The 56,440-nt window shown below is 39.2% G+C and carries 60 protein-coding genes (1 of these 60 only partly in view); 8 read left to right on the top strand and 52 right to left on the bottom strand.

Going from position 1 to position 56,440, the window contains the following annotated elements; genetic code table 11:
- The 8 genes from MKX60_RS29980 to MKX60_RS30015 all read right to left on the bottom strand — a co-directional run.
- Window positions 1-86, bottom strand: partial view of a DUF6094 domain-containing protein gene (locus tag MKX60_RS29980; protein ID WP_341061900.1) — the 5' end (the start) only. It extends 850 nt beyond the left edge of the window; 86 of the gene's 936 nt are visible here — the first part of the coding sequence; the start codon lies at window positions 84-86; its stop codon lies beyond the left edge, outside the window.
- 110 nt (window positions 87-196) lie between these two features.
- A complete protein-coding gene (gene dnaN / locus MKX60_RS29985) occupies window positions 197-1,384 on the bottom strand; it encodes a DNA polymerase III subunit beta (protein ID WP_341061902.1) in 1,188 nt (395 codons plus the stop codon).
- A 285-nt stretch (window positions 1,385-1,669) separates the two neighbouring features.
- On the bottom strand, window positions 1,670-2,593 hold the full coding sequence (locus MKX60_RS29990; protein ID WP_341061903.1) for a hypothetical protein: 924 nt from the start codon (window positions 2,591-2,593) through the stop codon (window positions 1,670-1,672).
- Window positions 2,594-2,780: 187 nt separating this feature from the next.
- Complete coding sequence (locus MKX60_RS29995; protein WP_341061905.1) at window positions 2,781-3,191, bottom strand: hypothetical protein; 411 nt, start codon at window positions 3,189-3,191, stop codon at window positions 2,781-2,783.
- Window positions 3,192-3,231: 40 nt separating this feature from the next.
- The gene (locus tag MKX60_RS30000) at window positions 3,232-3,510 is read right to left on the bottom strand and encodes a hypothetical protein (protein ID WP_341061906.1); all 279 of its coding nucleotides are present in this window, start codon (window positions 3,508-3,510) and stop codon (window positions 3,232-3,234) included.
- Window positions 3,511-3,597: 87 nt separating this feature from the next.
- Entirely contained in the window at window positions 3,598-3,891 is a 294-nt protein-coding gene (locus MKX60_RS30005) for a hypothetical protein (RefSeq protein ID WP_280788530.1), read from the bottom strand.
- Window positions 3,892-4,168: 277 nt separating this feature from the next.
- A complete protein-coding gene (gene ssb / locus MKX60_RS30010; RefSeq protein WP_341061909.1) occupies window positions 4,169-4,633 on the bottom strand; it encodes a single-stranded DNA-binding protein in 465 nt (154 codons plus the stop codon).
- Window positions 4,634-4,656: 23 nt separating this feature from the next.
- On the bottom strand, window positions 4,657-5,913 hold the full coding sequence (locus MKX60_RS30015) for a hypothetical protein (protein ID WP_341061910.1): 1,257 nt from the start codon (window positions 5,911-5,913) through the stop codon (window positions 4,657-4,659).
- A 955-nt stretch (window positions 5,914-6,868) separates the two neighbouring features.
- On the opposite strand from MKX60_RS30015, the gene MKX60_RS30020 reads away from it, so the two are divergent.
- Complete coding sequence (locus MKX60_RS30020; protein WP_341061912.1) at window positions 6,869-7,861, top strand: helix-turn-helix domain-containing protein; 993 nt, start codon at window positions 6,869-6,871, stop codon at window positions 7,859-7,861.
- A gap of 139 nt (window positions 7,862-8,000) precedes the next feature.
- On the opposite strand, the gene MKX60_RS30025 is transcribed toward MKX60_RS30020, so the two are convergent.
- From MKX60_RS30025 to MKX60_RS30115, 19 genes are all read right to left on the bottom strand, one after another.
- On the bottom strand, window positions 8,001-8,378 hold the full coding sequence (locus tag MKX60_RS30025; protein WP_341061914.1) for a hypothetical protein: 378 nt from the start codon (window positions 8,376-8,378) through the stop codon (window positions 8,001-8,003).
- A gap of 271 nt (window positions 8,379-8,649) precedes the next feature.
- Complete coding sequence (locus MKX60_RS30030) at window positions 8,650-9,675, bottom strand: DUF4179 domain-containing protein (RefSeq protein ID WP_076300642.1); 1,026 nt, start codon at window positions 9,673-9,675, stop codon at window positions 8,650-8,652.
- Entirely contained in the window at window positions 9,668-10,171 is a 504-nt protein-coding gene (locus MKX60_RS30035; RefSeq protein WP_076300641.1) for an RNA polymerase sigma factor, read from the bottom strand. Before MKX60_RS30035 ends, MKX60_RS30030 begins: the two co-directional genes overlap by 8 nt.
- 393 nt (window positions 10,172-10,564) lie before the next feature.
- Window positions 10,565-11,719 (bottom strand): YARHG domain-containing protein, encoded by a 1,155-nt coding sequence (locus MKX60_RS30040; protein WP_256716392.1) that lies wholly within the window; start codon window positions 11,717-11,719, stop codon window positions 10,565-10,567.
- 166 nt (window positions 11,720-11,885) lie between these two features.
- On the bottom strand, window positions 11,886-12,320 hold the full coding sequence (locus tag MKX60_RS30045) for a GNAT family N-acetyltransferase (RefSeq protein WP_076300639.1): 435 nt from the start codon (window positions 12,318-12,320) through the stop codon (window positions 11,886-11,888).
- Between the two features lie 157 nt (window positions 12,321-12,477).
- Window positions 12,478-12,954 (bottom strand): hypothetical protein, encoded by a 477-nt coding sequence (locus tag MKX60_RS30050; RefSeq protein ID WP_076300638.1) that lies wholly within the window; start codon window positions 12,952-12,954, stop codon window positions 12,478-12,480.
- A gap of 1,154 nt (window positions 12,955-14,108) precedes the next feature.
- On the bottom strand, window positions 14,109-14,276 hold the full coding sequence (locus tag MKX60_RS30055; protein ID WP_341061916.1) for an aspartyl-phosphate phosphatase Spo0E family protein: 168 nt from the start codon (window positions 14,274-14,276) through the stop codon (window positions 14,109-14,111).
- A gap of 53 nt (window positions 14,277-14,329) precedes the next feature.
- On the bottom strand, window positions 14,330-16,045 hold the full coding sequence (locus MKX60_RS30060) for an LPD1 domain-containing protein (RefSeq protein WP_341061917.1): 1,716 nt from the start codon (window positions 16,043-16,045) through the stop codon (window positions 14,330-14,332).
- A 105-nt stretch (window positions 16,046-16,150) separates the two neighbouring features.
- Window positions 16,151-18,016 (bottom strand): phosphoadenosine phosphosulfate reductase domain-containing protein, encoded by a 1,866-nt coding sequence (locus MKX60_RS30065; protein ID WP_341061918.1) that lies wholly within the window; start codon window positions 18,014-18,016, stop codon window positions 16,151-16,153.
- 865 nt (window positions 18,017-18,881) lie between these two features.
- Window positions 18,882-19,307, bottom strand: coding sequence for a hypothetical protein (locus tag MKX60_RS30070; protein ID WP_341061919.1), 426 nt, complete (start codon window positions 19,305-19,307; stop codon window positions 18,882-18,884).
- A 61-nt stretch (window positions 19,308-19,368) separates the two neighbouring features.
- Window positions 19,369-19,812: a hypothetical protein gene (locus MKX60_RS30075; RefSeq protein WP_341061922.1), complete on the bottom strand. Its 444-nt coding sequence runs from the start codon at window positions 19,810-19,812 to the stop codon at window positions 19,369-19,371.
- Window positions 19,813-20,201: 389 nt separating this feature from the next.
- Window positions 20,202-21,620, bottom strand: a complete 1,419-nt coding sequence (locus MKX60_RS30080; RefSeq protein ID WP_341061924.1) for a DNA cytosine methyltransferase — start codon at window positions 21,618-21,620, stop codon at window positions 20,202-20,204.
- 152 nt (window positions 21,621-21,772) lie between these two features.
- Window positions 21,773-22,033, bottom strand: coding sequence for a hypothetical protein (locus MKX60_RS30085; RefSeq protein ID WP_341061925.1), 261 nt, complete (start codon window positions 22,031-22,033; stop codon window positions 21,773-21,775).
- Between the two features lie 136 nt (window positions 22,034-22,169).
- Window positions 22,170-23,039 (bottom strand): SAM-dependent DNA methyltransferase, encoded by an 870-nt coding sequence (locus tag MKX60_RS30090; RefSeq protein WP_341061926.1) that lies wholly within the window; start codon window positions 23,037-23,039, stop codon window positions 22,170-22,172.
- A gap of 105 nt (window positions 23,040-23,144) precedes the next feature.
- On the bottom strand, window positions 23,145-23,417 hold the full coding sequence (locus MKX60_RS30095) for a hypothetical protein (protein ID WP_341061928.1): 273 nt from the start codon (window positions 23,415-23,417) through the stop codon (window positions 23,145-23,147).
- Between the two features lie 69 nt (window positions 23,418-23,486).
- On the bottom strand, window positions 23,487-24,167 hold the full coding sequence (locus MKX60_RS30100) for a hypothetical protein (RefSeq protein ID WP_341061929.1): 681 nt from the start codon (window positions 24,165-24,167) through the stop codon (window positions 23,487-23,489).
- A 74-nt stretch (window positions 24,168-24,241) separates the two neighbouring features.
- On the bottom strand, window positions 24,242-25,228 hold the full coding sequence (locus MKX60_RS30105; RefSeq protein WP_341061930.1) for a DNA cytosine methyltransferase: 987 nt from the start codon (window positions 25,226-25,228) through the stop codon (window positions 24,242-24,244).
- Between the two features lie 205 nt (window positions 25,229-25,433).
- Window positions 25,434-25,922, bottom strand: coding sequence for a hypothetical protein (locus MKX60_RS30110; protein ID WP_341061931.1), 489 nt, complete (start codon window positions 25,920-25,922; stop codon window positions 25,434-25,436).
- A 907-nt stretch (window positions 25,923-26,829) separates the two neighbouring features.
- Window positions 26,830-27,030, bottom strand: coding sequence for a hypothetical protein (locus tag MKX60_RS30115; protein ID WP_341061932.1), 201 nt, complete (start codon window positions 27,028-27,030; stop codon window positions 26,830-26,832).
- A gap of 174 nt (window positions 27,031-27,204) precedes the next feature.
- On the opposite strand from MKX60_RS30115, the gene MKX60_RS30120 reads away from it, so the two are divergent.
- Together MKX60_RS30120 and MKX60_RS30125 are read left to right on the top strand one after the other, a co-directional pair.
- Window positions 27,205-27,543, top strand: a complete 339-nt coding sequence (locus MKX60_RS30120; protein WP_341061933.1) for a sigma-70 family RNA polymerase sigma factor — start codon at window positions 27,205-27,207, stop codon at window positions 27,541-27,543.
- On the top strand, window positions 27,495-27,737 hold the full coding sequence (locus tag MKX60_RS30125; protein WP_341061935.1) for a helix-turn-helix domain-containing protein: 243 nt from the start codon (window positions 27,495-27,497) through the stop codon (window positions 27,735-27,737). The genes MKX60_RS30120 and MKX60_RS30125 overlap by 49 nt, the downstream gene beginning before the upstream one ends.
- Before the next feature lie 299 nt (window positions 27,738-28,036).
- Here MKX60_RS30125 and MKX60_RS30130 read toward each other — a convergent pair whose 3' ends face one another.
- Both MKX60_RS30130 and MKX60_RS30135 read right to left on the bottom strand, forming a co-directional pair.
- On the bottom strand, window positions 28,037-28,393 hold the full coding sequence (locus MKX60_RS30130; protein WP_341061936.1) for a hypothetical protein: 357 nt from the start codon (window positions 28,391-28,393) through the stop codon (window positions 28,037-28,039).
- Between the two features lie 127 nt (window positions 28,394-28,520).
- The gene (locus MKX60_RS30135) at window positions 28,521-28,961 is read right to left on the bottom strand and encodes a DUF6843 domain-containing protein (RefSeq protein WP_341061937.1); all 441 of its coding nucleotides are present in this window, start codon (window positions 28,959-28,961) and stop codon (window positions 28,521-28,523) included.
- A gap of 214 nt (window positions 28,962-29,175) precedes the next feature.
- On the opposite strand from MKX60_RS30135, the gene MKX60_RS30140 reads away from it, so the two are divergent.
- Window positions 29,176-29,775: a DUF3238 domain-containing protein gene (locus tag MKX60_RS30140; RefSeq protein ID WP_341061938.1), complete on the top strand. Its 600-nt coding sequence runs from the start codon at window positions 29,176-29,178 to the stop codon at window positions 29,773-29,775.
- A gap of 392 nt (window positions 29,776-30,167) precedes the next feature.
- A complete protein-coding gene (locus tag MKX60_RS30145) occupies window positions 30,168-31,298 on the top strand; it encodes a hypothetical protein (RefSeq protein ID WP_341061939.1) in 1,131 nt (376 codons plus the stop codon).
- A 78-nt stretch (window positions 31,299-31,376) separates the two neighbouring features.
- Here the strand turns inward: MKX60_RS30145 and MKX60_RS30150 are convergent, their stop codons facing one another.
- The 8 genes from MKX60_RS30150 to MKX60_RS30185 form a co-directional block, all read right to left on the bottom strand.
- The gene (locus MKX60_RS30150; protein ID WP_341061940.1) at window positions 31,377-32,252 is read right to left on the bottom strand and encodes a stalk domain-containing protein; all 876 of its coding nucleotides are present in this window, start codon (window positions 32,250-32,252) and stop codon (window positions 31,377-31,379) included.
- A gap of 328 nt (window positions 32,253-32,580) precedes the next feature.
- Window positions 32,581-34,935, bottom strand: coding sequence for a hypothetical protein (locus MKX60_RS30155; RefSeq protein ID WP_341061941.1), 2,355 nt, complete (start codon window positions 34,933-34,935; stop codon window positions 32,581-32,583).
- Between the two features lie 302 nt (window positions 34,936-35,237).
- Window positions 35,238-35,375, bottom strand: coding sequence for a hypothetical protein (locus MKX60_RS30160; protein WP_341061942.1), 138 nt, complete (start codon window positions 35,373-35,375; stop codon window positions 35,238-35,240).
- A 116-nt stretch (window positions 35,376-35,491) separates the two neighbouring features.
- Window positions 35,492-35,644, bottom strand: coding sequence for a hypothetical protein (locus tag MKX60_RS30165; RefSeq protein WP_179086930.1), 153 nt, complete (start codon window positions 35,642-35,644; stop codon window positions 35,492-35,494).
- Window positions 35,622-36,752 carry a hypothetical protein gene (locus tag MKX60_RS30170; protein ID WP_341061943.1) on the bottom strand — a complete coding sequence of 377 codons (1,131 nt, stop codon included), beginning with the start codon at window positions 36,750-36,752 and terminating at the stop codon, window positions 35,622-35,624. Before MKX60_RS30170 ends, MKX60_RS30165 begins: the two co-directional genes overlap by 23 nt.
- Window positions 36,753-36,821: 69 nt before the next feature.
- Window positions 36,822-37,673 carry a DNA adenine methylase gene (locus tag MKX60_RS30175; RefSeq protein ID WP_341061944.1) on the bottom strand — a complete coding sequence of 284 codons (852 nt, stop codon included), beginning with the start codon at window positions 37,671-37,673 and terminating at the stop codon, window positions 36,822-36,824.
- Between the two features lie 236 nt (window positions 37,674-37,909).
- A complete protein-coding gene (locus MKX60_RS30180) occupies window positions 37,910-38,797 on the bottom strand; it encodes a hypothetical protein (protein ID WP_341061945.1) in 888 nt (295 codons plus the stop codon).
- Between the two features lie 190 nt (window positions 38,798-38,987).
- Entirely contained in the window at window positions 38,988-39,110 is a 123-nt protein-coding gene (locus tag MKX60_RS30185) for a hypothetical protein (RefSeq protein ID WP_341061946.1), read from the bottom strand.
- A gap of 538 nt (window positions 39,111-39,648) precedes the next feature.
- Here MKX60_RS30185 and MKX60_RS30190 point away from each other — a divergent pair.
- Together MKX60_RS30190 and MKX60_RS30195 are read left to right on the top strand one after the other, a co-directional pair.
- Entirely contained in the window at window positions 39,649-40,041 is a 393-nt protein-coding gene (locus MKX60_RS30190) for a hypothetical protein (RefSeq protein ID WP_341061948.1), read from the top strand.
- A 153-nt stretch (window positions 40,042-40,194) separates the two neighbouring features.
- Complete coding sequence (locus MKX60_RS30195) at window positions 40,195-40,668, top strand: hypothetical protein (protein ID WP_341061949.1); 474 nt, start codon at window positions 40,195-40,197, stop codon at window positions 40,666-40,668.
- Window positions 40,669-40,905: 237 nt separating this feature from the next.
- Here MKX60_RS30195 and MKX60_RS30200 read toward each other — a convergent pair whose 3' ends face one another.
- Window positions 40,906-42,342: an erythromycin esterase family protein gene (locus MKX60_RS30200; protein ID WP_341061950.1), complete on the bottom strand. Its 1,437-nt coding sequence runs from the start codon at window positions 42,340-42,342 to the stop codon at window positions 40,906-40,908.
- A 206-nt stretch (window positions 42,343-42,548) separates the two neighbouring features.
- Between MKX60_RS30200 and MKX60_RS30205 the strand changes: the two genes are divergently transcribed.
- On the top strand, window positions 42,549-43,433 hold the full coding sequence (locus MKX60_RS30205; RefSeq protein ID WP_076301018.1) for a helix-turn-helix transcriptional regulator: 885 nt from the start codon (window positions 42,549-42,551) through the stop codon (window positions 43,431-43,433).
- A gap of 655 nt (window positions 43,434-44,088) precedes the next feature.
- On the opposite strand, the gene MKX60_RS30210 is transcribed toward MKX60_RS30205, so the two are convergent.
- From MKX60_RS30210 to MKX60_RS30275, 14 genes are all read right to left on the bottom strand, one after another.
- Window positions 44,089-44,826, bottom strand: a complete 738-nt coding sequence (locus tag MKX60_RS30210; RefSeq protein ID WP_341061951.1) for a DUF3800 domain-containing protein — start codon at window positions 44,824-44,826, stop codon at window positions 44,089-44,091.
- A gap of 1,004 nt (window positions 44,827-45,830) precedes the next feature.
- The gene (locus MKX60_RS30215) at window positions 45,831-46,919 is read right to left on the bottom strand and encodes a hypothetical protein (protein WP_341061952.1); all 1,089 of its coding nucleotides are present in this window, start codon (window positions 46,917-46,919) and stop codon (window positions 45,831-45,833) included.
- Between the two features lie 2 nt (window positions 46,920-46,921).
- Window positions 46,922-47,311 (bottom strand): DUF6573 family protein, encoded by a 390-nt coding sequence (locus MKX60_RS30220; RefSeq protein ID WP_341061953.1) that lies wholly within the window; start codon window positions 47,309-47,311, stop codon window positions 46,922-46,924.
- A gap of 47 nt (window positions 47,312-47,358) precedes the next feature.
- Window positions 47,359-47,883, bottom strand: coding sequence for a hypothetical protein (locus MKX60_RS30225; protein ID WP_341061955.1), 525 nt, complete (start codon window positions 47,881-47,883; stop codon window positions 47,359-47,361).
- Between the two features lie 76 nt (window positions 47,884-47,959).
- The gene (locus MKX60_RS30230; protein WP_341061956.1) at window positions 47,960-49,474 is read right to left on the bottom strand and encodes a hypothetical protein; all 1,515 of its coding nucleotides are present in this window, start codon (window positions 49,472-49,474) and stop codon (window positions 47,960-47,962) included.
- A gap of 15 nt (window positions 49,475-49,489) precedes the next feature.
- On the bottom strand, window positions 49,490-50,164 hold the full coding sequence (gene radC / locus MKX60_RS30235; protein WP_341061957.1) for a RadC family protein: 675 nt from the start codon (window positions 50,162-50,164) through the stop codon (window positions 49,490-49,492).
- Window positions 50,165-50,485: 321 nt separating this feature from the next.
- Entirely contained in the window at window positions 50,486-50,737 is a 252-nt protein-coding gene (locus MKX60_RS30240) for a hypothetical protein (RefSeq protein WP_341061958.1), read from the bottom strand.
- 39 nt (window positions 50,738-50,776) lie between these two features.
- A complete protein-coding gene (locus MKX60_RS30245) occupies window positions 50,777-51,334 on the bottom strand; it encodes a hypothetical protein (RefSeq protein WP_341061960.1) in 558 nt (185 codons plus the stop codon).
- A gap of 7 nt (window positions 51,335-51,341) precedes the next feature.
- Window positions 51,342-51,968: a hypothetical protein gene (locus MKX60_RS30250; protein ID WP_341061961.1), complete on the bottom strand. Its 627-nt coding sequence runs from the start codon at window positions 51,966-51,968 to the stop codon at window positions 51,342-51,344.
- Between the two features lie 259 nt (window positions 51,969-52,227).
- On the bottom strand, window positions 52,228-52,464 hold the full coding sequence (locus MKX60_RS30255) for a hypothetical protein (RefSeq protein WP_341061963.1): 237 nt from the start codon (window positions 52,462-52,464) through the stop codon (window positions 52,228-52,230).
- Window positions 52,465-52,687: 223 nt separating this feature from the next.
- The gene (locus MKX60_RS30260; RefSeq protein WP_341061966.1) at window positions 52,688-53,059 is read right to left on the bottom strand and encodes a DUF4258 domain-containing protein; all 372 of its coding nucleotides are present in this window, start codon (window positions 53,057-53,059) and stop codon (window positions 52,688-52,690) included.
- Window positions 53,060-53,394: 335 nt separating this feature from the next.
- Complete coding sequence (locus tag MKX60_RS30265) at window positions 53,395-54,912, bottom strand: S-layer homology domain-containing protein (RefSeq protein ID WP_341061967.1); 1,518 nt, start codon at window positions 54,910-54,912, stop codon at window positions 53,395-53,397.
- Window positions 54,913-55,383: 471 nt separating this feature from the next.
- The gene (locus tag MKX60_RS30270; protein ID WP_341061969.1) at window positions 55,384-55,824 is read right to left on the bottom strand and encodes a hypothetical protein; all 441 of its coding nucleotides are present in this window, start codon (window positions 55,822-55,824) and stop codon (window positions 55,384-55,386) included.
- Window positions 55,824-56,440 (bottom strand): glucosaminidase domain-containing protein (locus tag MKX60_RS30275; RefSeq protein WP_341061971.1); only part of this gene is annotated, 617 nt, incomplete at its 5' end. The genes MKX60_RS30275 and MKX60_RS30270, both read right to left, overlap by 1 nt.

The raw sequence follows: 56,440 nt of genomic DNA on the forward strand, positions 1-56,440 counted from the left end.
TCCTGATCTTTAGTCTCAAAATTGCCCATTCTCACTTTGTTATGAATAACCCGGTCAAACATATCTTTCATCTGATTGGACGACATCTATTTCCCTCCTAATTTTTAGCCAAAAAAAAGAGCTGCAGCATGAAGCGCAACTCTTTAGGCATCCTGTTATAGTAATCCCACACACCATTGCTACTACTAAGCCCTTGTCATAGGCACGGAAGTAAAACTGCAGTTACCGATGGATCACCTTCTAATGTCAGATACCCAGGGTTCTTCGAACCACTCACTCGGATCTGAACATTTTTGGTTTCTCGGTTGCCCAGAAGTAAGGCTTCACGTAGATACTTTCCATTAAATTTCATGACGGGGAAAGAAGCATTAGCATCTAAAATAGCTGTAGGAAATCCTTCTGTCAGTGCACTATTTTTTGATTGAGTATGAACAACAAATTCTCCTGTTGTATCAACTTCAAGCGTCACACGATTATTTTGAGCATCCAGTGACAAAGCTCGATAAAGTGTCTTATCCAGCTCCTCCTTAGATAAAGTAATCGTGATTCCCTGGTCTATCCCCTTAAAAGCTACAGAAAGATCAGGAAAAGTCGCATCAATCAATCTACCAAAATAGACAATGTTTTTATCTCTCAGGATTAAGTAAGTACTCGTTACTGCGAGTTGAATCGCAACCGAGTCTTTTAATGAATCCACAATCTGTTTAAAGTTCTGTGCAGGGACAATTGAGGACAGAAACGTTTCCGGAGTATCTATAGGGATGTCCGAAACAAATCTACTAATCCGATGACGATCCGTTGCTTGGAATCCTAATTTTCCCTCATGATTATAGATATGTATACCATTCAGTGCGGGTGTTTTTTCATCCGTAGCTGTAAAAAGTGATGTAACAGCAGCTCTTCGAAGAGTCTCTAATGAAATAGGGATCATATCTGTTTTCCCCAAGACGGGAAGCGCAGGGAATTCATCAGAGTCTAAGACACTAAGATTAGCCTTACCACTCTTTCCATATTGAACATGCACTGATGATTCTTTTCTTGTCAGCGTCAAACTACCAGCAGGTAACCGCTTAATAAGTTCGATCCCTTCTTTTGCTGGGAACAAATAACTCCCCTTTACCCCACCTGTATTTTTTACCTCCATCATCTGCAGCACGGATTGACTAACGTCTACAGCCGTAATGAAAAGAGTATCACCATTCAAGTCAAACTTTATCGTTTGCATGATAGGGATAGCGCTCGATTTAGGTATAACCTTCCCGCAGATTGTTAGTGCATTCATGAGGGCACCGTGATCTACTACAAAAGCCATCTCACTCGTTACCGCTACTTCTTCTTTTTCATCCAACTGATTTTCATGACGCTGCTCCAAAAGTATTTCCATTACTATCTTCCTCCCAGTTTTTAGGCACAAAAAAAGCCATGGAAAATAAAAAAAACATACCTGTGGCATGCTTCTTAATCTCCATGGCAAATTCTATGCCTGTTATTTTTTTATCCGTTAACCGGATATACTCCTTCACTCGCCGAAAAAGTAGACGGCGGTGAAAATAAATACCTTTCGTAATATCCGTATTATAACAGTTCAACGTCTTTACAATCAATATAAATGGTTCTCATACCTATAAAATAAAGATACCCTCTTTTTGAAGAAGGTATCTTTATTAATTTATGAGTTACCAATGATTCTCTTGGGTGGTTCTAATCCTTCCGGAATCGAAATGTAACAGCGCGTTAGAAGAAATCCAATACAATTGACCTGCATGCCTTCTAACAGACTGTACCCATTTTTAGTAGATACCAGTGAATATACATGATATTCTTTGAACTCTTCGAGAATCATTTTTAAATGTTGCTGTGTTAAGCCAGTCCATACATTCCCGAAAAAACTTTGATCGTAACTTACCCGCTTCACGAAAAGTGGATGTGTCACCGCTGTTTTGTTCGAAGATGGAGGTATGACTACGTTAGCTTTGTTAATGAATGTGTCAAAATGGTACTCGATAACCAACTCTTGTATCAAGGATTCTGTCATTTCCCCATAAAAGTTGAATAACCTTCCATGACAATACTCAGTTAATACAGTGATACCATCCATAGTACACCAGATCATAACATTCTCACTAACCTCTAAACCTCTTGACCGGAGCATCCCCTCACATATAAATCCAAAACGTCCTAACTCGAATCCAGAAGAGACTTGTGAAGCAAAATCGATCAGTTGACGCTTCGATTCATCGGCGGCTTGCTGGACACTGAGTGGATCAGTAGAGCGAGGTAGATATAGCGTAATTTCACTTTCACTTTCATTCTCTTTAATATCATAGTAGATATTTAATTTTTGACAGAGAGCACGAACGGCATGAACTGAAGGATCATCTATACCATAATCTATATGGCAAATCGACCAGTCCCCTTCGTGATAGGCAGAAACAAATGTTGTGAGAATGTCAGCTACATCTTCATCTACAATATCAAATCCGAATTTAAAATCAGCTGATAGGAACATTCTTTCTAATTGCTTTATATGTTCTTTATTTATATAAGTCTTGGGTAACTCTTTAATTTCTATATTTTCTATGGTCATTGACACTATTATCACTCCTGCTTCTTTTTATCACTCCAGCTTAAATCTCGTTTACAGATTCTTTTCCATTTCCGTCCGAAATACAGCTACTCGAAGTGCCTGTAACTCTTGACGAGAAATGTAATCAGGGATTGCCTGAGGAAGGGCGTTTGATTACCAACGCCTCTCCATAGGGGGAAAGTTAAGATGAAATCTAATAAAACTCAATCACTCTTAGTTCATTCACTACCAGTTTAATTTTCCTATCTCGAATAATAAGACGATACTTAAGCATCGAAGTTGAGCTATGCTCAGTGTTGTCGCCAACTTCATATTCCCAGAATCCATCTTCATGCTCACTTATGGTTCTAAAAATATCTTTCACTACATCCTTTTCCTTAATAAATTTTTTCAGTCTGGATATAGACAACGGATATCTAACAATCACGGGATGCAATCTCGAGAATGGAACTAAATCCTTTATTAAGGTATTAGCATTTTCTAGTCCTACGTTATGAGCTGTATTGGTTTCCTGTGAGATATTAGAGCATAAACCCCGTTCTACCCTTTTATTTTTATCTGAGCTAATGCCAACAATCTTCATGACCATATTCAAAAGTGTCATCAGCGTTCACATCCTTTCATATTTACTATTTCAGTGGAGATCAATTGCACAGCTTATCACTCCATGAACCCCAGCTATGCAAAAGCGCTACCGGTCCATATGTACTCTTTCCGTCAATTCCCATATACAGCAGATATCGAATTCCTTCTACGGTACCTTTATAGTCACTCGGCTGTTTCTCATATTCTGAGTACAACATGATGGGTTTGATTTGTAGATCTTCAACCTGGTTATTCATGTTCATCTCTTGAGCTGCTGCAGTTCCTACGCAGATATCAATAATCTCTCCATATGTACTAACTAAAGCATAGGTATACATGTTTTCCCCCTAGAATGTTCGATTATTTAATCCAGCAGCAAAAATTATTTGCTTGTCACAGAAATAGCTTCTGATCCTTTTTATTCATTAACTCCAATCATTACGAAGCTTTTGTAATGATTCTGAAAAGGACTCACTCCCATCGAAAGCGTACGCCCATATTTCTTCACTAAACACTAATACCTCTCCGTCAACGGCTAAATGATAAAGGGTGGCTGATCCATCCTCGGTTGTATATTCACTACTCTCTTCATCCAAGGAACCATGCTCTTTAAGATAATTGGTAATGATGATTTCAACAGTGGATGTGAAAGGAATGAGTTCTAACCCATGAACAGTACAACGAGCAATACCACCATCGATGATTTGCAAAAGAAACATTTATATTCCTCCTATGACAAGCCCCTTTCACCGCGGGGACTGTCTTATACTTCCCCGCGGCAGGGAACAACAAAAAGAAGTGATTGCTTAGCAATTCACTCCTCTTTATCTCCTATCAGATGAGGGTAATTGACCCTCAACCTTATCTTTAATAGTCCACTTTAGCGGGGATCGTTAAATGATCTCTCTAATCAGGACTGTAAAAGTTGTTTATTAGTCAAAACGTACCGATTAAACTTTGGAACAAGTTGACTACTCCAGATTCAAGCTTTATCTCTTAAAATGGCAGGTCATCGTCAGATATTTCGATCGGTATACCATCTCCACTAAAAGGATCCCCCATATAGCCATCAGATCTGCTACCAGAAGATGAGTTATTCTGATTCGCTTGCCGACCTGCAGAGTTCCCTCCGGAACTGTTATTAGCAGATTCTAAGAAACGAACGTTATCAGCGACAACTTCGGTCACATATACACGTTTACCCTCTCTATTCTCATAGTTCCGTACTTGAATACGACCTTCTACAGCGCATAAACGGCCCTTTTTCAAATAATTAGCACATGTTTCTGCAAGCTGTCTCCAGGTCACGACAGGTATGAAATCTGCTTCACGTTCACCATTTGGTCCAGTGAAATTACGATCAACAGCAAGGGTATAGGTCGTTGTTGCTACACCGGATGGGGTGTATCTGAGTTCCGGATCCCGAGTGAGTCTACCAATAAGAATTATTCTGTTTAACATTATCTATCAGCTCCTAATTCAATCTATTCAATCATCGCGGTCAACTGAGGCAAATAGCCATTGTCAACGAGATCGTCGATTCCCTTGCCTAAAGTTATATCCCACATAGCCAGGCTTAAAGACATATCTGTGTTCTTTGCAAAAAATTCTGCGCATAGTCCTAGTGTCTGTTGTACCTGTGGTGTGGTAACAATGTCGGCATCAAATGCAATCACTATATGTTTGCATCCCAGCTCTTTCAATACATCCAAGATCAAACTGTAGGTTCCTATCCCGGGAAGTCCTATAAAAGGTTTGAGTAAAGCTTCAGCCCCTTTATCAGCTTTTATCGGACCTTCAGTTATCCATACTTCAGAGCAATCTATAATGTCGGTTGGCATTTCTCCAATGTTCCAGTACGGAAGACATGGGGTCGGCAAGGCTAGATGATAAGGGAGTGGATTACCAATAGAGGAACCGTTTTTCTTGGAACCGCTACTCCACCACCAGTACCGCAGACCTTGCTTGAGTACAACACTGAATACAAATTGCTTCGATTTTGAATAACATTCTTTCTTGTCCTTCTCTGTAAGGATGACTTCTAGCTCTTTACCCTGAACATAGAGTTTGCATCTAGCACGCCGCATCCCGAATTGATTAGGTTCTAGTTCCTTCATGATTTCGCCCTTAATCGCACCTTCCATAACGAGTTCAAGCGGTGGATCATCTACACGAATCTGCCAGCCTGTAATTTCATTTGTTATTGATCGGAACGGAATCATTAGCCCAGCAGCTCCAGCCATAGTCCAATAAGAACTATAGGTTCCTTCTTTAGCGAAAAAGCCAGGAACGCCTAATAAATCATTCTGATCACTCACACGATTGATTACAGCTTTAGCAATTTTATGTCTATTCGTACTTGGCATTGTCCGGTATTGTCTTAGCTGGATCTCCTTATCAGAGAACTGGCGGATATTACGTAGATGATAGAGATGATCACTCGACAGAGACATTTCTTCGATCATCGTGCGATAAACCGCATTCAGGTGAGAATTAGATTTTTTGTCTATCGACTCATCATACATAATCTCCACATTCGTCTTAGGAAGTGCATCCGGATCAAGATAATGCTTATACTGACGTCCCATAGTCGTATCAATATAATCATCAGAAGGTACCCGCATACAGCGCACGATGGTTTGTTCATGGTTAATGGCACACCAACCTTCATGGCCGCAGATCGGACATACTGACTGTATCTCGTACCATCCAGGTTGCTTACGAAGGCTACGTAATTTCATTTTTATGTTCCCCTCCTATTTTTAAATTCAATTCCTGTTGCCTTTCTATCACTAATATTTTTTTGCCTTCAGAGAGTACACCGTAATCTGCTGCCTCTCCCGCCAAGAGAGATAGAGCTTTCATACAGAGTAAGAATCTAAGATTAAACCCAGTTTTAGATTTATAACGTTTTCCAGGATTGCATCCAAAGGTCTGGAAAGCATAAAAAAAGACACATTTCATAAGAAATGTGTCTTCAGGTTCATAACGGGCATCAAAAAAAGGACATACTTATAGCGTATGGCCTTATAGCGTCCATTATTTTACCTATCGCCTCTCGGCATCCCACTCTTCGCTGATATCGGACTGCGAAGAAAATAAATTGATTTCGTAATGTTTAGATTATAGCACCAGATCAGATTCGGGTAAACAGATAATACTAGGGCAAAAAAAAGAGCACCCCAACTTCGGAAGGTTTCCTAAGCTGGGGTGCTCATTGCGTGCATATAAGGTTTGATCAAATTTTAGCATAACATCACACTCATAGCAAGTGGCGCCATTCGATTAATTCTTCCAAAATTCTCTTTACTGAAAAAAAATATTATGCTATATTCGAAGTGCGTGCAAGACTAGGGATAGGTCTATCCATTTATAAAAAATGGAAGATTTTTAACCCTTTATTTTGTCGCACACAATTTTAATTGTGTGTTTTTTCAGTTTAACCAGAGTATCAATTTTTGATGAAAATGTTTTAGCTGCTACCAAATATATGAGTAAAATAAATAGAAAAAAAGTCCCTATCGCGAGTACATTTAATCTCTGCGGCCGCCAAGCGTCGAGAATAAATGTTAGAGGAATAGGAACTTCACTTATTAGTATTTGTGATTTTATTCTATCACAGACTTTTTGAAAAGTGAAGTGCCTACTCTTCTTCAATGTTGCCTTTTTTTAGGGACGTAAAAGGAGAGTTTTTTTATGCTTGAAAGGAACCTTAAGGGTACGAATTATAAGCTAAGCTACTATCGTTATCGTCAAACAGGTGCTGAGGAATCAAAAATCCGTAGAGTTGGAAATGCAGATCAAATCTATATGCAAAAAGAGATTGAAAAGATCTATATCACTGAAGATGAAGTGAGACGTTTTTCATTAGATAAACACGGGCAAGCCATCCCCTACGTAGACGGTCATATGACAATAATTAGTAACTACATATTCGATTACTGGGGGCATTTTTTATCTGCAGAAGGTATCGCACTCTATGGGCATCTCAAACGTTATTGTTATGGTGACAAGGATTACTGTTGGCCAGACCTCAACCTCATCTCTCAAAAGATGAATAAAAGCCGGAATACAGTAAAAAAATATATGACTATCCTTGAAAACTATGGTTTTGTTCTCATGTTTAACGTTCAGAATGCAGACAAGAACAATATGGAAGAAAGCCCTCTGTTCAAGGTGAGAAAAAAGGTCCCCTTCCTCCCTATGGATCTTTATGAGCAGCTGCCGGCAGAATTAAAGCTTGATCACGATCGATACATGCAATCCATTACAGAGCAGTTTGATCAGATTCTTGATCTGGACCCAGCTATCGATTATAGCGAGGTATATGAGGATGTAATTAGTACTGGAACTGTCGTACGAAAACGAAAAACTCCCCTTGAACTGGATAATGAGATGCAAATCCAGATTAAGATGCTAGAGAAGAGTATAACTGAAGATGATAAGCTTATTTGGAACGCAGCGCTTGAAATAATGAGTAAGAGAATGACCAAGCCATCATATGATACGTGGCTTAAAGGTTCCTTTTGTATTAAAAAAGGATTAGCGTACACTATATATGCTCAGAACGAATTTGTATCTAACTGGATGAAAGACAAATTACATACAATGATTCTAGAAGCTCTACAGCAGGCTGGAGCTGACTTTGAAAACATTGAATACAGGTATATCACTTCTGATGAAGTGTAAATGAAAGAAGAACTCTTGATATTTAAAGAGTTCTTCTTTTTTGATTCGAAATATTCAAGCCACAAACAGTAGATTAAGAATTGTTCGGTGAAAATAAAGTATTAGACTTCCGCTGTTATTGAACTAACAAAATTTCCTGTTAGCTTAATCCTTGATTGGGAATATCCCACAAAAAATAATGTCTTGAAAACTGTCGGGTTTCTACAATTATAGTCTGCTTATCATTCTCAAAGATAAGCCCTGAACCCATGTGGTCCTTAAAATTCCAGCCCTTTTCCTTCATAAATTCCTTGACAACATCATATCGAAATTCGCCGCTATTTTTCGAAACAAATCTGAGCTGTTTATCTGATTCAGAAAACTGTTCAAAATTGCTGTTTGTAAATTCTAATTTAGAAATGGAAACAAGTATCGTTACAGGGTTGCCCTCTTGTGACAAGGCACTTCCAAATCTGAATATAATAAAACCAGCCGCTATAATGAAAACAGAAAGCACAATCGTCAAAAATCTTTTCAATTACCATCCCCCTAGACCATTTCATTATTTAAAGATACGTTTCCAAGAGTTGTAAAGTTGCGTTGTCCTGCCCGTTAACCTAATAAAATGAGCAGACTGCGGTAGCCTGCTCAACAATAAGTTTTATTATTCAACTATCGTTCCCCGTTAGCTTAATGACTCGGAACCATCTTTGTCGCAAACTACAAATAGCATTGTGCCTAGCCAAGCTAAGCGTGATGGGGAGCATTTGAAGCTTACTTAAATAAGATATTAGTAAAGTAGTGGAGATTCATTTATTAATTGGAATTTCTTTGTCAAAGAAAACGATAGACGCGATTTCCTTATCATTTATAACATTTTCAAACGTTTTAATTGTAACCATTTGGTTACTCATGTAATTGCTTCTAGATAATCCGGTAAAAATGCTGGTAATTTCTGAGGTGCCATCTTTATAGTTTATCGTGATAGGGAAGTCATCCAAATATTCATTTGGACCAATTTCCTTAAATCTGCTGGCAGCATTAATCTCCTTCAATGATCCGCTATTAATCTTCAAAGTAATTGAAATTGGCGAGACAGAGATCGTTTTTAATATTGCCGTATAACCAAACATCGTAAAGCTTTGATCGATCTGATAAAGGGTCGAATACTCCTTAAATTCTAGTTTAAAACTGGTTTCCCAAGGACCAGGAATGATGGTTTTAAAATTGCCGGGAAACAGATCTGCAGCTTGTAAATCATAGAGTTTTAAATTAACCGTTTGATCTGCTAAGGAACTGTCGGTCATAATATTCATGATCAAGCTAATTTTATTGTCATTAGGATTTCCATCGTTGAGCACCTCAAATCCTGTACTGTGAAAGCTTTGATTTGTCGTAATCGAAGTATCAAAACGGTATCGCGCTGCATTTAGAACAGTGCCTTCTGGAGCAGTAAAGTCCATTAAAATATAGGTTAGATTGCCGTCGCCGATCACTTGCTTAAAAGTAAGCGATCCATACTCATTTTCTACGGTTTTGCCCACTACATAAGCGCCATTGGATAAATATTCCGTTTGCTCGTTATTTGCTGGTTTAAGAAATTTTATAAATGCTTCATCTAATCCCATATATGCCGCTGCGAATGCCGTTGTCGTTAAACAAACCATCAGCACGGTAGCCAGCACGGCATATCTTACAGGTTTAATAGGAGGAATTCTTCTTTGCCTTTTATGTTCAAACTGGGTTTGCATTAAAATGTTATGAAACATTTTTTCTTTTTGTTCGGTTCTTGGCGTAAGAGCTTCAAAAATTCGATTAATATTTTTGTTACTCAATATAATTCCCTCCCAAATCCATCTTGAGGCGTTTGCGGCCTCTGAATAGTTGCGTTTGGATCGTGCTTTCTTTGCGTCCTAACATTTCTGCTATTTCTTTTACCGTGTACTCCTCGAAATAGTATAGATATAATACAGTTTTGTATTTTTCGGGAAGTGAGAGCAGTTTTGCAACCATCTTGCCGGATGGCTCATCACCATTCCAAGAAGCAACTTCCGGCAAAGCGTCTAATGCCACACGACGGGTTGTCCACCAATTTTTAAGAACGTCTTTACAGTAATTTCGAGTGGTTACCATCAGCCATGCTTTTTCATGCTCGTGGTCATTGAAAAGCATTGGAGATTTAATTAGTTTTAGAAATACAGATTGAACAGCATCTTCAACATCAACGGGATTTTTCAAGTATATAAAGCAAAGTCTGTAGACTAGATCTGCACGCCGTTGATATAGTTCAGCCAATTCTTTATCCGTACGTAATAAAGAATTGCATTCCATTTTTTCGCCTCCTACATTCAACACGATTGATGATTCCAAAATATCTCATTACCCGGTTATATTTTTTTACATGAGACAGATTATGCACACTTGGACGATTTCCTTGTGTTTTTAAATTTCAAGACAAAGGACCCACCAAGGCGGATCCTTCTGCTGTTTTATTAAGCTAGCGTTTCCGTAATCGTAATGACTAATAGGTCGTTGCTTACAATTACGCCTACGCATAACTGCCCGTTAGTTGAACAAAGGGCTACCTCTCGGTAGCCCTCTCATTATTGAACTATAGTGTCCCGTTAGCTTAACGGTTGATTACTCGTCAATCCGCTCACCAGTGAGATTAAATAAATGTCCATATCTACTTTTAGCAACGGGTCCCATACCGACATCCTCCGTCTAATCATATAAAATCAACCCGTCAAAAAAACTACTATAGTCGACATACTCATCGCCCATGATGTACCAGACTTCCTTACCAGTGCTAGTCTGAAGCATGATATGGCCGCGTTTGTCGTCACCCAGGAATTTCACGTTGTCTCCAGGCTCCAGCGAAAAGGCTTCGTCCGTGCCATCTTTATAAAACTGCACAGCAATTTCCTTTTTGATCGTTAAAAGCGTCGGTGGTTCCATCGGATAAAAATCCTGTTGCTCTTCATGAAGGGAATGTTCGGCATCCAGACGGAATACCGAATCTCGGAACCAGGTTTGAAAATCGTCGCTTTCTTTTGCGCTGATCACTCTCCCGTGTCCGTCATACATCGAACTGTGTGCCGATAAATCGGGAAGCTCACCTATTTGCTTGAGGGTTTCGCCGTCATAAGAATAGAAAGATGTTGATCGTAAAAAGACCATTTGCGAATCCATTTGAAGTGCAATCTCGAAATATGGATCGTCAATATCCAGATCGACAATATCCAGATAAGGAAGCAGCTCACTGCCCACCTCCATTGTGATGTTATTCACCTTCAGGTTGAAGGCTCCTAATTCCGTTACCGGCGGTATTAACTGAATCTCTTCTTCACGACCATCTCCGTTCAGATCCACGTTCATCTTCTTCTGTTTAAAGGCCGAATCGCCTGTATAATCCCGTAAATGGACATCATCTGTATGAGATGGTTCGAGCTTATAGTCAGCGTATTTGAGTTCGTAGTCACTTAGTAGCGCCACGTTCTGTTTCTCCGTCGGGCTAAGATGCTCCTTGTAGGCAGAGTCAGCATGATACCAAGGCTTGGCGGCAAAGTAGTTTTGCAAATCCTTCTGTTTAAATACATACCCATGCCTTGCAAATATCTCGTTGCGCGCAAGCTTCAGAATTCGGTCGTCCAGACTGCCGATCTTTTCCGGGGAAAGTACCGTATTCGAGCTGTCTTTCAAAATATACTCTCGTATTGCAGCTGCAACAGTAGAAGGAGCAGCAGTTGTCTCACTTGCCGCAACTAGATTACCGACCGTTCCTTTAGCGGCTTTCTCTTTTTCCGCATAAGTACATCCGGAAACGATTAATGACAGGGCAATCCCCCCATATATAAGCCGAAACTTCCGAAAATCCATTTTGTTGACACCCGCTTCGTCATATGAATTCGATTTGATAATCGTGTATAAATGTACCATAAAGTGGAATCTAGCGTATAGAAAAAGCGAGTCTTCCACTTCTGAAGGATCCGCTACAGTTTATATCTCCTTTTTGATTTGAATGTTCACTAACCTGCCCGTGAGCTTAATGATCACTTGAATTATTTGTGACTAAAAAAATACATTCAAACCGCTCTACTCCTGGGTATTTTTCTCCCAAACTTGTTATCGAGAAACCATTTTTTTTATAGAAGCCAACAGTATCTTTATCGGTTTCTGCCTTTATTCTCACAATCTTTTTAGTTTTAATGAACTCATTTACCATTTCGCTGCCTATACCTTTACCACGATAATTGGGTTTAATTGCAATATGCTTAAGTTCTATTTCATTTGTTGATTCGTATATGACTCCAATTAATCCTACTAGCTCATCATTATTTAAACTCCCTACTAATTCCCGCGAATCATTGTCTATGTATGTTTTAAGTTCATTATCAATTCTTTCATCATTAGCCCACATACACTCAGCCATTAAAAGCTTCAATTCACCTAAGTCTTCATAATCTTTTAAACAAATCATAAGAAGCACCACTCCTTATTTAGATGATCTTACAGATGTTACGTATTCTTGACACATGTTAAGCTATCTTGCCTGTTGAATACAGGCAGCCGATCGAGTTGACTTGACAGGCTGCCATATCGTGTTTGAGCTAACGTTCCCAGTTAGCGCAAAGATACTATTGAACCTGATTAGCTAAATCAATTAGGTCGGACTCATCTAATTTATAATTGTTTAACTGATTAAGGTTCCCGTTAATATAATAAACAAATCGAGCCAAAAATCCTTTTTCACTTTCCCGCCAAATTGATTGACTGGTTTCGTCCTCTTCGTAATATGCTTGTTTCCCATTTTCAAGTTCAAAGGGTTGCTTGCCTTGCGAGGATATTTTCTCTGGTTCATCAATAACCTTGCTCAAGATATACCTTAATTCTTGCGTGGTCTGCTTGTTTTTATAATGAAAAATATACTGTTGAAGTACATCAGGATTATCAATTGCTATTTCCGTGCGAACTTCATTAACTTCAAATGGAAATCTATATGGTTCATTGAAATCATAGAGCATTGATTTACTTCTTTCTTCGGTTGGATTGCTGCTACTACATCCACTTATTAAAAAAATCATTACTAGAAAAGAAAAAGAAATATTCCTCATTGTTTCACTCCTTATTACTTTAACGAAAAAGGAAATATTTAGTTGCGCTAAACTGCCCGTTAGTTTAATGAAGCATAGTCAGTCAAACTCTATATTTTTCATTCTATATAAGATGAACTTAAGGATGATAGAAAGCAGATTATCAAATTCCTTGTGGAGTAAGGATTGGTGTAAATTTAGTACTAAGTTCTCGTCCGTTTAGGGCAATGGAACCAAGTTCTTGCCTCCGTCAAAGGACGAAAACTTGGTTCATTAAAAAACAGAGCTACTTTTCGATATACGAAAAAGTAGCTCTGTTGTGTACTTTACCTCTTCCCGATGAGAGTCTCACTTAACCCTCCATTTCGTGCATTTTAACCTACCATTTTCTCCTACTAAATAGTTTCTTACCAATTTTCCAAGCAGCGCCAATAGCAATTGCAGGAAGGACCACAGGAGCAGCTGCTCCAGTAACAGCACTGGTGATAGCCGCTCCTGCTGCGATTGCGGCTCCACCAACTGTAGTCCCTGCTACTGCTGCGCCGGCTGTACCAGCAGCACTTGCGATTGCTGCTCCAACTGTAGTCTGAGCTACGGCAGCTACAGCTGTGCCTGTAACATAGGCGGTCTCCGTTGATATTACAGTATCAGTGGCTACATTCTTAGCGGCTTCTTTTAGGTCGCAGTGTCGATACTAAAAAAGGAATCCTTATTACGTACAAAAAAAGCTACTATCATTTTTTTATTCATATTTAAAATTCACTTCAATATTTCATAATTCTGAAGAAAGAAGAAGTTGTTCTTCAGGATTTATCAAATTCTGCTTTAAAATCATATCATTCCCGCCTCTCAAATTTTGAGAAACTGCCTATGAAACATTGAAACGCCGCCTATCAATAATTGAGAATCGACGTATTTCAAAATTTGAGAGGCGGAAGATCAATATCATTCCCGCCTCTCAAATTTTGAAAGGCTGTGTCTCGTAATTTTATAAGCGATTATGCTTCTCAAAGGCTGAGATACCCTCTTTCAAAATCTGAGATAGCCCTTCTCAAATATTGAGTTACCCCCTCTCAAATATTGAGAAGAAATAATAAGAACTAAATAAGACTTATTTATTAATCCTTATAAATAAGAAGATCATTAAAAGAGTCATCAACAAAAAAAACGCACGGCTATTCAGCCGTACGTTTCAATTTATTATATTGATTAAGCAAATTATCTAAGTCTTTAGACTTCTCTAGCACCTCATCCGAAGCTAGTCCAGTTTCCAACCCTATTCTATTTAGTTCAGTTCTTTCATCCTCAATAATTGCTTTTAAAAGATTCAATGATTCATTCACCACTGAGTTTTCCCTCCCAGAATTAATGTCCTTGATAAATAGTCAAAGCAACTTTAATTCCAAAACTCTTTATTCTGGAGAATCTCAGAATCACTGAGAACTTTCCACCACTTCCGAAAAGCATCATTGATTGACTTTCGTTCATCGTTCATTGGATATGGGCCTCCAAAACGGGTGCCTGTAACCAAATAGGAATTTGATATTCCACGTTCTTCTAACTCATCCTCAATCCAAGATTCAAAGGCTCGTGCAAATAATTCGTGATCCCGCTTCCAGTAAGCTCCCCGTTCACATGCGTCCAGATAAAAAGAGCTATAGTTAGTAGGAATGAAATATTCGGTTGGAACTTCCCTTCCTTCTTGTATGAGCATGTTGCAGTACATGATTCCGATTTCTTTCCAATCTTTTGAATGAATTCGATAACGACTACTACTATTAAGATCTAACATCGTTTTGTTAATGTCGTAACTGTTTCTTACTAGGTAATCTTTGATACCTTGAACATAATTTGTTTTATTAACGGGTAAGGGATTAGGTACTTCAAAACGCATCAAGCCCTTTCCCTCTTTCATCGTAGTCATCAAGTTAGCAAAAGCATAACTGATATTATCAGGTAGGAATTTACCTGGCTGATTTCCGGATAAGGCCATTTGCTTACCATTCATATAATCATGAGAGTACGAATAAAGATTGAAGTCCAAAGCATGTGCCCATTCATGGCACTGAGAACCCCCACCTCTGAATTTTGTTAAATTCATCAAATTCTCTTTAGGTTCGAAATGAGCACTCGCGTTCCCACTTCCTCTAGCCCCAAATGCCAACCCTAACTTTCCATATAAAGATATTGATTTACGTGGGATCTGAAGAATAGCAGCCAAGTCCGCCCAAGCATTTCCGCTACTAAGAACATGGTAACGACCAGCTGCGTCCTCCATCCAGTTACCAAACTGAATCCCTCTAAAAGCATATTCCTCTATTAAGTCCTCTGGTTTTCGCACTCCTGACGGTTCATTAGAGAGTCTTATAACCTCTTCCGGTACTTTTCGCTCCCATTGATTCTTTGTCTTTGACGTATCCTTATTGCCTTTTTTCTTATTAGCCCAGTTCCACTCTTTACCTTCTTCTGAAGAAAAGGCTTTGTCCAACAGCTTCTCATAAGGTTTTGCGGCAGAATAGCCGATGAAAAGTGATTTAAACCTTTTTCCTAAAGAAAGCCAAAATCTATAATTCATTAATTCTGGATCAATTCCAACTTTACGTGGATTAGTTGAGTAAGCAGCCTTCCAGAACTCTCGCTTGATCTGATCAACCGTATCTCTAAACAATTGTTCTGTGGTTGCTTTAGAAAGACGTAATTTCAGCTCCTCAACCGCTTGGATAAAATACCTCCGTTGGTTAATATCATCTTCTGGGCGCTGACTCACCATGCCCCAAAGTAGCTTTACTCCGTAAGCAGCCTCAGAAGTAAACCCTACCTCTTTCAAGTTCTTAGCTTTGAAATTATCCAGCAGTTCATCTTTAGACACCAACTGATAGGCTTGCGCCGGATCTTGCTCAATGACTTTTTGCCACTCGCCTGAGAATTTAACAAGAACCGATAGATGCTTCTTAGCTCCTTGAAGCTCTTCTCCACAATCGTAGGCATATTCCTTGCTTCTACCACCTGCATGGCTTGTAGAGGGCTGTACAAGATTTAAAGCATGGGCCTTTTGTATTGATGATCCTAAAGAATCCTGAGAGAAATAATCAAAGAGTGATATTTGTTGCATTTCTATAAAACCTCCATAGGTCTCCCCGCCGTATGCGGGGAGATGTGTTTTTTATCTGCTCCGCATGAGCAAGGAAAACTATGAACGTGGGTATGATTCGAACTGTCATTTCAAGGACGTCAACTTACTCTTTTTATCTGCCATAATACGCTGAATAATCGCCGCGTCTTCCGATGTGAACTGGTCGATACCGCTTCCATAGGGATCAAATACCGGATTGCAAAGAAGACGCTGAAAACCTGATCTTTTCAGGCTAAGCAGTGCGTAGATTGCATCCCTAAAGCGTTGGGTGACAGGGAATCCTTCCACGGATTCACGCTGCTGAACCATGTGATAGGCGGTTAAGATTTCACTTTCACGCCACTCAATCTGTAGCCGCTTCATTGCTTGAAGTATGTGAGTTCTACAGTCGATGGTGAGATCACCGATTCCGCGGCCGATTTTAGCCGGCAACATTGAAGCTGCCGATCCTCCTTTTCTTTGCATTCCTACGATCCCTCCGTAGCGAATATCCTGTGCAATATTCTTAACAATGGAACGGAAACGATAGTATTTCTCGTACTCTGGATGCGTACCTTTAATTAAGTTCCCCATGCTTTTATCGTTACCGAGCGTACAAAGGTAGCAACCCATCCTTGAATTTTTACCACAGGCCATGATTGCATCGTTATCATTGACTACAGCAGCTCCTAAAGGGCATTCTGTACCTGCAGCTCCGCTATAAAAAGAGAGTAACTCAGTATTACGAGCCCCTTTCCGCCATGGTGCCCTGTGGTACGTAAGATACGTAACCACTTCCTGTCTCGTCCAGTCTCTGATCGGGCTGGCTGTACGAATGCTACTGACAGGATGACTACCGTAGAAGTCATCACCGAAAAACTTGGTGAGACTTCTTTTTCTTGTCCCGCTTTCATTGTCACGACTACCCAGCACCAAACATGTCTCCTCTGATCCTTCCGTAACAAATACATTTTCCAAAAATACGCGTGCTGGATTGATTTTCAATCTTCGTACACAATATTTGAAATTTACGGAAGGACTTTGGTAACCACGTCCGATCAAACACACCATTAGCGTTTCATCTTCTTTTGGTTCAACAATGTGATATTCGATCCAAGGGAAGTTTGTTCTTAGCGTATCGCGCAGTTCATGAATAATTTTTAAGACGCCAGGATTTTCAACCAGTGTATCGGCTGATATGACCCATATCTTCTTTGATGGATCCGGATTCTTCAGAGCATGCTCAAGCATTAGCTGAAGTGTCAGTCTCGAATCGATCCCTCCGGAGTGCAACAGACCAATGAGCGTGTGCTCATCATAGATTTTCTTAACTCTCTCTCTCGTAACTGCTAGTAGATCCTCATCCACCTTTTCCAGAACGTCCAAGCTCTCTCCCTCAGGAAGTGTTCTCTTATTTTTTTTGGTGTCTGATATAAGAACATCTAATTCAAAAATAAGCTGACAGCGATCCTCTGGGTATTGGATAGGTTCATAGTGTGCTCCATAGGGTGGGATGGTCTGTTGCAGATAAAGTTCTATCAGCAGACTGCATCTGTCCTGGAAGCAGTAGATTTGGAATTTGTGCTTAGGACTCTGTAAACTACTGTCCATATCACCATCGAGAAAAGCATCGATGGCAGCTTGCTCCGGTATAAAGATGCGAAATTTGTTTGACTCCATAAATGAAAAGAGTTTTCCTGCTACAGTGTCCCTTTTGAACAGCTTATCCCATGTGATTCTGCTGTCCGGAGGAATACAATCCTCTTGTGGTTGATCATCATTTAGAAAATGATGAAAAACATAATAGAATCCGTGAAAGAAAACCCCTGTCCAATCGCGAATCACTCCATGAAATAAAAAGCTTTCTTTTTCTAGGTAATCCCACACATCTGTAGCTGTTCCATTGTATTGCTTAAGTTTTTCGGTAACTGCTACCTTGATTTGATTCTCTGTAAACTCATAATGCTCCATAAGTTCTCCTTTTTTAGGGCATAAAAAAGAGACCTAAATACATCACACAAATCCCGTGTGGTATTTAAGTCTCCTATATTACCTGTTATTTATATTGCTAAATGAAACTAGCGAGCTCCAACTTTACCGAAATAGTTAACGGTAAAGAAAATTAATATCTTTCAAAGTACCATAAGTATATCTTGAAAAGGGAAGAAATGTAAACTATTAAAAATTAGTATTATCTTTTTTGTAAACGAATGTATTGCTTCATAGGGTTATTTAAAAAAACGATAAAAGCAAAACATAATTATTATAAGTTAAATTCTCCAGCTATATTTGATATTTTATACGTGTATTCATGTGTATATCAGCATACAATTTGTATACAAGGGATTTTCAAGTCAATTTCATTACCAATGTTCATCTCCAATGGGAGGAAGACTCAGATAATCTGGGAGATTTTAAACTGGAGTTGTATATTTCTGAATTAATAAATGGTCAGACTCCGAATATTAAATATTAGATTGGCTCCAATATAAATATAAACAGCGTCAGTCTTGGACGGGAAATAAAGTCCTAGACTGACGCTGTTTATTGAAATAATGTTACCTATAGGCTTAATAACAGAGAATGCTTGCTATCGTAACTTTAATTTAATTTTGGTAAGTTATTTGCCCTGCCAAAATGAATCCAGCAGTCACCTATTAGGAATCGTTCGGATGCACTTAAAAGTATTATGTATACGCTGAAGTATAATAACGTTGTCTTCGGATGATTTAGCAATGTCAATGATGGTATGTTAGACCGTGGAAGCATTGGTGTTAGAAAGTGACTTGTAAGTTAATGCAGTTTTTGAATTCATTTTCTCTCTCGGTCATTAATTTCATAAGATCACCCCAAAATAGTCCCAATTTACACCTAACGGTTTTTCTTCAAGGCAATCTAATACAGTTGGTCCTAGCTCCTTGATTATCGAATAGGATAAATTCATCTCTCCTATTATTTTTGACTTCCATGCTTTTGAAGTTGCTCCACCTTTAGACTTTGACAAAATAATCTTCACTTGATTTAATTCGATTAATTCGGTGGGTGTCAATCGTGGCTGAATAATCTTTACAAAGTCAACTCCATGATATTTTTGATTCCAAAGATCCAAATTTTTTTTTGACGAATCATATATTACACATAGATATCCTTGTGATTCATGGCCACTTTCCCGAAGCAAACGTACGGCGGTAATTAATTCAAGGAGATCTAAACGCAGACTGCGCTCTTTTGAACCACGAACATCAGAAGGTGTCTTTGACATGCCTAAGATGTATTTCAGTAACAGCCCCTCCTCATTACTTCTTCACTAAATTTGATTAGTTTCAATCAAACCCTCCAGCTGCTATGAAATCATCTAACGGAGTATTAGTTCCATTTCGTACTTTTTCTTCATATTCCAACCTATCCTTTTCTTCACTTTCTATTCTCATTTGTTCAAAGTATGCCTCGTTTTGTTTATCGGCCTCTTTTGTTAAATTGTTATAATAACGCTCCCTTACTTGATTCGCATTACCAATCACAATTTCATAGTAGTCAGATAACTTCCCCTTCGAGTGAATGAACTCTATTTGCTTATACCTAGGGTATTTCTTTTTTATTGAATTGAATTCACTACCTAAACTATTGTAGATATCAAAAAAAATATTATAGTAATGCATATGTGCCGCATCAAAACTACCATACTTCTTACATTCAGATCTGATTTTTTCTTCAATAATAGCTCTAATCTCTTCACTATTCATAATATTTTTTCGCGTTTTCTCCATCCAAAATTTCGCCCCCAATTAGATGCAACCGTTCTCGTTAGGTATCCAATATCATCGGTTCGGTTATCAGTTAAATACGTGCAGACCTCATCATTGGTTTCTTTGTGGAAATCTACTTGATTATCTTTTTCTTTGATTCATTAAATCGGACTTGTAAAATAAAAACAGCCCGTTAGCTTAATACTTTAAATTTTAGTCTACTGTTTATATTCTTTTACGGTAGTAGCGGATCAGATATATCCAGCTTCCGGATCGCATTAACAGAAAAAGAATATGAACTCTGATGCAATTGACCTTCAGGAAGTAGTTTATTATGTGGATTTGATTAAAAAAAGACATCCCACAAAATAAGGATGCCTGCAAATAATACTGAAATATATTTAGTTTGATCAAAAAGCAAAGCTAAACTGCCCATCTTGATCTCTTGCCATTCCATACTCTTTCTTCTGCTTTTTCAAGCCGGCATGCCGTCTGAAAAACATCGCACAGATCTCGTTTGCGTAAGCGCTTATGACGCGTCCACACACACTCTGACCAATCATTTCATAGATTCGATATTCGGGAACATGTTTGGGAAACTTAAACCAAGAAGGAATACTGAAAATCTTACGAAGTTCAGATATGGTTAAGAACCTCCACTGATCTCCCGCTTCATTAAGTACATAAGAGTTACTTGCACTATGAGATCGGTATCGTCTTGGAATGCATTGTAATTCTACATCATCGGCACCCACAAATGTTTTATCAGTACTACGCTCCGCCCATGAGTTGTTCTTTTCAACTTTTTTAGAAAAGCTCTCAAACCAGGCGTCAACTGACTTCCAAATGTGCTGCGTACCAGCTGGATCTAAATAATGAGATAGCTTATGACGCCGGAATATTGGTGCCTTTGGCTCTCTGAATTGTTCGAAGTCCTCCTGATCCTGAAGAAATAGAGAGTACGTCCGTTTTCGTAGAGCGATGCTACCAAAATCATAACTGTTAATTTGTGTAGGACCGATGAAATACGGATATTTTGGAGTTAAGAGTTCTTTTAAATCATTAAAACTAGGTGATTCATAAAAACCCGGTACGTTCTCAAAGAAAACAACCCTCGGTTCTGCTGCCTCTAATATCTTGTACGTACCTAATATAAGATTATTAAAATATCCCTGATCACCAGGACCTATACTGCTATGTGAGGAGCAATCTAGCGATACGAACGCTACATCAGCCTTTGCAACGGTGTGACAATCCTTCAGATCTCCTTGAAACAAAAAAGAGTACGGGAAATTATGTTTAATAACCTCCGCGCTATCCTCTTCTAGCTCGATCTCCTGTACTGCTGTGTAGTAGCCAGAATCTACAAACATTGATGTTCCTATTCCTGCTCCCGCGCACACAGACAGAAGGCGAATACGCTCGTCTGAAGGGGATTCAAAGGTGTCACTCTCAAACAGACGAAATTTTAAGGGACGAACAATGATTTGAGAAAAATCCCCATGCTTATATACACTGACTTCTATTTTATCCTGGATACAAAGAATGGATGAATATTTGGATCCACACGTATCAACAAGTGGCCGTGGTTCCCCACTGATACGATTAACCCTTGATGATACACTGACTTCATGAATATTGTCAGATTCCTCAAAGACTCGATTCTGAATGACAATCATTTTCTCATTCTCATCGATGCGGACAAATAAATCCATACCGTGCTCTAGTCCTGCAGTTTCACAAACAAAATTTTGTAGAAATAATCGTAGTGAATTATGTTTTTTGCTCACGGTATAAACTTTTTGTAACAACAGGTTAGCTTTATTCATAGGGACGTCCATAAACCGTGATGAGGGAAGCCCCCACCACAATAAGGGACTTCCTCCTCTCCAGTTTTGAATTATTATTCTGTTTCTACACATATTGATATTTATCGAGAGAACCAGATTATGCTAACATTTTTAATTCCATATATATAAATTTATACTTCTTTCCAAGCCTGGTCCTCCAAATCTTGCGCTTGTGCTTCAGTATAGAGCAGTGGAATATCTTCCAAACGATAGAGTACGTCAACAACCCGATACTCTGGTTTGTTAGGTGTTCCAGTCACTTCTATCAGAAAAAGAGGCGTAAGAAAGTCTTCGTTCTCCATGATGGTATATGGGACGTTGTGTTGATTAAGAAAAGACTCAGTAATTTTGGTAACGCTGGACCAAGAAGACGTGTCATTTTGTTTCTCCATATGTTTTTATTTCTCCTTTTTGAAAGTCTTTATTTATAAAGTTCATATCTCTAGAGATATATGTTTATCTTCAGCAGTTTTAATTATTGTTTTTTAAACAATAGGTTAAAAATAATCTTATTTACCCAGCTAACTCTTAAAATGAAAAAGCAAGCTGACCTTCAGAAATCTTTCGTCCTGGCTCCGCTAACACTAGTTGAATAGGTTGACTAATAAGATCATAACCCTCAACATTTCCTGGTCGAGCATACCAAGGGGCATAAAAGTAAAACTGAATGGTACATAGTTTCACGGCAATCCCCGATATATCCTGACCGTAGCCCCGTAAAAAATAATTAGAAGCCGGTAGCAATGTTGCACCGCAGCCTACACATGAATCTAGTACTGACTGCCTTTTCATATGTTCTGGGTCCCCATCACCGTGGCATATCTCAACCATCATCCGAGTTATATTAAACGGTGTTGGATAATATCCAAGACCTGATTTATATCCTTTGCCCGTCTCATCACAGAGAACATGGGATAAATAATCCGTGGGATTATCGAGAACCAGGAATAAATCAAACTCCTTGTAATAATGCTCGTTTAAGCTTTCTGAGATCCTCGGTGCTTCTATGCTCCCTGCCATCCCCCACAGTAGCCAATCTGCAAAAGTATCGATATTAGAGTCATAATGCTGAAGACACTTAGCAAACATCTTTTTAGTTGCCTCTGCTTGATGGGAGGATGTATCTTTCCACTCTATTTGAGGGATCGGACCACTACCTTCAATTGTTCCTTTTTCCAAAATATCTGTCCAGTATCTCCATCTGCCCCATAGAAGGTCATCGTACGCGAATAAAAATGGCAATAGCCATCCTCTCTTCTCAAACACTTCGGAATGATGCTGTGGTAGCCCTCCAATCGCCTGTGCATATCCAGCTATTTCATGGGGTAAACGAGCGAGCTGCTCAACTGAAAAGCGATCGATCCGATATAAATGTTTTTTATCTTGTGGTTTAGACATAGTGTCTGTTCTCCTTAGAATCCTCCCCTTCTGCACAGGAGGAAGTGTTGATCCCTGTGCAGAGGGTAGAACATATAAGGTTGGAAATAAATCAAACCACGTTTCTTAGTTGAGGTGTATACGTTTTGTATATCGCCGCTTTTTTTGCTGAATTTCATCGCTGCTCAGTACAATGGCAATCCACATTTGACCTTTCCATGGACCATGTCTCTTTATGTTATCTACTGAATTCCAATAATGATTGATCTTAAGGGTGTAGATGGCCTTTCCATATGGGTCTATACCGGTTCTTAAAACTTTTGCATAACGACCCCTTTCTGGACCGTCAGCCAAAATATTTACAATATCGGATGCCTGTATCTGGATCTTCTTTTCCATACGAATCAAATATCCCCTTTACGCTTTGTTGATAAGTAGCGGAAGTAAATCTTGATCAATTAAATAATGTTAGTTGGCTGATAAGGCGTCGCTCATAAACTGTTCAAAGGTTTTATCTGCTTCAAACAAAACTTGTAGAATTGTGTGGCCATCTACTAGTTCGAATTTACGGAGTGCCCACATCAGCGTTACCTGTTTTGATCGAATCTCTTCCGTTACAAAGCGTAGAAGCCTCTTATAGGAATTATTCTTTATATTTGTAGGAGCGGGATCACTGAAAACATATGTACTAAGCGATGTACCATTTTTTTGGTCATGGTCGCGAAGACAGTTACAGAATACGGCATTATAGATCCCAATGGCAATTTGATTGGCCATCATATCCAGGTCGTATTGCTCAATGTTAGGATATTTACGTAGATGCTTAATCAAATCGTTTATTTCTGGATAATGGGAATGCATTCTTCTTAACTCTTCAAAGATTTCTATTCGAAAGGTTAACGATTGTAGCTCGGATTTTTCAGACACTTCGCCATGTTCATCTAAAAAAAACAAAATGCAGGTGAGATGTCCGTTATCCATTTTTTTGAGTATGCATTTACCTATATCACTCTCATTGATTTTTACAATGTACATGATGCCTATTTCCATCTCTGAATAGGAAATATTCTCTATCGGGACAATATAAGTCCCTTCCTGTAAGTTCTTAATAAACATATATTTACTGGTAATCATTTTCATAGCCTCCATTAGAACTCCCCCTATCTGCACGGGAAGAGTTGATTTAACCCCGTGCAGTGGGGATGTTCGTATAGAGAAATCTATTAGCCTGTTTCCTGAATATTCCCAAACTGGATTTGCTGGTACATTGCTTTCGCGAGTGCTGAAGCAACTGGAAAAGCAACACAGTTACCAACACATCGATACTGTGCAGAAAGTGGAACGTCTGCAGGGAGTGTAAAACTGTCCGGAAATCCGGATAACCGCAGCGCTTCACGTACTGTGATACGGCGATTTTCAGAAGGGTGCAAAAACTCCCTTCCGTCTTTAGCAATATGTGCCGTAATCGTTGGGCTTGGCTTATCCCATTCTAGTCTTCGCATTCCGCGGTGCTGATTTCGTGGATGCTGAATTACGTCAAATAACCGCTCAGGTGTCGGACTTTCCCATGTGGCCGTATGGTTGGGGGTAATCCCTAGAACTCGTTCTCTAGCCGCTATAGTTTCTGCAGTAGGCAGATCACCAATCGCTTGTCGAACAGTTCTCTTCACGTATGAAGGAGTTGGAAAACTAAAATGGAACCCCAAATCCCTTCTAATTCCAGCGATAAACACGCGGTTTCTCTCTTGCGCTACACCGAAATGCGCAGCATTTAAGAGCGCCCAGGTAACGTTAAATCCCATGCCCTTATAATTATCGATTAGATGGTAAAAGGATTGGGAGTGTCTTGTCAGTAAGCCCTCTACATTTTCAAATAGAAAAAAATCGGGCATCATTCTCCGGATTATTTCTTGATAAACTATTGCTAATTTTCCGTGATCCCCTTCAATTCCACGATTGACTCCAGCAGAGCTGAAATCGATGCAACTGGGTCCGCCAATAAATCCGTTGGACTTCGGAATACTGCTTAATGGCACCTTTGTAATATCTTCTACTCGGATATGCCTACCAATGTTTATTTCGTAACAGTGTGCAGCGTGTGGATTGAATTCATTCGCCCATTGAATGTTGAACAATTCTTTAAATCCTAAATCAAGTCCACCCATTCCGGAGAAAAACGAAGTAATTGTCGGTTTTCTAGAACATTGCATTTGTTAGCCCTCAATTCGCTGTGAAGCTCACAGCTACGAGAGGACAACCGATATGAGAAATGCTGGGCCATTATCTCCTCACTTGCAAGAAGGGGTTCCTAAGCCTTCCCCCTTCGCTTGAGACGGTTTTATGAGGTACATTAAAGAGCCGGTAACGCCCAAGTTTACTTACTGTGGCAGGGGCGTAGCGTATCCCTCAACCCTTTTAGGGAAATGCAAGACGTTTTCGTTCCTTTTTAGCTTCTCTCTGAAGAGAAAACCAGGAATCCTCACGGTATTTATCACGATCATCTTCCGCACATCGAAATTCATTACGAAAGCAATCAGGAGTACCGTAATATTCGCAATCCTGGCAAACCGATTTGGTGAATCGTTCTACTTCATGACAGAAAAGAAGAAATGTGCGGTTTAGCGGTATGTTGCCTATCAGCTCTCGGTTGTTAATTTTGTGAGAAAACTCAGTTGACGAGAAGGCAAGAACCTCCGATACTCCTGCGCAGTCCTCATAGGATTGCTCTAGGACCACTGATAATTTTCTACCATCTACATATCCCTTGTTAAATAAGTCTGTTTTTAACCTTCCATTCAAAGGAATGAAAACATACCCTGCAGAGCTATGAATCAGTTCCTGCATCTTGTATTTCTTTTTTCCTGTACTGTTCACATGGACAGGAACGGGCTTGGGTTTTGACAATAATTTTATCCCTCCTATTTTGGGCACAAAAAAAGGAGACGCAAAAAAGATATACATTAACTTGTATATCTCTATGGTCTCCATGATTTGAACCTTATGTATGAGCTGCAGTTGCAGCATACTCCTTCCCTGCAAAATAAAAAGATCGCAAGGGAAAATTAATTAAATCGTATTGGAACAATTATATCGTTATCTCTATCATCTGGGAAGTCTAGGCTGATTTTTTTGTTGATTTTTCATTCTTTAATTTATTATTTTTAGAACCCCATCTTTTCCATAAACCATGCGATACTCATTACATCATTTATTCGGTCCATATGGATTTCTTAAATATCTAACCCATTATTTTTTGCATACTTAATAATGCAATTAATTTTGCGTGATGCTTTAAAGGATCCTCTAAGTTTTAGATAACGTAAGATCATCGTAAAAATACAGAGTGCAGGGACAACAATAACTAGAAGAATACCATCCAAGGGTTATACTCTTCCCAAGTTATCAATAATTGTGTTGGGATAATAAAGTAAAAGACTTAACCCAGAGATAGAAAAACGGTAGCCATGGACGAGAAAATATAGTCCTAGACTGCCGCTTTTTTTTATTGAACTGTCGTTCACGTTAGTTTAATGACATCTCTAAAAAAAGCTTCTCATATATAAGGGGAATTTGAAGGAGTTTTTAACAACCAAAAAAAAGAATAATATTTTTCGGGAATCGAAACGAATGAATGTTCTCTATTCTATACTGTTGTAATTGACACGAAAACAGATTGGAAAGTTTAGCGAAACTCATATAGTAATGCTCATTAGTGTTTATCTGTTTATCAATGTTGAATGTGCATGGTTTTATTAAATTGTATCATGCTCCCAGATTCTGAAGGCTCGTTAAAATGACTTTATCCATTTCCTCATTTATCTTTGCTTAGTTGTTTAATAGATTGAATCGCCTGCGTAAGTTGGTTTAAAGAGTTATCCAGCATTCCCAACTTATCTACTATCGTTACCAACTTATCTACTATCGTTACCAATACGTAGCGAACCAGAATAAAACATAACGTTACTGGAAATCCAACATTCGTGACCAGTGAAATTATATCAGTTACCTCCATTGCAATCCCTCCCTCCTTTTACGCGTCTATCTAATAAGGAAAGTAATGACTCGAATTCACAACCATTCCATTCAAAAAAATGGTATAATAAGAACAAATGTTCCTATTTTGGTTGTTAAAAACATCCTGATTTTTCCCTATAGGTATAACAGTCATAAAAGGAGAGATTCTATTATGGAAATGCAGCCTACTGTCTACGAACGTTATAAAACAGAAATATATCGAATTGGATGGAGATTACAGTATCAAGCAAAAAAAATCAGGAACCGGGAAAGCTCACTTTACGACAGCGATTATTCTAGCTCCAGTTTTACATCTTCTTCTGAAGATAAAATGTTGATTCAACAGCTTATGAATACCTTGCCCCCACAGGGAAAGGTAATTATATATAAACTTTATATTCAAGATTTGACCGAATCTGAAGTTGCAAACGAACTTAAAATCAGCCAACAGGCGGTGAATAAATGGAAAAGAAAGATGATGCAGAAATTATCCCAGATGGTGAGTTCTTAGAGTTAGTTCGTGCTGCTAAGAAAAAGGATCCAGATGCAATGCTACAACTCATTCAACTCTATAAAGAAGATATTGTAAAATTAAGCAAGTTCATTCATTTACCACAAGAAGACGCTGTTTCTCAAATCGTTCTTGAATTTTTGGAATGTATAATTCGTAATGAAGTGTCAGAAACCAATGGAAATATAGACTAAAACATAGTTTGCTTTAACTGATTTCGAGAAAGTAAGTTCTGCTGGAAATGCTGCTCCCATCAACAAAACCTTGAAAGGCATAAAGCCAATCAAGGTTTTGTTATTTAAGGGGTCACTATGCCATCTATCGTCTCCCATGTTTCTATCAATAATATGCTCCGCTTCCCAAAAAGCTGCAAGCTAAACCCTCACATTCTAGCTTGTAGCCTTCCTTTACTGAGGTGTTCATCCATAACGGGGGAGTCCCTATAAAAAACCTTGAAAGGCACTAAGCCAATCAAGGTTTCAGAGAGAAGTTATTAAATTAAAATAGCATACATAGAGATTACCAAACTACCAAAACTAGCCTCACACAATTCAGCTGGACTAAAGTCCCCTCCATTTAAACAATCCTCTAGTCTTTTTCTAAAATACTCTAAGGTATCACTATCCAATTCTAATACGAAGGTAGTACCCAGAAATGATATTCTATCATCCTCATCATTAATAATTATTTTTAAGTCAATTACTGTCCCCTTTGTTATTTTTAATGATGATTCATCTAACCTGATAGTTATATCTCCCGGCAAGTTCATTCTCGACAGCAATAATCTCGCTCCATCAATATTTAAAATTAGATGAACTGCTTTCTTACCAACTTGTTTAATTTTAATCATCGTTTCTACTCCTAATTAATTAAGTGAGATCTGGATATTCTTGTCCCCTCATATTTATTTCCTTTTGACTGTAGAAACTCAAGATGTACATTTGGAGTATTCGGAACAATTTGAGCCATAACACTTCTTAGTTTAGTTGATCCTCAGGATATCCTGGATTAGGCGTATTTTTAAGTTCATCCTGTGTCCCAACAAAAAAAGATTGTACAGTAGGCAATTCTTTATTACCGGATTCTCCACTCCCAAGATTATGTCCGTGAATCATTTTATCCGTATCTATTTTTTTTCGTTCTCCTTGTTCACTTAGAAAATAGTACTCGTCAGAAGCTACCCCATATTCTGCATCTTCTGTAGAGGTTTTTAATAATCCTGATTCAGGAATTTGATAAATATTCTTTCCTTCAAGATTTTTGATATTTTCAAATCCTTTTTGATTGTAGATAATTTGTACCCACCCATTATAGTCTTCAGGTATAAGAAATACATTTGGGTGACGATTTTTAGATCCGCAAGCTGTCAGACTTACAAGTAATAACAATATGGCAGTTATAAAAGTCGTCTTTTTCATCACTTACCTCCATTAAATAGTAATATTTATAACTATATTACACTTTATGTTATTTCAAAAAACAAGTTTTTAAAATAAGTTGTAATATTAGCTTTATTTTTACCTCCATAGTAGAAGGCCAACTATAAGAGAACATTTAGTTATGGTTAGGGAATGGATTGAATTATTCTCATTCTTATAGTTGAACTATCAATGAACTTTAGGAGGAATTATTATGGCAATTACACTTTCAGTTAGAATTGTATCATTTATATCTAAGGACTGGGTTACCTCACCATTTCCAGCTCCAATTGGATATAGAAGTGAGTTTAAGGGAGATGATCGTAAATTCAATAAGGATGTTTCAGCATCCTATCGAACAGCTCAACAAATCAATGCTACTTTTACAAATACGGGTGGTACTTATACTGCCTACCGAAATACGGGGATTACAACTGAACGTAGCACCAATATTTCGACGGGTAATTATGTTGATAGTACTGGACAAGCAGATCCAAAAGGCATTACTGCAAGTGTAGACACTTCTTATCTTTTGGGTGGGAATTCTGATTTCTACAGATTTGTATGTGATGGGGATGCAGCTGATCCTCTAATTCCCGGAGCGCCTGCTGTAAATTATCATCTTTTTGTTTCTATTCATAAAAGTGGTTTGATCTCAATCGAAGGATTACATGATGGGTATCCCTCCTTTGAAGTATACGCAAGTGTAAATGGTGGTACATGGAAAAATATTTATCTCTTTGAGGAGAAAACTCTATTAAATCTATTCCCACCGATGGACATCAATGTGTATGAAACCCGAAACATTATATAAAAAAGACTTATCTTAGGATGTCATATGAAATGATAAGCATTCTATACGTGCCGATATTTGATCGGCACGTATTTCTTATAAAATCTTTGTGCCTTTAATCATGGTCTTCTTAAGTTTAATAGTAATAAACCTACGCATAGAAAAACCCTCGGGCATTCCTGAGGGTTTTTCTTATAGTTATGCTTTACCTTTTTACCCTACTCGTTCGCAAGAAAAACTCAACCGAGAGGTTGTAATTCGTTCTCTTATATTGCCTATACAAGTGAGGGGGACAAATTCTCCTAACGTCCATCCTTGCAGTACAGTTTGTGTAACGTTCTACTCGTTGTGAGGGATACACACTAGTAGAGAATATCCCAACAAGCTGAAAAATGATGAAAAGAGGGATTTATATGACTTGTAATCAAACACCTAAAACTATTGTTAGTTTCCCAAAACCACCTGCAACACCGGCTCCCATTGGTTTAACAGGCTCGCAATCAGCTGTAGGTACTCGTTTTCTTATTTCGGACAATCCAGAGACGATCAACTCCACTACAACCACATTTACAAACGGCTTCGCTACACTGTGGAGCGATACTTCTACTGGTAACTCCACTGTACGTTACAGAGCTTTCTTGTGGCATTATAATAACACAGGTGCTTCAATTAAAGTAGGGATCACACTGGGGAATGCTGGTGCTTCTTCCTACTCGATTCATAACTTGAATAACGCTATTCAGGTAGTTCCTATTGGTCAGATTTCGTCGCTTGGAATCTGTGCGGCTGCTGCTTTGGTAGGAGGGACTATGGATAGTATTCCACCAACTAATTCTTCCGTAGCAGCGGGTCAAATAGGTGTTGTAAAAGAATGGATTGTAGGAAACGGGGAGATTGTAGGTGGTGTCATTGAATTTTCCATCAGTAACACCGTTGCTAACGTTGCCATGAATTACAGAGTCCGTACCGTAGCAGCAAATAGCGTAAGTGCAAATCTAAGTCAAAACCAAACGGCGGTTGTTAATTACTATACCAATCCGGCAAATAATTCCACGCATCCCCGCGGTTCATGGGGCTTTGCCGATATTGCGAGCTCAGTTAGTTATAAAGCTGGAAGCGGATGGGCATATTACAACGCTAGTAACGGCAATCTAGATAACCTAATGACAGCAAGTAATTCGTATAAAATTTCTGGCGCTCCAGCATCACAGGGACCAGCAGACAGTGATAAAGGACATTATGGAGTCAAATACAATCTTACTGTCACTCTTAGTAATGATACTGGCTCTGAAAAGAAAGTTAAGATTTATGTTGGTGCTCGCGGTACTGAATATTATGCAGGTGCAGTTAAGTGGAGCGGTGACGGTGTGACATACAAAATCCCTGCGGTTAAATCCTACTTGGATACTCCAGGAACTAATCAAGAAGGGGTTGAGGTAGTAACGGTAACGGTCGCACCTGGAGCCGTAATCACTCGTATAATTACTTTATCAACTGCGGGAGCAGCATCTACCCCGGCACTTATTGCTTTTCAGACTTTGTAATAATAAACAAAACAAAGAAGCCCTTCTTATGAGGGCTTCTTTGTTTTTCTTAATCAAATATCAGGAACCTATGAATAATTATTGCGGTTGAAAATCTGAGAACCCTGAGATTAGTACCCTCGACCCCTTGCTGACACTATCGACCTTCCATACACCATTCGTAAATATGAGATTGATCGTACGATCCTCGGCATATTGATCTTCTCCTGTTAGACCATTTGCCAAAATAACCGATTGGGAAAGTGTGGCTGAAGTCTTGTTAATGTATACTGGCAACGAGGCAGGCGCTTCATAGGTACTAGCTGTATTCAAGCCTTTATTTTGAACGATAGACTTAATTAATTTATCTGTAAAGTACGGTTTGAAGTAGGAACTAATATTTTTAATTGAAGAGACATCAGCTGCTTGATTTAATTTATCGGAAAGTAGTTTTAACCGTGGATCCATAATTTTCTGTTTATCAGGGATTTGAACAGACGGCTGCTCCATGTTGACAACGAGTCCCTTACCGCCCAATGTCAGTGTCGCCTGCTTAGACTGTTGGTTCCATAAGACATTCGCACCTAACGATTGCCCGACAAAGCGTAGCGGAACATAGGTTGTTCCTTTAATGACCTGCGTGGCAGTATCTAAATCAATATATTCCTGGTGCTGAATATCCGGATTATCTGTAGTCGGCGGTGATACAATAATTGCGCGTTTGAAATTTGCAGCAAGCCAGATGGTCGAGTCGCCATTTTTAATCTTTACTTCTTTCTCCGCTTGAAACCATTCCACACTCGCGCCTAAATTTTCTGAAACAGCTCGTAACGGAATGAGAACTCGACCGTTGTTAATCTGACCGTTGTTTATGATCGTAGGTTTGGATGTATCCGCCGCAAAGCTAAGCACCGGTATTGCTGGAAGCACAAGTAAAGCTGAGGCAAATAAGGAAATCGTCAATTTTTTCATCATAATAAAACCTCCCATAATAGATTCAACTTAACTATAGACGCTTCTCTCCCTTATTTTGTTTCATTTGTTTTATTACCCAAATTCTTATAGGGTTATCCAATAATTACACACTATATTGCTCGTTACTGAATTAGCTACGTAAAACTTCTCGCCGTTCGTTTAAAAATTAATTAATAAAATGTTTAATTTAGAAACTATTGAATACCTGTTTACCTTTTACTTGAAAGGTAAGTAAAATAACCAAAAAGCCCGCTATTGATGATGCGAGCAGGCTTTTTGAATCAATTCCAACCCATCAAAGCCCCCCACGCTAAATAGGATAGGAATTTTAATTAGGCGCTAGCTGCATTTGATCCACGTAAGCACTTCCAGCAGCGTTGTTAATAAAAATTTGAATCCCAATGTATCTAGTTGAACTTTTTGTTGTAAAGTTAATGTTTTTGCTGAACCAAGCACCTGAGTTTCTTTGTTCAGTGACTACTAGCCAATGATCGTAAATTTGAGGCCCTTGTTCTGGAAACTCCCTTACTAAAATTTTTATTTCTCCATTAGTTGTTGTTAAATCATTATAAAACCAAGCGCTAAAATTATAAGATTCCCCCGGGTTGACCGGGATTTTTTTATTCATATTTATCCCTGTATTAATCGAACTTCCGTTTTTGCTAAATCTCAGACTTCCTGACCCTTCCTTCACTTTATAAGAATCTACTGTAATTGAACTGTCAGTTTTGTCAGTTTTGTACCAGCCGTCCATCCCCCTGTTAAATCCGGCATTTATGATTCCTGGAGTGATATTCACAGAATCAATGAAAGCGGTACCATAAGTTCCTGAATCTGCTACGATCTGAACTGTAATCCAATTAGTCTGAGTACTTGTTGAAAACGAAATCGACTTTTTTGACCATTGCCCAGGCACTGTCGAAAGAAGCTGGCTTCCTGAAGCCACTTGTCCGTAAAAGTAGTTGTACTCTTTCCAAGTCACATACACTTTTCCGCTGGTCGTGTTATCCATTATATCCGCCGTTAGCGTATAACTGCTCGCGCTATCGGCAGATATCGAGTAAGCCTGTGTCATAGACTGAGAGGTGGTTGCTGTCGCGGAGGAAAACTTTAGGCTACTGTTTCCGTCTACAGACATTTCATTTGAAATACTCATACTTGGACCAAGTTTCCACATCGCGCTTCCTTCGTGAAAGTCATGGTTCTCGAGTAGCGTATAATAAGGAGCTTGTCTTTTAAGGGTATTTCCATTTTTATCATAGATAGTACCATACTCGAGATGTCCTGACTTTGTGCGTATAGAGGATAATCTACCATTTAAATCATAATTATAAATACTTTTGGTATCTATGTATGTGATCTCAAGTTGAGTCACGCCATATCCTTCAGCGCTTTCGTACAACATACCAGATGAGTTGCCTGTATAGTACATACCGAGCTGCACGAGACCCGTTCGAAAATATGCGGTATCAATTTTGAGGTTGCTCCATCTGTAAGTTTCGTACTTCGGTGTATACGATACATTCGCCGTAACTGATTTGGAATCCAGCCAAATTGGAGGATTATTATAATTCAATTGCATGGTAATAGGTGCAAACAACTGTCGAACCGTAACAGGAAACGAGCCGTTATAACTGTTATAACCATGAATCGTTAAGTCAACATTGGTTACTTGAGCTGATTTAGGGAGCTGGAAATCAGAAAATTGAACGAACGACATACATTTCCTCGTATTTTGGTCGTAACCGACGACAAGACCTATATTTAACGTGTTAGGATCATTGGAGCACGTATTATACGCTCTGGATTTCTGACTATTTATGCTAGGATCGATCGTAACCGGGTATACTAGACCGTTGTCGTCCCAGGACAGATCCAAATACGTTTTACTTCCCACCGTGCGCTTTGCTGTGTTCACTGTTCTTTTTATTCCAGTACTGTCTTCAAGCCAAGCGGGAAGAACCGTTAATTCTCCTGAATTCATATCTTTGTCCAGGTTACCTTTAACTTCAAAACTAAAAGAATTAGGGGCTTGCGCGTTCAATAAAACAATATCTTCCTTTATACCCGTAGGGGTAATTGTTAATTTTATATGAGTAAATGCCCATACATTCTCGTACAACATAGTGTTAGGGTTATTCGGGTCTTTCTTCCCTTTGGAAGGGTTAACGTTTTGTGGAATAAAGGAAAGTACATCGGCTCCTTTACTAATAGAGTAACCTGCAGCAATTTTTTTGGGAAACTCAGCATGGAAAGGGACGTGCAAGGCGTAATAAGACCCATCTATATCTTGTATCTGAGATTTGTTTTCTTTATTGAAGGTTTCTTTAATATTCTTCAAATTCTTAAATTTTTCTGAGCTACTGCTTGAAACCTCTTTGTCGTTAATTGAATTAAAAAGATTTTCATCGGTTACATCTGTCTCTATTTCATAAAACTGCCCATCTTCACCTTGATAGTGTGTCTGTTCGTTAAACACTTTTCGCACGTATACTCCTGACTGATCCGTTTTGAAAGTCTTGGTATTCTCGGTTCGTAACTCAGGAATCTCTTCTTTGGTTTGCACCTGTTGACTCTTTGTTTCATCTGCCTCAACTATCTCACCATACGCATTCTGCCAGAATAACATTCCTGCGGCCAGTATGGTGCTTAACGTCAATAAACTTTTTAGAAACCTTTTCATAACTTCCCTCCAATTCTTTATCAAAAGTTTGTGGAATAATGTAAATATTCCACTAATAACAAATTTTACAATACAAATTTCGTTTTTAATACCCTATAAATTGCATATCTTTTTTCTATTATTTTTTTCGAAAAGAAAATTTGAAAATCGAAATTCATATAAGGAAGATGTTAAAAGTGATGAGAAACGTATGGATATAGAAGAAGTTGTAGTAGAGAAGTAGGAACTCAAATAGAAATATGCCTACTGTTTTACAGAGGCATGTAATCACATTTAAGTTTTTAAATAATAGATAGCTGTTCTTATTTTTTGTTTTTTTTCAGATTGTTTAATAATTCACTTCTCTTTTCTTTTCTCTCCTTCATTATCTCTGCTTGTGTACGATCGATAATTTTGATTGCTTTTTTTTGGAATGTAATAAGCTTCCCCTTTTTATCCATACTATTTCTTCCCTTCTATTAGAGATTCATAGTATGTAGTCTTCTCAAGTTTCATAGTTATAAACCTATGCACAAAAAAACCCTCGGGAATTCATTCCCGAGGGTTTTTCTTATATTTATGCTCTAAGCAATACCTTCTCAGCTTTCTCTTCCGTAACGGCTACTCTTTCACCAAGTTGCTTTAACATTTCGTTACGCAGCTGGCGCCGTTTATTCAAAATTTCTTCCTGAGATTTATCCTCTACCTTAATTGGCCTGTTCTGCAGCATCTTGGGTAGCCTCCTTTTTTGAGATCATGTTTTTGTGTAGTACCAAACAAAAAGCATGAATAAGTCTTCTAATTTGTCTTGACTCTATTATATCATTGGAAATTACTAGAGACAAGGCGCGTTTGTCTGACTCATCAAAGTGGAAGCACCACACCCAGCGTTCATTATTCAGCATTTTCATTGAGAAAGCGACGACAACTCTTCCTGGATATGGGTAGCTAATATATGAATCGCTAGATTTTTCTTTTGCTGCAAATACAGCTGCATACTCGAATTCCTGCGTGACAGTTAAATCTATCTCACTCACACTTCCTCCAGAAGTGCCTACGTCGTATATCTTTGTGAGTATATTTTCTTTTACGGCATAAATCGTAAATGGAGAGACGAATCTCAGATCATCAAAATTAAGAATTCCGTTGGTTAAACGATATAAGTTGGTGTTGACTACGTTAAGTAAATTAACCAAATAAGAAATACTATTTTCTGAATTATCGATATCTTTAGCAAGCCCATCTACTGATCTTTCTAACTCTTCTATTCGATCTCTTAATTCCTGGATGGTTTCCTCCAATACTTCCTCCCTACCTATAGAATATTGCAGTACAGACTCAATACTGCCATCTTTTATAGGGACTAGTAATGTATTGAAAGCATCGTATAGACCATTAAAAGTGAAGTGATCCTTTTGAATGAAAGTACTCCAAACAGCATATTCCGCAGGACGTCTGGCCTTCAAAGCTTCAACGTGGAATTCAGGCGATCCTAGGGTTGCCATCTTGTCTATGTATCGTTTTACATAAAAAAAGTAATAGATAACAAATAGCAAGACTACACTGCCCAGAATAATAGACCATAATGGTAAATGCTTATACCAACCGGTCAAGATGACTATTGCTTGTCCTAAAAGAGGTAGTGAGCTCCATTTTATCGCTGAAACTATTTTAGCGTGTTTAAAATATCCTAATACCTGCTTAATGGGGCCTTTCCAAGCAATGCTTACCCATTTTTCGTTTTTCTGCTCTCTCATCTTTTTTATGATTGGATCGTAAGTTCCTTTTAATTCGTCAATATAGCTATGATAGTTTCTCATTATGTCAGATTGGTCCATGAAATATTTCCCTCCCCTTCATTACTATTCCACAATTGTGGTGGAGATCCTTCCTTTAACTAGTTTCTTTCAAATGTCATTAACTACAGGAAAATCAAATGACAACTGACCCTTGGTTTCTGGTTTATAATTCATAAAAACATATTCTTTCTCTATTCTTCGGGTTTGTCCTAGTTCAGCTTTGGATACTGTGCCTACCTTTGCTTCGAATGTCTCACAATGCCAATCCTTATAAAGATCTAGAATTAACGGGTCGCCATAATACGTGACCATGCATTTTCCTTGAATATTATGAAGCATTGTAGCAAGTTCAACATGTTCATCAAAAGCGAATTTGTAATAGTGCTCACGGTGAACATATGGAGGATCGACAAATAGGAAAGTACCCGGAGAATCATATCGCTGTATCATATTTTTATAGTCAAGACATTCAATCATGACACGACTAAACCGCTCTTCAAAAGCTTCGAGTTTTGCCAAAGAGTTTTGAAAATCACTAGCGGTGTTCTTAATCTTTCCGGATCGCCATCCACTTTTAATACCGTTTGCGGGTATTATGCAGTTTCGGAGTAAATAGTACCACCTTACTGCTCGTTCAAGAGGATCCTTAGGAAGCTCCTCATGTTGCCATTTTTCGAAAAGGTAGCGGCTTGTCGGTAAAGTAGATAATGAACTTATCAACTCATCCCTTCTCTCTCTAAGAGTTAGAAGGAAATTGATTAGATCATGATCCTTATCATTAAAAACCTCTACCTTACTTCTTCTTTTAGCCACAGTCATGTGCCCTCCGCCTCCAAAAACATCCGCCCAGCAGTGGTGTTCAGGAATTAAAGGAACCAGGTCACGAGACAGAAAATGCTTTCCTCCAAACCACCGAATTACACTCCCTACGCTATTTTCATCAACATAATTTGTCGCCATATCCATCTCTCCTGTTTCCGATATCGTATTTAGTCGATATGGAAATAGGCAGGACTCTATCTGTCCTCTCACGCATTCTCGAACGATTTGCGTAAGTGCTACATATCCCAATTGGGAGCTCGCTGAAGGGGGCTACAATGAACCTCAATACGGTTTATTCCGTACCTTCGTCGCACCTGATATTAGAGAGTATGGAATCGCATCTTTAACATTTCATTCATATGAAACACCATTCCTTATTTGATAAGTGCGATTTGTGTCCGGAGTAGCGCTTCACTAATTTTATTTTCACTCTGCAGTACATAGCTCTGCTTAATTAGACACAAAGTAAATTTAGCTAGACACTTACCGTATTTATTTTTAATACTCTCAAATTCGGAATCTACATGCAGTTCCGCAAGTGAACCTTTATCCTGTAGAAAGGCTTCCAGCTCACCAGTTTGATCTTCTTCATGGAGCAGTAGCTCCATTTCTCCTAAAGCATTTTTAACGTCTTTCCGCTTCTGGTTGTAATTTCCGAGTAGTTCCTTTAGCTCTTCAAGATTCCGCTCGATGCCGTAAAGATGGGCGTTATTACTAAAATTAGTGATAACCTCACTGGCTTCTTGAGGAGTCTGTAATCGAATCATTGAAGTGATCTGCCATTTCTCACGTTGAATTTCCTTGAGTTTCCGCTTGTTCAGCTCTTCCTCGATTAAATCACCGTAATAATTTGGCTTGCTTCCTAGCGGTATTCCAGATCCATATATGCGATAAGAAACGTTATGCTCATCAAGCAGTTGCTTAAGCGGATCTGAGAAGGTTCGACCTGCATGAATTTCTACAAAAGGCAATGATTCCATACGGAGAATCAGATTCATGACCTTATGGGCTAACTCAATCGCTTCATTTTTTCGTGGATGATATTTTTGCTTAGGATACGGCTCGACTAATTCCTTATAGCCAATAACTCGCTGCTCATAATGACTCAAAAAGAAGATGTCTTCATGAGGAAAGTCACGGATTTCCATGTACTTGATGACTGAATTAACCCATCGACTTTGCGTTCCTTGGAAGAACTTGTGAGCCGGCATAGCTTCATCTGGTCTTGCTGAAGATTCTGTTATAAAAGCAATTCTTCGCATTATTCCACCTCAAGTCTAATTTTTATTTCTCTGATTAATGCTTAGGGGTAATGTATACACCCATTTCTCCAGGATTAAATCCTCGGGATACAGTCTAATACATTGGCCACAGCATTCACCTAATCGCGTCTCATGTAAAACTCCTTCATTCCCGCAGCAATCACATACTTGAATCATCGCAGGATGTACTTCACCACAGCTTGAGCAAACAGGTTCTTTGCAGGCTGGCTATTTCGAAGTGATCATTTAAAGGATTTTCGCTGGTATGACGCCAAGTTTGTTCTTTTTTACAGCAAGCTGTTAAAAGGCTCATCCTAATTCCTCCTCTTTTTTTGGGCATAAAAAAAGGAGACAAAAAAAAGAATATACGTGTCCCGTATACCTTTTTGTCTCCATAATTTAAACCCTATTTTATTTCTGCTATGCAGAAGTCCCCTTCTCTGCATGAATTATAGTTCTGCAGAGAAAATAAATGTGTTTCGTAATAGATCTAGTATATTATCTCTTAGGTAATTTGGAAAGAAAAAGAAGGTGAACTGAATGTAGTTATGTGTTCTTGACCTCTATTTTCCGTACCTTGCGGAATGCCCCAAAAAATGATTTACTAGTTAGTAAGCAGTAAGCAGTAAGCAGTAAGCAGTAAGCAGTAAGCAATTGCCAATCAAAAATCAAATATGCTAAATAATTCGGAAGCACCGATAAATTCTTAAACCATGAGCAATCACGTTCATGGTTTAGAATCTATCGGTGCTTTTTTATTTAATTTAAGGAGGTATATACAAGAGCTTCTGCTTACAGTGCTGCCAGAAATTTATAAATGAATAAATCTGGACATAAAAAGGAGAGGATTAATGAATGATAGACAGTACACTAATGTCAATAATATTGAGAGTCATTGTCGGTGGTGCAATGATGTTTGCAAATCGGAGTTTGTATCATTTATATGCTCAGGATTTTTTACACAAGTCACCTTGGCAAATTCTTCATTATGTCATATTTTTTATACTTATGTGTTTCTTTCGTCCCTTATCCCTTATACAACTTGGAAAGGAAATAGTGCGGGATCTTTATCGAGTTTGGAAAAGACGGTAATTTTATTGGAAATGTTTATGTTTAATAAATTAAACTCTTATTTTAATGAAATTGGCGTACCTTCGTTTGTTGCTAGCTTTGGCGGTGATATCGGAGAAGCCTTTACATCTACCGGTGCAAGTACTGTTTATCCTCCTTGTAATTATTTCTAAGACAATCTTGCTCTAAGATATTAGTTGAAATCTCACACGTCTAATCCGTCAGCATAAACTGATGAATTTTTTTACATTGATTAACGAACGAACGTTTGGTTATAATACAAACAAATGTTCTTATTTTTTGAGACGGTTAATGGAGGGGGATGCATGAGCAAGCTGGACAATAACGAAAGATGGAAAACGAAGATGATCATGACCGAACATGTTGAGCAGTACGAGGAACAGCAGCTTGAGAACCCAAATAAAATGATAACAACGGAGGAACGCACGATGGTGCGAGACCTCATTTTGCTTCCTTATATAGATACTATGGTTAGCAAGAGCCTGAAAGAGATCGAGCCCTCAAGTAACATTCTTAAACGTACCTTTTTGATGGCTGGAGAATCCATACAGCGCCGGATCATGCAGGATACCTATCGCCTACAGAAAGAGCTGAAGCAGCGGAATATCAAAATGTTGGCGGATGAGCAAGATGATTTTATCACATATTACAAAATCTTTTGCCGAGGATATCAGGAACGATTTGGATTAACTCGTGATGTTATGCGGACAGAAATTAGCCTCCGGCTGACAAAATACACATCTGAACTGGGAAACATCTTAAAAGACCACCTGAAATAACGAAATCCCGCCAACCAATTATGGTTGACGGGATTTTTTGTTATTGCCAATTTGGCTGTAGAGTCCGTGAAAATCATTGACTTCCAAGGTAAGTGCACATTGTTCCGTTCCACCTATTTCAATGTAGTTTAGATTTGTCTGCTCAGGAGTCTTAATCAAAAAAATGGCTTGTCCCGAAGGGATACGAAGCTGAGCCTGAAATCTAAGAAGAATAACTTTTTTAAAACGGTTTCCTTCTCACTTATATGTGTCCGGCAAATATGTCGGCATCTTCGCTTGTTTGATGAGAAGGACGCCGTCGAAATGCCGTCGTAGCTCTAACGGCATCGGCATTTGCACCTGATAAGAGGCTATCATCCGTTCGAACATCCAAGAATTTCCCCGTTCATTTTCCCGATAGCGTAAATCCATGAATGTATATGGCTGTCCTACAGCCGCCAAAATATCTTCCATAGACCCCGGAATAATCGGATTCAACTGAATCGGTTCCCTCGTATTCTCGGCTGCTTGTCCTTCGCCCATAAATAGACCCATGACGTAGCTTTCCTGTTGCAGTTCCTTTGGCATAAGCTCTCCCATACTCTTCGGCATGGTGGAAATCAGAGACTGTGCTTTGCTGATATGGCCATTATGGCCCCATACGATGATATTCTCTTCCGGATAAACTTCTGTCACCAACCATGCAAGGTTGCTGGCCATCGCCCGATCGCGCCATTCCATCATGGACTGAGCGCCGCTATAATCCCATTGTTCTGTTAATAGATTGGATTGGATGCACAGCTCATTAAATTCCTGAATGACCCGGATTCGATCCTCTAGCGCTCGCTTCATTAACTTGACGATATGCGGCTCATCGGGATAGTCCATCTTCAACGCATTTTCATTCTTAGTCACAGCCTGCAATAGCTCTTCATACACCTTAATCAGCTCAGGCTTGGCCTTACGGAATCCGCTTTGATCCTTGCTCATTCTCCACTTATGAACCTCTTGTTCCGCTTGCAGCGCTCTGTCCTTCAGCTTAATACTTGGAATCCAGTTCGCATTCTGAAAAAGCGGGGATTGCACCTGAATATCGAAGCCCGTCAGTCGCAAAGGCGATTCGCTCTTATGTGTCTCCTTCATGTATTCGAATAGCGGCTTCGTCTCTTCCGTCCACCATACGCCAAATATGGAACGCCTCATCGTATCGGGAGTCGCCGTCTTTTTTATCCGTCCTTGACCAAGGGCTGCATCGCCCAGACCACTCTCAAATGCAACAATGTTAAACCCTAGCGTTTGGTGCATGTATTGAATGAGGCGCGTTTTGACTAGATTAAATTCGGCCACACCATGTGAATTTTCTCCCAAATATACGATTCGCTTATCAGCGAGCAACGGGATCAGTATATCAAGGTCGCTAAATTTGTCCTGCCCAATGGATCCTCCGTTCGAAGACCATGATTCCGGTTGGATCGTCTGTAAGGCATAAGCATGATCCGCGGCCCAACGCTTCCAATCGGATAAAGTAGCCTGATACGATCTTGCTGTTCTGACTTGCTGTTCATTCACCGCTGCTTCCCCATATGCAGTCTTGACCGGGATAACCGCTGATGTTATCGAGGTACTAAGCATGATCAAAGTGAGCGGCATGCACAACAAGCTACGCAGACTAAGGGTATTCGCCTTCCATTTCATTGCATCTAACTCCTTACCGAAAAATAATTTTACGTTCTACTTCAAATATACATTCATTGCACCACACCTTTTTGATCATTATTGCTATCTTTATGTGAACACAATAATATGGATGGAGTTATCCTTTATATACCCGAAAAACAAAGCAATATATATCAAATATGCAGCGGTTGCTTCTGATATTTTATTCTTAAGGAGGTTATAACATGAGCTACAGTCCGATCATCCAAGAGTCGATTGCCTATATAGAGACGCATTTGCCCGAAGAATTGTCACTAGAGAGTATGGCTAAGTTTGCAGGGTTTTCAAAGTATCATTACCATCGGATTTTTCAGCAAGAGGTTGGCGTGAGCGTATCTGAATACATCCGATTTCGGAGAATTGCAAATTCGTCCAACATGTTACTGTTCACAGATGAAAGAATTATAGATATTGCCATTTATTATCACTTTGAGAGCCAAGAATCGTTCACCCGTTCTTTTAAGAAATACTATCAATTACCGCCAGGGCAGTATCGCAAAATCATGGGCAAATTAACGATGCAAAGGGAGGAAATGAAAATGAAAAATGAACAATTATTAAAGGGATGGCAATTAAGCGGGAGTCACCCCTTCAACTATCAGATGGGGATTGACCGGGAAACCTTCCATCAAGGGAGAGCGTCCGGATTTTTAAAGTCGGTTACAGTGGTACCGACGGAAGGCGAATTTGCAACGATGATGCAGCAATTCAAAGCGGACAAATATATGGGCAAAAGACTAAAGCTCTCAGGGTTTATCAAAACAAAAGCAGTGAGAGGGTTTTGTGGGTTCTGGATGCGAGTCGATGATGCTCTTCATGATGTCCTGCAATTCGATAACATGAGTGACCGCCCCATTATTGGAGATACGGAGTGGAACCATTACAGCATCGTGCTGGATGTGCCGGATAATAGTGCCGCGATTGCTTTTGGTGTGCTGTTGTCCGGGAGTGGACAGGTCTGGATAGACGGGCTTCAATTCGAGGAAGTGGATACCAAGGTACCTACGACGAATATCGATTTTATGTGTGAACTTCTAGACGAGCCTATGAATTTATCGTTTGAGGAATAGAGAGGTGTTGCAGAATGAATGATGTTAAAAAACAAAACCTTGGCAATGTCATCGGTCTTGTAATCGTTACGATCGTAATGGCTTCAAAGTTTTTGATAGGAAATATATTCGTGAGCTTGGTAAAAGATATTTTACTTAATACCCGACAGTAAAAGAGTAGTTAGTTTGCACAAGACAAAAAAGCTTACATCCCACACAAAGGTATGCCCCTTAAGCAAGCAGCTTAACTGTTCAATAAAATAAGCAGGCTTCGGCCTGCTCAACAATTTATGCTATTAAACTATAGTGTCCCGTTAGCGTAACGGACTACCATTGCATAAAAACGGCCCTGACTATTCAGAAAGGGCCGTTCTTTTACGTTTGCGAGGACGAAGAATGTTCATAATTCAGTCCTCTTTATGTTATGCGAAGAACTATCGTAATTCGCATTAATTATTATATCCAGTTTTATCTTAATGTTGTGTGCTAAAATTAGGCAAAAAAAATACCTTAACTATTCAGTAAAGGTATTTCCGTCGTAATGAGCGAAGAACTATCGTAATTCCCTCATATCCTGCTCTAGCGTGAGGAAAACTATCGTAAACCTCATCACTTAGAATGTACCCTAATGTTAATTGAAAACAAACCATTTGTCAACAACCGTCCACAAAAATTCTTAGGGCAGGACCTTAAATCCGAAGCGTTGTTTTAAGCCATGGCCGCCATCATACAGAGCTGCATCGATCAACGGATGGATGGATGGCTGTTTCGGACTTAATCCATTGCATGAGCGGTTTAATGTACCTGGAACAAAATCAGCTAATTGAAGACCGATATTGTTATCTGCTTTAATCAGAAAGTTAATGTTTAACAAGCGATCCTGGAAAGCATTTGGGCTATAATATAACGTCCCATTGGCCACAATCTTATGATAGGTATTGCGGAGCCTAGTATCATCAGTCGTGTTAATGCCTTCGATATAGACTTGTCCTTTGGCATTATGGCTTCTTAAAAAATGCACAAAGTTTTCAAGTACGATCTGAAGCACGATGTAATATTCATCGTTTAACTCACTGTCATTATAATAAGATTTAAAATCGCTAATATGAATAGAAGCCCCAAGCGTGGTCAAATTATAATTCCGGAAGATGTTGTCCATCCCCTGCCAAAATTCTGCTCTTGTCTCACTCCGCCTAAAAACAGTATACGGCAGATCCCGGCTCGCGCGGATTTCCGATTCATGAAGTATGATATCTGTATTATTAAAGATCCGCTGTTTTAACGCTCTGACTTCAGGGACAACTTTATTTTCGTATGTTTCTTTTTTAATAATGACCCCAGCCAAACATAGATGATGTATATTACTCCCGTTTGGCTTTGATTCATCCAGGAATAAATAGTATTCATTACTCATGCCTTTTCCCCCACAATTGTCTAAATCTTCTATTGATTATACCAAAAAAGTAGCCCGGGATGGTCTGGACAACTTTTTTTGCTTTAAGCAATCCATAGAGTTGCTATCAAAGCTACTTAATGAATATATCATATTATTCAATTCGCGTACGTTTTATCCGCGGCAGGTATGCTTACTGTCTTCATAGGGAGAAGAGTAATCCTGCCCGTTAGTGTAATGGGACGTTACCAGTCCAATTCTTTATTTTCTTAGTCTATAACTTTATTTTCCGAGTCTAACACTTTATTTTTCAGTCTAATACTTTATTTTCTTTTGACATTAGCGCAAACGTCGCGTTACCTATCCTCTTTTATATAAACAGAAATAAGACCGATCAACGGATCGGTCTTATTAGCTATTAAATATTCAATGTCTTGCAGTATCGTCTTATAATCGCGCCATTTAATTCATTATGCCGCATTTATTTTATATAGCAGCACATCATTAATAACGAGTGCATATTTACAAATAGCCATCTGCGGTGTTTTCCCAGCCTCAATATATATATCTTCCTAGTAAATACTCCAAAAGACTCCGGCTCCAGAACCACAAGGAACAGGCCTAGTCTTATCCGCGATAAGGGTATACTCAAATACTTGCAAGGTCTTGGGAAGGTTTGAATGAGCCCCTACAATAATGCTCGTGAGATAAAAATGCCGGCACCTCAAACGTATGTGGCTCCCATCCCATTACTTCTGTAGTAATGACATGATCTCGCTCTTCTGAAGTCATCCCATCAAATCTAAGGATCTGCGGCTCACAGAGAAGTCTGGAATTCCGCAAGTCATCCTTTGTTATTTTTTTAGATACTTGGAGCGGGCTAACTCATACGCTTCTATTTGTTTTTGAATCTCAGTGTCCATAATTATTGACCTAACAAAGACCAGGGAATTAACCCAGGTGTTTGTCAGGTCACCTCCTCTATTTCTATTTTTTTCCTCGTAGGTTATTATTCGTTTCCAACACTACGTAAAAGATGGTTCCGTATTTATGATATCTTGTTTTTGTTTCGATTTTTCCCCGCTTCCGCCGCATAAAAAACAGATTCCGTTCTTAATATGAAGGTACCGAGTTCTCCCCGAGCCTTTGCATCGTTCACACGGCTCTTCATCAAGAGAAGCGGTACGCACCATTTGAATACTATTATTCTTCTTATGGCTAATTGAGCTGAACGTACTCGACGCAGGTTTCATTATAGGCAACGGTGTAGACCGCACTATGTTTTTCTGAGTTTTTGATGTCAGTTTCACGGCACTCTCCACCACGATCTCTGGATCATAAGCTGGTTTCTCAGCGTACTGAAGTGCAGCTCTTCTTCTCTCAATTCTCACAACCACTTCTTGTCCGGCTGCTTCTTTACAGAGCAAACCCCATGCTAACCCTTCATAAGTTCTAAGAAACATCGCTTCCGTTACCTCAGCGTCCCAAAGCCAAACTTGCTGGCTTTTTACGCACGTATACTGGCGATAGTACCATCCACCTTCTTCGGATCCTCCAAATGCCCGAGTGACAGTATAGACGTTCACCCAAGGGATAAGCCCGAAAAAGGTAGGTGGGCGGAGCATAGGTAACGACTGTCCTGAAGATGCCTCCTGATAGGACTCTGAGTTCTTCTCTATGCGTTTTTCGCTAGATTTGCAGACTGCTGCATCTTTAGTCATTAATCTCTGCTGAAAGAGGATCTGCAGGTTCTTTAAGCCCCTTTGAATACGTAATGCACTCTGAGAACCCCAACGCTTCACAGCTGGAATGGTTTTGTTTATTCGTACACTAGATAAACAAATGCCGGCTTCCTCTGACTTCATATTTTTAAGGTCTGTAGATGGATCGGCTGGTTTAATTGGATAATGAACAGTAAGGCTAGAGAAGATGAATAACTGCAAACGATTCAGGGAGCGGGAGCAGAACTTAATTAGCCGCTCCTTTTCCGAAAATATTCGTCTTACGATCACTCTCAAAAGTCCTTCTGACTTCGCTATGTCCGCTTCTACAGCAGCCATCCCTTCCATATCTTCTATATAGCTAAGAAGATCCATTTGTTCGTATTGAGGCATATCTAATCCTCCTCGGGCTCCATAATAGTAATAACCGCTTCTAAGTTATCTCCAGGGCCAATGATCGCTTTGAGCTGAACATTCTCAATATTCCCATGCTTATCAGCCAAAGGGACGGTGAATAGCAGCTTGTGATCATTAGTTGTGGAGTTTCTTGCCACAGAAGCAAGCATGCTTAAACATCTCGACAAAGCTCCACGTGTTCTAATATCGAATAGCTTATCTCCATCGATCTCTTGTATGGCTCCGATCCATACCGCACTCGTAATGGCAACAGGATAGATTATACCAAGTTGTCTAGCTGGCTCAGAAACGTCAATTAAGCCACCATCATGGATTCTATCTGCTCGTGAGTAGGCATGAATTAGAGTCGTGCCGCAAAGTTCATTCATCTGGACCATCCTTTTATATTTTTTAATGATTGAAAAGAAGATTCAAATCATTCTCTCGTATCATCATGTTTTTGTGCTTCATTTAAGCTGAGTATTACATACTGCATTGGAGTACTCACTCTGACCCGCCGCATGAGATGAATGAATTGCCATTCTTGCTGATTGCGTTTACGGTAATTTGCTGGATTCATCAAAATGAGAAAGTAGTTCATTCCAATACCGATTACTCGCTCTACTCTATTTTGCTGTACCGGTGTTCCACTCAGACCTAATTTTGCATAATAGCCTTGTAAGGTCGAAGTTTCAGAGTGTAACTCGATATCCGGATACCCTGCTTTAAACTTTCGTATAGCATCTTCCTGCAGCCTTGAATACTTCTCCCGATGTGCATAGTAAAAGCCAAAAGCAGGGCTATGATGAAGGGTGTAAGCACCCTTTCCATTACGACTAACTACGAAATATCGGTTTAAATAACGTCCGAATACTATTGATTTTGCCGTAAATAACATAGATCCAAGGAGAATAGCGAAAATGAATACGAGTACAAACGTTTCTATAAGAATAATTATCATTTTTAAATACCTCCCCATAACAAATGAAGAGGATTAATGGTTGTATTACACCCGTAATCCTCCTTGTTTTTTCTTTCTATGCAACAATGATTTCGTGAGACAATTCGGCTTGGGGAAGGTAAGAGGTCACAAAGAACTGAGTGCGCTCTCCGATGACTTCTTCAATCGATTCACCGTTATCAATAAAGACAGGAATCATCATCCCTAGCGTCATGGCCACTAAATCTGCAAGCTCAAACGAAACTCGATTTTTATCAGCACTGGATAGTAAATAATACTCTTTCTCTTCATACCGTAGGCGGTAATGGAAAGTATAGTCCCCTTCTTTCCCACGTCTTGGAATAAACAAGATCTCAGTATGAGTCAACGTATGATTTGATGCAATCACTTGCATCTCAGCATACCGGAGCATGAATTCTTGTACGCAATCGACCTCTAGCAAAAGATAGTCCCTTTGTATTTTCGCATCAGTTAAATGTTTCTGATGTAGCGGGGTATCTTTGATAGAATGTCCGTTCTTTTGTTTTAGCTCTATTTTCGCCTCGAGCAACTGAAGATCAAATTGAAGTTGCTGAAGCTCCTGCTCAGTACGTGCTATAAATTCAGCTTTCTCTTCCTCGTAAAGAGCACGATTCGTTTCTATATCTTTCCGTAGGGCAAACCCCTCATTTAGGACATCATTACAGCGATTTGCGATTTGATCTAGCTCAAATTTTCTATTAATACGTTCTCTCTCTCCACCATTAATCGGTGTATTGTTTAACGTTACCCAACTTGCAACTTCTGCATCATATCGCTTTCGCAGTTCTTTAGATTCCAGTTCCCATACATTGATGTGTTCCGGAAATGCAGGTCCCGCTTCCTGCTCAAGATTCTCAATTTGTTGACGTAGATCCGTCATTTTACGCTCATCATCCTCGATGACTGCAGAAGACCCTCGTAGCGCATTCTTGAGAAGCAGTTGAGCTATTTCTTTTTCTGTATCATGAATATAGTCGTTCCATTCACTCAGTTCACTTTTTAAGGACAGCAGATATTGGAGTGGATCTCTCAATCCGTCTAGATTCAGACGTGCCCGAGTCTCCGCTGGAAGACTATTCATGACTTGAGCGACATCTTGTGCTGGAAGCATGGAGAGAACTACATTGTTCGTCCTAGCCGCTCCGATTCCACCGATATACCCCGGAAGAAAGATACTAAGTAATGTATCTGTTTCTCCAAACCATTCATCAAAATCATCTTGGCTAACTTTTTCATCATCCAAAAATAGACGCATGGAGCGGGCAGTACTAATACGGCAGAACGAATGCTTAACAAGAAGACCCTCAAGGGTATGAAACTCCCAAGTGGTAACGACTTTCATTTCTTTAGTATTGGGATTAGCCAAACGTTTCTTGACTCCCTTTACATTCCCCGTTAAATCGCACCCTTTCAGGCACCATATGATGGCTTCGCAAAGGGCAGTTTTCCCCTGTCCGCGATCACCGGTAATATGATTACACATTCCAAAAGAAAAGGAGTGCTCCGTTTCATAGAGTTTGAAACCAGTGACCTGAGTAAGTACCAGTTTCATCTTATATGCCTGATACATTTTTATATTCCCCTCTCACATGAGGCCTCTTAGTTTCATGCTCATATTGGATTGACTAGCGATGATCACATGATCTTGTAGCTCAATACCAATAAGTTTGCTAGCCTCCACTAATCGATTGGTTAGTTCAATATCCTCTTCAGAAGGAGTGCTATCTCCGGATGGGTGATTATGCGCTGCAATAATAGAAACTGCACCACGCCGGATGGCTGCTTTAAACACTTCTCTGGGATGAACAAGACCACTGTTCACCGTACCTATGGAGATCGTTTCTCTTCCTATCACTTTGTTTCTTGAGTCTAAGAAGAGCAGAACAAAATGTTCTTTGTCGAGAAATTTGAGATCATTCAGGAATTCGTAACAATCGTCTGGATAACGAATCACCGTGATTTCCTCTTTCTTAACTGCATGTACCCTGCGTGAAAATTCAAACAAGGCAACGATCGGAAGACTTTGTTTCTCGTTAATACCAAACAGTACCGAAAGCTCGAATTCGGAAAGAGAAGCTAAGTAGTTGAGTCCCTTTTCCAAAATTTGATCCACCAAAACTGATACGCTTCTATCTGTCACTAAAGGCTCTAGGATTAGAATGAGTAAATCTCTAGTGGACAGAGAGTTGGTATTGCACGATTGATAAAAAGAACTCCGAACTTCACGCACCGCATATTGATTGGTCTCTGTAATAGACATATTTTTCGCCCATGCCAATTGAAGGGGCAAAAGCCCCAATGCACAATGGCAGCGGGGCTTTCCTCCTCACAAATTGGTTTTTATAGGCATCCTAAAGGCATGGAATCTAGCTTCTAGACAGCAACTTTCCGATCACTGTGCATTCTTTCAGCTTTTTCCGTCTTTCAGCCTCGAATTGTAGTTTCATCAGTTGTACTTTAGTCATGTTTTTTTGCCCATATGTATGTACTGGGGCGAAGCCCCTAATTACACATAGCGGGGCTTCCTCCTTTAATTTAAGTTATTTTTATGGTCTCCAGCTTCTTGCTTAACTAAAACTAATTACACTGCCACTGCCAGGTGAAGATGTCTTTTTAGCAGCTGCAGATTCAAGGCTTGTTGAACGCTTAGAAAAGGTTGACGCTCATTACTAGCTTGGATATTCGCACAAACTTGCGCTGGATGCGGATAACCATGAGCTGTCTCCCCTTTCAACCATTTTTCTGTACAAACAGAAATGTTCCCTTGAATATCCACGGGCATGGTTTGTAAATAGGTTTCAATATTGATCTCCTGCAGAGGAGTTAATGTCATAATATAAGTCATCCTCTCAAGCGCCACAGCGGGCGATATTTATACAACTAGATCGAAGCTGATTTGATCATCAGGCTTCTGCTGGCCTTTCAAATTATGTTTCAATTCATCAAGCCAATGCGAAAAGCGCTGATGCGGGATCGAATTCCGAATATCCTCATTCCGGACTTCAAAATAATAGTGGTCAAGAATGGGATAAAACGAGAAATACAGTTGTTTCTCCGCTTTTGACCAAATCCTTGGATTGCTCTCGACAAATCCGTAGATTGGGCGAAACTGTTCAATATCAAGAGCAACCTGCATCCAATTAACTGAAGTCACAAAGTGCTGACTCATCGTAAAGTACCAATCGGATAGCACTCGAGCTAGTAACTCCTTATCAGTTGGCCCATGCTCATTAGCGAAACGAATCCAAAAGTAGGAACGTTCGGGTGAACACATATTTACCCGGGCCTCCACGGTGAGTGAATGCGTACCTATGGAGCGGGTCCAGCGTTGTTTTTTACCAGGAGTCAGCTTGACTTGCTTCAGGACAGTTGCAACCGCTTCTAACGGTGCTTCTACGTGCCATTTAAAAGCAATATATCGAAGCTTCATTCCGTACTCACGCCCCAATCCGTACATTGTTCCCGATGTTCATGCCAAGTGGAAGCGTACCGCGATAATTGCGGCCAGCCGCCAGCATGATGGTGTTATCAGGATCAAAACCCGCTTCTATTAGCTGATCGTTGATCATAGAAGACCAGACTTGCAGCTCAGCCGGTGTAAGCGCCGTTATATTCACGGGAACGAGTTGAGCTTTATTTATATCGACGAGACCATCACCAGTAAGGGAGTAAACGAATTCACTATAGGTTTTAGCAATAAGTAGGTTTTCAGACATCCGCTTTTCAAATCCTCCCAAATTGACCAAGAGACAAACTCGTTTTGTCGTCAGCTGTTTCATTTCTATTTCCACCCTCCGGTTTGATTGGTTGATCTCCTCTGAAATGGCATAGGTGCCGATCTTTAGCGGTATGTTATGAAAGGTGAAGAGTTCGAACAATTCTCTTTCAAATTGATCCGCATCTTCCATAGAGATTCGCTTCTTTCGGCCGCCAACAATCACATTCGTCTGAGGTGGTTTTACAACGTCAAAGTCAATGCAGACGTCGCTTCCATCCAGATCAACAATCGCAAGCCCACTGCAAAGGATACCTAAGTCGTCTTGAATCATTACCTTTTTAATCATCTGGAGATCCTCCCTTTTTTAGGCACAAAAAAAAGGACACCGCAGTAGCAGCCTCCTTTATGCCATCCATATTTGATTTTTTATACACGAGTTACACCAATAAGGTATATATCATGTCTCCATCCCTGAAGGGATTACAGAAGCTGTGGACGTCCGTTAGTTATGATCCTAAATGATGTACTCCTAAAGGAATCATCTAGAAAAACAACATCGTTGTTCCTCAATAACATCTGTACTATTTATAACTCCTAGGAAAAAATTAATGTTGTTGAGCTTCTTTAGGCAGGAAATCTTGGATTGTGAATTTCTGCTTTAGATCCTGCATGGATACAGTAACCTCTCCAATAATACTGCGATCCACGAGCAATCTTACATAACCCGCAATCAGAGCACTATCATTAAGAAGCATTTGTTCGTCACATTCGCATTTTTGAACTGGAACACCAGTTACTACTAACGTTCCTCCATCAAATTGACGTTTATTAGTAATCAACATAGTATTGATCTCCTTTTTGCACCGGCCACATTGAGACATAAAGCATCCCTCCTATGGCCTTATTTTATCATGGTTTACTAAATTCAACAAAAAATAGATGCACTATTTTTATCCAAAAACTGCTCGACTAATCAAGACAAGTGTTCCTACGATGTAGGTAAGGATAAGCAAGGCATGTACTTTGTTTGCATCTTTAGCAGGCATCATTTCTATTCCTCTTCTCTCATGATTTAGGGATATATTTGCTGTAACGCTCCCTATCCACAGGAAATACTGTTTTTACGATGAACTGATTACCAGTCTTCATCAAGATAATCACGACAGCCCAATTACCGGATACTGCAGGACCGATAATTGTCCGCTCCGGTTCAGGATTTCTTCCTCTCTCTCCACTATAGTATCCTTCGACGATCTCACCATTAGCAATTGCCCATACGATATCAAGTTCGTCGAACACACGATCCGGATAATCCGAATTATGATAACGATCTTGCATGTAATGTGGACTAATCGTAGTGACGTAACCATCAAGATGATTTACGCCTTTTCTTATGCATTCCAGCTCTTTAGGCCAGTATTTCTTCATATGGTCCATCTCTATCTCCCCCTTTTCATGTTTTTGGACATAAAAAAAAGCCTTGAAATGAAAAAAAAGGCATAACCAAAAAAATGGCCATACTTTTTCAACCTCAAGGCATATTCTATAAGTTGTCAATTAAGACAACAGCTCCTTCTCCAGCTGAATATAAGACAGCGGAGAAAATGAATGTGTTTCGTAATGAGGTAATTATATCCTAATCAATGAAAAGGGGCAATAGAGTAGGCAGATTCTTTCGTATGCCGTCTATTACCCCTAGTCTTATATAGTTTGTCCCTTTTCCCTTATTTATTACGTGTTAAATCAAGGTGACCTTTTTTATTGATATATTTTTAATCTGTAATTTCAAGTAAACGGTATGTCATTATTACAGCTTCTTCAATTGTCGTTTTGGCTTTTGGATTAAAGAAATTGTTTTCACCTTTAACAACACCCAGCGAACGTAAATATTTTATCGGTTCTTGAGCATATGAGGCAAACTTACTTTCATCTTCAAAACGCTTATATGAATAGTTATATTCAAAATTCGGACGAGCTTTATCGAGTGCTCGTTTCAACATCACCGTTATTTCTTCTCTAGTAATTGATTTGCTCGGTTCAAAGTGATCCGAAGAAACTCCATTAACGATACCTAAATTATATGCTTTGATTACTTGTTTGTTTTTTGTATCTAGGAAAGGATTCTTCGCCTGTTCGGAAACGCTTTTTCCTATCATAGCCTCATAGTACTTTACTACCACTTCTGAAAATTGCTCTCTAGTAATTGGCTTATTAAGATTAAGCTGAATCACAGGAGCCAGTAATCCTCTTGCTTCAGCTTTTGGTAACTCAGTTTGCGCCCATGAACTTGACATCTTATAGTTCCCTGTCACCGGGTATACCGGGATTGGTTGAGCATTTAAGATTTTGATTGGGGTTTTGATATAAGTATCAGATGACTTCGCATCTAAACCTTCTTTATATCCCCATCCCCAAACTTCTCCACTTTCTCTTACAGCAATAGTTGCTTTACTTGAAACATCTACGTGTTTAACCTTGTCCATTATCATTGTTGGTACTTCTAAATTTTCTTCTGTGTCATTACCAAGTTGTCCATATAAACCATTACCCCACATATATAATTCATTATTGTTTGTAATAGCTGCAATAGTCTGTGTTAATGAAATGTCTTTTACATTGTCTAATACTTTTAGTGGAGTCTGATCCCACCCAAGACCCTTATCAAAGTGAATTATACCCCATAAATAAAGTTCGCCACTCTTGCTTATTGCAGCTGCATTGTGTCCATTCGCGGCTATTTTAGATATATTTTGTAAAACTATTTCAGGCGTATCATTATTATCTTTTGATCCATTCCCCAACTGACCACCATTATCATTTCCCCAACTCCACAGAGAACCATCATTAGTTAGTGCCATAACAAACTGATCACCCGATACTGCCTCACTAACATTATCAAGAAGCTTTGTTTCCTTTTCTGTATCCCATAATTCTTCTTTTTGATTTACAACATATTTAATTTCGACCACTTGTTTAACTTTTCCTATTTTCTCTGACAGTTTGATCGTTTTGTATGTATCACGAGATAGCTCTATAAGATTTCCGTTCTCTCTTACTGCCATTGCACCCCCATCTTCTGATATGGATGTTATATGTCCAGTAACTTTTTTCAGTTCGCTTCCATCCCAAAACATTAAGTCCTCGTTACTTTTCAAAATGTAAGATCCATTATCAAAGACTTCCACTTGCTTCACCCAAGAAGCATCTGCTGCTTCAACTGATGGAGCGTATGTAAATAAAGATGAAACCAAGAGTGCTACAGTAGTACATGTAGCTATAGTTTTAAACATTGAAAGGCCCCCAAAAAAGTTTTTCTTTTTAGATTCGACAAAAAATCACATAAATCCTGCTAATTAAACATTGTGATTTAAAATTTCAATATTAGTAAATGGTTTGCATTTCTGGAGAACAAAAAAACCCGCCAAGCAATAGTTTGGCGGGTACAAAGTAAGTTAAACTACGAACTCTGTAAATATCTGACTTCAAGCATGCCAATCATGAGGATGGGTATCGGCCTAACCCTTATGCTCGGAAAGGCATTCAGATGAATATTCCACCTTGAGCACACTCGTGATGGTTTAGCCAAAGGACGCTGAACTGCATCCTAACAACGTCCTTTGCTTATTCTAGAAGCAACCGGACATTAACTCATGCCTAAAAGTCTCTTTTAAATTACCTATCTAACTTTAGGGGATCACTTTTTCCAAAGGAGATTTTAACTTTCTCCTAAGGAAGGATACAGCACTATTTAAATTGCTGCACTATGCGGAAGCGGAGTTACCCCACTTCACATCAAACAGATGATGTAGCGTAGGATATAACGGTGTATCAGCTTGACGATCTTGCTGCAGGAGTAAGTAAAGGTCTAGCTTCGTATTATCTTCACCATTAAGTGTGCGGCTGTTCATCATGTGAAGCAATAACTGATGCACGCTGTTCATTGTTGCTGGATGTTCCGGATCCGTCCAGTTGCGATTAGTTTGGAAGAAAACATCCTCGTATCTGTGTAGGATAATCCAGCACAACTCGGTCTGTTGATCCGAATCCAGTGATTCTGGGAATAACAGAGCTCTGAAAAGAGATGCATCATCCATGTTGTGGCCGGCCATAGACAACCAGGATTGGATTTCTTGGAAAGTAATCTCGAAATTGACCATGAGGTAAGTATCGCTGAACTGCAGATTAACCAATTGTGTATTCATTAATAAGTCCCCTTTATATAATCTACATTCATCACATAAAATTCTCGTTCATTGGGCGCATAAATGGTTACTCTAATTGCTTCTGGAATGTCTTTTATCTCAATGATTGGAGCTTGCGCTTGAGAAGAGTGTACCACACGATCGTAATTTTCAAAATTAATTATTGGGTTTCCAGTTGTGGGATCGTTAATGGTTTTATAAACGGTATGATACTTACCGTTCATATACTGTTCCTCATGGGTTTCAAATGCCGGTCCTCCATAATATTGACTAATTCCAAAGGTCACAGTAATTAAACTACCAGCCCCACCGTCCCCACCGTCTCCTCCAACAAAACCGATATCAGTAAAGGGTTGGCCCGTTGCGGGGTCAATCCCTTGATTCATATCTAGCGAAGCTAAGTTTTGTTTTCGGATAATCGATTTAAGTTTGTTGGCGTACTGACTATCCGTCGCATAACCAGCTCTTTGGAGTTCGTTAGCAAACTCATAAGGATTTTCTTTGGATAATGCGAAACGATAACGGCTGTTTTTAAGTAGGAAATCCGAATGGTCAGCAAAAGATCCTGCTACGCTAGAGTAGCTCCGGAATTTTGAAGTCGTGGGCACACGTACGC

It is taken from the genome of Paenibacillus sp. FSL R5-0914 (genome assembly GCF_038004525.1).
In the GTDB taxonomy this organism is placed as follows: Bacteria; Bacillota; Bacilli; order Paenibacillales; family Paenibacillaceae; genus Paenibacillus_AQ.

What these genes read in the sequence shown, in the direction of transcription:
- MKX60_RS30065 (WP_341061918.1), bottom strand. Translation starts at nt 18,016, where the DNA reads ATGGAGCATTATGAGTTTACAGAGAATCAAATCAAGGTAGCAGTTACC.
- MKX60_RS30085 (WP_341061925.1), bottom strand. Translation starts at nt 22,033, where the DNA reads ATGGAGAAACAAAATGACACGTCTTCTTGGTCCAGCGTTACCAAAATT.
- MKX60_RS30155 (WP_341061941.1), bottom strand. Translation starts at nt 34,935, where the DNA reads ATGAAAAGGTTTCTAAAAAGTTTATTGACGTTAAGCACCATACTGGCC.
- MKX60_RS30045 (WP_076300639.1), bottom strand. Translation starts at nt 12,320, where the DNA reads ATGATTTGTTTAAAAGATTATGAAGACTTAGGTGAATTGAAGCTTTTA.
- MKX60_RS30140 (WP_341061938.1), top strand. Translation starts at nt 29,176, where the DNA reads ATGGCAATTACACTTTCAGTTAGAATTGTATCATTTATATCTAAGGAC.
- MKX60_RS30150 (WP_341061940.1), bottom strand. Translation starts at nt 32,252, where the DNA reads ATGATGAAAAAATTGACGATTTCCTTATTTGCCTCAGCTTTACTTGTG.
- MKX60_RS30215 (WP_341061952.1), bottom strand. Translation starts at nt 46,919, where the DNA reads ATGCCTCAATACGAACAAATGGATCTTCTTAGCTATATAGAAGATATG.
- MKX60_RS30050 (WP_076300638.1), bottom strand. Translation starts at nt 12,954, where the DNA reads ATGAGGAATATTTCTTTTTCTTTTCTAGTAATGATTTTTTTAATAAGT.
- MKX60_RS30225 (WP_341061955.1), bottom strand. Translation starts at nt 47,883, where the DNA reads ATGATAATTATTCTTATAGAAACGTTTGTACTCGTATTCATTTTCGCT.
- MKX60_RS30210 (WP_341061951.1), bottom strand. Translation starts at nt 44,826, where the DNA reads ATGAGTAATGAATACTATTTATTCCTGGATGAATCAAAGCCAAACGGG.
- MKX60_RS30265 (WP_341061967.1), bottom strand. Translation starts at nt 54,912, where the DNA reads ATGTTTAAAACTATAGCTACATGTACTACTGTAGCACTCTTGGTTTCA.
- MKX60_RS30170 (WP_341061943.1), bottom strand. Translation starts at nt 36,752, where the DNA reads ATGGACCAATCTGACATAATGAGAAACTATCATAGCTATATTGACGAA.
- MKX60_RS30035 (WP_076300641.1), bottom strand. Translation starts at nt 10,171, where the DNA reads ATGGAATGCAATTCTTTATTACGTACGGATAAAGAATTGGCTGAACTA.
- MKX60_RS30015 (WP_341061910.1), bottom strand. Translation starts at nt 5,913, where the DNA reads ATGAAATTACGTAGCCTTCGTAAGCAACCTGGATGGTACGAGATACAG.
- MKX60_RS30095 (WP_341061928.1), bottom strand. Translation starts at nt 23,417, where the DNA reads ATGGAAAAGAAGATCCAGATACAGGCATCCGATATTGTAAATATTTTG.
- MKX60_RS30205 (WP_076301018.1), top strand. Translation starts at nt 42,549, where the DNA reads ATGAGCTACAGTCCGATCATCCAAGAGTCGATTGCCTATATAGAGACG.
- MKX60_RS30020 (WP_341061912.1), top strand. Translation starts at nt 6,869, where the DNA reads ATGCTTGAAAGGAACCTTAAGGGTACGAATTATAAGCTAAGCTACTAT.
- MKX60_RS30105 (WP_341061930.1), bottom strand. Translation starts at nt 25,228, where the DNA reads ATGCAATGTTCTAGAAAACCGACAATTACTTCGTTTTTCTCCGGAATG.
- MKX60_RS30060 (WP_341061917.1), bottom strand. Translation starts at nt 16,045, where the DNA reads ATGCAACAAATATCACTCTTTGATTATTTCTCTCAGGATTCTTTAGGA.
- MKX60_RS30260 (WP_341061966.1), bottom strand. Translation starts at nt 53,059, where the DNA reads ATGGACCATATGAAGAAATACTGGCCTAAAGAGCTGGAATGCATAAGA.
- MKX60_RS30165 (WP_179086930.1), bottom strand. Translation starts at nt 35,644, where the DNA reads ATGCTGCAGAACAGGCCAATTAAGGTAGAGGATAAATCTCAGGAAGAA.
- MKX60_RS30090 (WP_341061926.1), bottom strand. Translation starts at nt 23,039, where the DNA reads ATGTCTAAACCACAAGATAAAAAACATTTATATCGGATCGATCGCTTT.
- MKX60_RS30250 (WP_341061961.1), bottom strand. Translation starts at nt 51,968, where the DNA reads ATGATTAAAAAGGTAATGATTCAAGACGACTTAGGTATCCTTTGCAGT.
- MKX60_RS30195 (WP_341061949.1), top strand. Translation starts at nt 40,195, where the DNA reads ATGAGCAAGCTGGACAATAACGAAAGATGGAAAACGAAGATGATCATG.
- MKX60_RS30230 (WP_341061956.1), bottom strand. Translation starts at nt 49,474, where the DNA reads ATGTATCAGGCATATAAGATGAAACTGGTACTTACTCAGGTCACTGGT.
- MKX60_RS30125 (WP_341061935.1), top strand. Translation starts at nt 27,495, where the DNA reads ATGGAAAAGAAAGATGATGCAGAAATTATCCCAGATGGTGAGTTCTTA.
- MKX60_RS30115 (WP_341061932.1), bottom strand. Translation starts at nt 27,030, where the DNA reads ATGGAGGTAACTGATATAATTTCACTGGTCACGAATGTTGGATTTCCA.
- MKX60_RS30160 (WP_341061942.1), bottom strand. Translation starts at nt 35,375, where the DNA reads ATGGATAAAAAGGGGAAGCTTATTACATTCCAAAAAAAAGCAATCAAA.
- MKX60_RS30190 (WP_341061948.1), top strand. Translation starts at nt 39,649, where the DNA reads ATGAATGATAGACAGTACACTAATGTCAATAATATTGAGAGTCATTGT.
- MKX60_RS30135 (WP_341061937.1), bottom strand. Translation starts at nt 28,961, where the DNA reads ATGAAAAAGACGACTTTTATAACTGCCATATTGTTATTACTTGTAAGT.
- MKX60_RS30070 (WP_341061919.1), bottom strand. Translation starts at nt 19,307, where the DNA reads ATGTCAAAGACACCTTCTGATGTTCGTGGTTCAAAAGAGCGCAGTCTG.
- MKX60_RS30000 (WP_341061906.1), bottom strand. Translation starts at nt 3,510, where the DNA reads ATGTATACCTATGCTTTAGTTAGTACATATGGAGAGATTATTGATATC.
- MKX60_RS30270 (WP_341061969.1), bottom strand. Translation starts at nt 55,824, where the DNA reads ATGAATACACAATTGGTTAATCTGCAGTTCAGCGATACTTACCTCATG.
- MKX60_RS30240 (WP_341061958.1), bottom strand. Translation starts at nt 50,737, where the DNA reads ATGACATTAACTCCTCTGCAGGAGATCAATATTGAAACCTATTTACAA.
- MKX60_RS30180 (WP_341061945.1), bottom strand. Translation starts at nt 38,797, where the DNA reads ATGCGAAGAATTGCTTTTATAACAGAATCTTCAGCAAGACCAGATGAA.
- MKX60_RS30175 (WP_341061944.1), bottom strand. Translation starts at nt 37,673, where the DNA reads ATGGCGACAAATTATGTTGATGAAAATAGCGTAGGGAGTGTAATTCGG.
- dnaN (WP_341061902.1), bottom strand. Translation starts at nt 1,384, where the DNA reads ATGGAAATACTTTTGGAGCAGCGTCATGAAAATCAGTTGGATGAAAAA.
- MKX60_RS30040 (WP_256716392.1), bottom strand. Translation starts at nt 11,719, where the DNA reads ATGGATTTTCGGAAGTTTCGGCTTATATATGGGGGGATTGCCCTGTCA.
- MKX60_RS30145 (WP_341061939.1), top strand. Translation starts at nt 30,168, where the DNA reads ATGACTTGTAATCAAACACCTAAAACTATTGTTAGTTTCCCAAAACCA.
- MKX60_RS30120 (WP_341061933.1), top strand. Translation starts at nt 27,205, where the DNA reads ATGGAAATGCAGCCTACTGTCTACGAACGTTATAAAACAGAAATATAT.
- MKX60_RS30130 (WP_341061936.1), bottom strand. Translation starts at nt 28,393, where the DNA reads ATGATTAAAATTAAACAAGTTGGTAAGAAAGCAGTTCATCTAATTTTA.
- MKX60_RS30100 (WP_341061929.1), bottom strand. Translation starts at nt 24,167, where the DNA reads ATGGAGGCTATGAAAATGATTACCAGTAAATATATGTTTATTAAGAAC.
- MKX60_RS29995 (WP_341061905.1), bottom strand. Translation starts at nt 3,191, where the DNA reads ATGACACTTTTGAATATGGTCATGAAGATTGTTGGCATTAGCTCAGAT.
- MKX60_RS30185 (WP_341061946.1), bottom strand. Translation starts at nt 39,110, where the DNA reads ATGAGCCTTTTAACAGCTTGCTGTAAAAAAGAACAAACTTGGCGTCAT.
- ssb (WP_341061909.1), bottom strand. Translation starts at nt 4,633, where the DNA reads ATGTTAAACAGAATAATTCTTATTGGTAGACTCACTCGGGATCCGGAA.
- MKX60_RS30200 (WP_341061950.1), bottom strand. Translation starts at nt 42,342, where the DNA reads ATGAAATGGAAGGCGAATACCCTTAGTCTGCGTAGCTTGTTGTGCATG.
- MKX60_RS30080 (WP_341061924.1), bottom strand. Translation starts at nt 21,620, where the DNA reads ATGAATAAAGCTAACCTGTTGTTACAAAAAGTTTATACCGTGAGCAAA.
- radC (WP_341061957.1), bottom strand. Translation starts at nt 50,164, where the DNA reads ATGTCTATTACAGAGACCAATCAATATGCGGTGCGTGAAGTTCGGAGT.
- MKX60_RS30220 (WP_341061953.1), bottom strand. Translation starts at nt 47,311, where the DNA reads ATGAATGAACTTTGCGGCACGACTCTAATTCATGCCTACTCACGAGCA.
- MKX60_RS30075 (WP_341061922.1), bottom strand. Translation starts at nt 19,812, where the DNA reads ATGGAGAAAACGCGAAAAAATATTATGAATAGTGAAGAGATTAGAGCT.
- MKX60_RS30255 (WP_341061963.1), bottom strand. Translation starts at nt 52,464, where the DNA reads ATGTTGATTACTAATAAACGTCAATTTGATGGAGGAACGTTAGTAGTA.
- MKX60_RS30005 (WP_280788530.1), bottom strand. Translation starts at nt 3,891, where the DNA reads ATGTTTCTTTTGCAAATCATCGATGGTGGTATTGCTCGTTGTACTGTT.
- MKX60_RS30245 (WP_341061960.1), bottom strand. Translation starts at nt 51,334, where the DNA reads ATGAAGCTTCGATATATTGCTTTTAAATGGCACGTAGAAGCACCGTTA.